This is a genomic window from Sphingobium fluviale, assembly GCF_004122115.1.
GTDB lineage: Bacteria > Pseudomonadota > Alphaproteobacteria > Sphingomonadales > Sphingomonadaceae > Sphingobium > Sphingobium fluviale.
This window is the reverse complement of sequence record NZ_SBKP01000019.1, coordinates 1-42,328: the sequence shown is the minus strand read 5'-3', so window position 1 is coordinate 42,328 and position 42,328 is coordinate 1. Positions and strand designations below refer to the sequence as shown.

Here is a 42,328-nt window from a genome sequence, read left to right as displayed (position 1 = left end):
GCCAACAGCAAGGAAGTGCTCCGCAACGGTGTTCACTTCGCGGACACCGTAGATGACGCTGCGGCTCAGGCGATCGTCAAGGCAATGGGAACTCGGGACGGCATCGCCGAATGGATCGATCGGGAGAACCAAAAGCGTCGGCATAGCCGCTATTTCCACCGTCTGATGCGGATTATCGCCGATGGGGTTCGCAATCGCTTTGATGAGGTGGATGAGCCGGCGCCGGAGGGTGTTAGGGCGACTTATCACGGGGATCAGCTATGAAGGGCGCAGATCAGTGTCCCAGGTGCGCCAGCAGGCGCCACTCTGATGTCCAACAGGACTTGACGAAGTTCTACGCCACAACCCTGCGCGTCTGTGGGAACTGCGGGACAGCATGGGAGCCATTCGAGGTGTCTGCCCTCCCGCACGGCGAAGAAGAACCGCTCGCCGCGTTCCGACATCCCTGCAACAACTGCGCATTCCGAAAGGGATCACCGGAGCAGGCGGACAAAGACGGTTGGGAGAGCAAGATGATCGAGCTGTCGTTCGGCGCTTCCTTCTATTGCCACAAGGGTGTGCCGGTGACGCCCGGATCCGAGCACGGCTTTGATTATCCGCAGAGCAAATCCGGAATTCCCATAACACGCAAGTTGCGGTTGTGCCGAGGCTACCTGAATTCGATCGTCGGGCCGAGGCTGGCCGAAATGTCAGCGGACGGAGAGGTCGCATGAAACGCCTACCCGATTGGCCCCGGCTCATGAAAAAAGCCACTCTCGCCGCCTATCTCGACATGAGCAGTGTGGACATCGAGCGAGAGATGATCGCAGGGCGCTTGCCAATGCCTATCGACATCGGAGGTGTGCCGCACTGGTCACGCACCGCGGTTGATGCCAGCATCGAGAATATCACGGGCGAATCGGCCCTCGATGATTGGCGAAAAGGTCAACCTCTGTATGGCGACGCGGCATAAAAGCATGATGTACCTCAAGATCGTCAGAGCGAAGGGCAGGGAATACTGCTATTTCGACACCGGGCAGAAGGATGCGCGGGGCAAGACGATCTACGCCCGACTGCCCACACGCAGCGATCGGGATTTTGCCGTCAAATACGCGACCATGCTCGGTCATCGCACCCGCCGCGCCAATGTGCAGGCATTGCTCACGGTCCCGAAGTTGGTCGAGATGTATCAGGACAGCAGCCATTTTGCGGGGCTGGCCCCGGCGAGCCGCAAGATCTATGCGCTCTATTTGGGCGTGTTCGCCGCCATGCTACCCACCGCGCCCGCCGGACTGGTCGAGCGCAAGGATGTGGCCACCCTTCTGGAGAAGCGAGCGAAGACCCCCGCGGCCGCCAACATGATCCTGGCGACGATCAGTGCGCTCTACAAATGGGCGCGCAAGAATGGGCATGTGAACAACCGCCCGGCGGATGATCTGGACCCGATGGACATCGGTGAGCATGATCCCTGGCCGGAGGCTCTGGTGCAGTCCGCGCTGGAGGCAAGCGACGTGCGAGTGCGGCTCTCTGTCCATCTGCTCTATTACACGGCCCAAAGGATTGGGGATGTTGTCAGGATGCGCTGGGGAGACATTGCGAATGGGGAGATCGCGGTGCGCCAGCAAAAGACAGGCGCGCAACTGGTTATCCCATTGCACCCGGATCTGGAAAAAGAACTCGCCAAGCACGCGAGAGACCTCGCGCCGATCATAAAGGGCCAGCACGGCAAAGGGTTGGCCACTATGACGCTGCGCACCAATATTCAACAGTGGGCGGCCGAGCGCGGGCATAAGGTTGTACCGCATGGCTTGCGCAAGAATGCGGTCAATACGCTGCTCGAATTAGGCTGCTCTGTGGCGCAGACAGCGGCCATCAGCGGGCAGTCCATTCAGATGATCGAGCTGTACGCCAAAAAGCGCAGTCAAGCAAAACTCGCTAGATCCGCAATGCAGATTTGGAGCAAGAACAGATAGGGCACTTTCAAACGATTGGAAAACTCACCCGGAAAGGCACGGAAAACCGTCATGTTGCGTTATTGTCAAATTAAAGCGGCTGATTTCCGCCATTATTCGGGGTGAGACGTGTTTGTTGACCGATCAACCGGCCCGATTCGCGGTCTTGCATCTCCAGCGCTCATGGCCGACAAGGCGGCCATGGCCCAACTCTCCCGCGCTCCGGTCACCGCGGTGCTCGGTCCCACCAACACCGGCAAGACCCATCTCGCGGTGGAGCGGTTCTGCGCCCACTCCAGTGGCATGATGGGCTTTCCGCTGCGTTTGCTGGCGCGGGAGGTGTATGATCGCGTGGTGGCGCTCAAAGGCCCGAAGGAAGTCGCGCTCATCACCGGAGAGGAGAAGATAGAGCCGCCGGGCGCGCGCTGGTATCTCTGTACGGCGGAAAGCATGCCGCTTCACAGAGACTTCAGCTTCGTCGCGCTCGATGAGGCGCAACTGGGGACGGACCCGGAGCGCGGGCATATCTTCACCGATCGCATCCTGCGCGCGCGCGGGCGGGACGAGACGATGATCCTCGGTTCCGGCGCGCTTTCGGGCATGGTCCGCGCGCTGTTGCCCGATGCGGAGATCATCTCGCGCCCGCGCTTTTCCACCCTGTTTTATGCGGGAGCGAAGAAGCTCTCGCGCCTGCCAAAACGCTCGGCCATCGTCGCCTTCTCGGCGGAAGAGGTCTATGCGGTGGCAGAGATGCTGCGGCGGCTGCGCGGCGGCGCTGCGGTGGTGATGGGCGCGCTCTCGCCCTCCACCCGCAACGCGCAGGTGAAGATGTTCATGAACGGCGATGTCGATTATCTCGTCGCCACGGACGCCATCGGCATGGGGCTGAACCTCGATGTCGCCCACGTTGCCTTCGCATCGTTGCGCAAGTTTGATGGCGTGCGCACCCGCCGCCTCACCATATCCGAAATGGCGCAGATCGCCGGGCGCGCCGGGCGGCATCAGAAGGATGGCACCTTCGGCTCTCTGGGTGGGGAGGACAGCGAGGGCGCTTTCCGGCCAGAGGAGATCGAGGCGATCGAGGCGCATGAATTTCCGCGCATCGAGCATCTTTACTGGCGCAATGGCGCGCCGCCGCTGGACGCGGGCATAGACGCCCTGATCGCCGCGCTCGAAGCCCGGCCAGACTGGCCAGAGCTGCGCCCCGCGCCTCAGGCGGTGGACCTCGCCGTGCTGAAAGCCATGGCGGATGACGCGACCGTGCGCGAACGCGTCCGCTCCACCGCGCAACTCCGTCGCTTGTGGGATGTCTGCGGCCTGCCCGATTTCCAGAAGTTGGGGCCAGAGCATCACCGCGCCACCGTATCCCGCCTGTGGCGGTCGTTAAGCGAAGGCAATGGCCATATCCCGCAGGATTGGTTCGCGGGGCAGGTCGCCCGGCTCGACAATGCGCAGGGCGATGTCGATACGCTCTCCGGGCGCATCGCGGCGGCGCGGACATGGAGCTATATCGCCCACCGGCCGGACTGGCTGGCCAACCCCGCCGACATGGCCGAGCGCACCCGCGCGCTTGAGGAAAAACTGTCCGACGCGCTCCACGCCGCGCTCACCCAGCGGTTCGTAGACCGGCGCACATCGGTGCTGCTGCGTGACCTGGGCCGCAAAAATGAACATCTGCCTGTCGATATCGATGCGGATGGGTCTGTGCATGTCGATGGCGAGCCGCTAGGAAGCCTGAAGGGATTCCGCTTTCACGTCGATCCGCAGGCGCGGGGCGGGGACAGGAAATTGCTGTTGGCCGCGGCGGAGCGGCGACTGGGAAAGATGCTGACCGTGAAGGCCGAGGAACTGATTGCCGCGCCGGATGGCGAATTCGCGCTGAGCGCCGCGCCGGGCGAGACGCCGGGCCTGTTGTGGCGCGAGGAAAAGGTCGCGATGCTGCACGTCGGCCCCGCGCTGCTCCACCCCGAAGTGCGGGTGGACAAGGCGATTGTCGCGCTGGGGCAGGATGTTGCCAACCGCGTCACCGCGCGCCTCAACGCCTGGATGCATGCGCAGCATGAGCGCCACCTCGCGCCGCTGCTCAGGATCGCCGAGCTTGCAACACAAGAAGATACCCCCGCCGTGGTGCGCGCGCTGCTGATCCAGCTGGGTGACGCGGGCGGCATTATCGCGCGGGTCGATCTTGATGATGCGCTCAACCGGCTGGACAAGGACCAGCGCCAGATCATCCGCAAGGCGGGCTTCACCATCGGCGTGCTGGATATTTTCCATCATGCGCTGTTGAAACCCGGAGCGGCCCTGTGGCGTTTGGCTCTCATGGCATTGCAACGCAACAAACCGATGCTGCCCCTGCCTCAGGCGGGCGCGGTTGTCCTCAACCTGAAAGCGCGCGAGGAGGCAATGGGCGCCGCGCGCGCAGGCTATCGCGGCTTCAACGACACGCAGATCCGCATCGACATGATCGAGCGGATCGCACGCGGCGGGCATGAGGCGATCGCGAAGAACGAGCGCTATGACGCCACCTCGCCGTTCATCGTTTCGCTGGGGCTGGGGGAACCGCTGTTCAACCAGATCATGCGTGGTGCGGGATTCCGGCCGGTCACGCCGAGGGCGGTAGAGCCGGTGGTAGAAGACGCGACAGCCGAAAACCCGGATAGTCCGAAAGAGCTGCCCCCCATCCCGCCTTCAGAGGACGAGCCGGGCGCGACCCCTGACGAAACGCCGGTGCTGCCGGACGATCCCGCTCCCGCCGCGCCGCCGGAGGAGTTTCCCGCCGCCGAGCCGACAGAAATCCCGTTGTCAGACCCGTCGCCTACGCCCGACTCGGTGCCCGAAGCCATCGCGCCTGAGCTGGAAGCTGCAACCGGGGCCGTGCCCGAATCCGCGCCTCCACACGGCGCCAACTGGGCGTTTCGTGGGCGTCACAAACCCAAAGAACGGACAGAGCGGCGCTTCGGCGTTAGCCAGCCCAAGGGAGATCAGGCCGGTCCGGCGCGCAAGCCGCGGCAGGGGGGGCATGAAAAACGCTCCGGCCCGCCGCGCGAACGGCCAGACCGTCGTTTCGCCCACAAAGACCCCGCGCCCACTCGTCCGGCCGGTGGCGGCGCATTTGCTGGTCTTGCCGATTTGCTGGCGGGCAAGGAATAGTCGGCGTTGGCCAGCCGCTCGCCTGCCGCATCTCCCGCTCTCGTACCCCAGCATGGGCCGTCCATGCGGATCGACAAGTTCCTCTGGTTCGCGCGCCTCGCCAAAAGCCGCACTGCTGCTCAGGCAATGGCGGAGCAGGGGATCATGCGCCTGAACGGCCGAAGGATAGAGCGGGCGCACAGCGCGGCGCGGGTGGGCGATCTGGTCACGCTGGCGCAGGGAGACCGCATCCGTGTCGTGCGCATACTCGCGCTGCCCGCCCGGCGCGGCCCTGCCGCAGAGGCGCAAGCCTGTTATGAGGAACTGATGCTTGGCGGCTCTCCGTCACAACTTGATATTGACGGCGGGGCAGGGCGGGAATAGCAGGGCAGTAAGACTATAAGTGCCTGCGTCGCCGCGCAGCAGAAGGGAAGATACCGATGACCTATGTAGTGACCGACGCCTGCATCCGTTGCAAATATATGGATTGCGTAGAGGTCTGCCCGGTAGATTGCTTTTACGAGGGCGAGAACATGCTGGTCATCAACCCCAATGAATGCATCGACTGCGGCGTGTGCGAGCCAGAGTGCCCGGCCGAGGCGATCCTGCCCGATACCGAAAACGGCTTGGAAAAATGGCTGGAGCTGAACAGCAAATATTCCGCCGAGTGGCCGAACATCACCAGCAAAGGTGCGGCCCCGGACGATGCGGAAGATCACAAGGGCGAGGAAGGCAAGTTCGAGAAATATTTCTCGGAAAAGCCCGGCTCTGGCGGCTAAGCGTTAACCCTCGCTTCCTTTAATAAACCTATGTCTTAAGCCAGTCCGGGCGTTGTGTCGCTCCGGGCTGGTAATTTTGTTACGAATCTGTTAAAAGGGCGATCAGGCGGGAATGTCGCACCCCGTCAGGAGTATATTCATAATGCCCTATGCGTCGCTGTGCGCTGGACTGGGAACACGGATGTTCTGGTGCCATGTCGCAGCCTGACGCTCCCCTTGAGATTATGGAAAGGTTTCCAATGGCTGCAAAAGCCCTGTCCTTTGATGTTGGCGATTATGTTGTTTATCCCAAGCACGGCGTAGGCCGCGTGATCGAGCTGCAAAGCCAGCAGATCGCCGGTATGGATCTGGAGCTGTATGTGCTCCGCTTTGAAAAAGAGCGGATGACGCTGCGCGTGCCGACCAACAAGGCCGAAAGCGTGGGGATGCGTAAGCTCTCCTCCAACAAGACGCTGGGCGAGGCGCTCGATACGCTGAAGGGCAAGCCCAAGGTCAAGCGCACCATGTGGTCGCGCCGCGCGCAGGAATATGAGGCGAAGATCAACTCCGGCGATCTGGTGTCGATTGCCGAGGTCACGCGCGATCTGTTCCGCCCGGATGACCAGCCGGAGCAAAGCTATTCCGAGCGCCAGATCTTCGAGGCCGCCTCAAGCCGCCTCGCGCGCGAACTCGCCGCGATGGAAGAGACGGACGAGCGCGCCGCGCTGAACAAGATCCTTGAGATCCTCAACGAGGCCGCACCGAAATATGCCAAGGACAAGGCCGAATAAGCGCCGCTTCCTAGAGCATTTTCAGAATGACCGTAACACGGTCATTCGGTTCGAAAATGCTCTCGTCATAGAGTCTGACCGTTTTCCGAGCCGATGAGCGTTCTACGCTCATCTTGAAAACGGTCTAGTGATGTAAAAAGGGCGCCGCTGATGCTGGCGCCCTTTTTTATGGCCGTCTATCCCGCCAAACTCTTGCTCACCTGCTCGGTCACGTCTTTCGACAGGCCGGACTGGGCCAGAATCTGTTCCAGCGCCGCCCGCATACGCCCCGCGCGCGGCTCGGCAAAGCGGCGGTGGCGGCCTAGCGGCGGAACCATCCGCGCCGCCGTCTGCGGGTTAACGGGGTCAAGCGCGAGGATCAGGTCCGCCATCAGGGCATAGCCTGCCCCGTCGGCAGAATGAAACGCCCACTGGTTCGCGCCGAACGCGCCATAGACCGCGCGCACCCTGTTGGGGTTGGAGAGGGTGAAATCCGGGTGCTTGCCCAGCTGTGCCACGATCTCCACCGTATCAGGATGGAAGGCGAGGGCCTGCGTCTGGAACCATTTGTCGAGCACCAGCGCATCACCGGCATAGCGCGCGTAAAAGTCCGCGAGTGCCTGGCTGCGCTCCGCACAGTCGATGCTGGCGAGCACTGCGAGCGCGCCCTGCCGCTCGGTCATGTTATGCGCGCCTTCATATTGCGCATAGGCCAGCGCGGGGCCATCCTCCGCGCCGGAGGCAACGATATAGCCCAGCGCCACCGTGCGCAGCTTACGCGCGCCCTTGTCCGCCCCCGCAAGGCTAAACGCATCCCGCGCCGTGCGTGCATGCACCTCGCGCCACAGCGGCAACAATGCCCGCCCGATCTCCCCCATCAGCGCCTCTCGCGCTACGTGGATCGCATCCGGGTCGACCAGCGCCATCTGATCCCCCACATAAGCCTCGCCCGGCAGGCGCACCGCCTCGGCGATGAACGCATCGTCGAGCGCAGGGTTGGACAGCGCCGTGCGCACGGCGTCAATCACCGCGCCATTATCGGCCTCGCCGCCCGCAATCGCCTCGGTCAGCGCGCCGAGCATCAAAAGCTGCATTGCTTCATAGCGGGCGAAGGGATCATCATCGCTCGCCGCGAGGAACGCCAGCTCATCCGGGCTGCGGTGCATGTCAACGATCACGGGTGCTGAAAAACCGCGGTTGATCGAGAGCATCGGCGCGGCGCGCACTCCCTCGAACATAAAGCTCTGCTCCGCGCCATCCAGCACCAGCAGCCGCTCCTCGATCCGCTTGCCAGACTGCCGGTCGAACAAAGCGGTGCGCAACGGCAACACCATCGGCGCCTTGTTCACCTGCCCCGGCGTATCGGGCACGGACTGGCTCAGCGTCAGCGTGGCGGACTGACTTTCCGCATCATGGCTCAGCACGGCGGCGACGCGCGGCGTGCCTGCCTGAGAGTACCACAGACGGAACTGCGCAAGGTAGATCCCGCCGCCGTCCTCCATCGCCTTGACGAAATCCTCGCAGGTGGCAGCCTCGCCATCGTGGGTTGAGAAATACAGATCAGTGCCTCGCCGGAACCGCTCGTGCCCCAGCAGGGTCGCCATCATGCGGATGATCTCGGCGCCCTTGTTGTAAATGGTCGCCGTATAAAAGTTGCTGATTTCCATATAGGATTCAGGGCGGATCGGATGGGCGAGCGGCCCCGCGTCTTCCGGGAACTGTGCCGCGCGCAAGGTGCGCACATCCTCTATCCGCTTCACCGCCTCGCTGCCCATATCGGCGGAAAAGCACTGGTCGCGATAGACGGTGAAGCCTTCCTTCAGGCTCAATTGAAACCAGTCCCTGCAGGTCACGCGGTTGCCGGACCAGTTGTGGAAATATTCGTGGGCGACCACACCCTCGACCGCGTCGAAATCGAGGTCGGTCGCGGTTTCCGGGTCTACGAGGATGTAACGGCTGTTGAAGATGTTCAGCCCCTTGTTCTCCATCGCGCCGAAGTTAAAATCGGCCACCGCGACGATGTTGAACACGTCGAGGTCATATTCGCGGCCATAGACGCGCTCGTCCCAGCCCATGCTGTCTTTCAGCGCCTTCATGGCATGCTGTGTGCGCGGCAGGTCGCTCTCCCGCACCCAGATGCCGAGTTTCACTTGCCGCCCGCTCATCGTGGTAAAGCTGTCGGCGTTGCAGGCAAGGTCGCCCGCCACCAGCGCGAAGAGATAGCACGGCTTGGGGAAGGGGTCGTTCCAGCGCGCCCAGTGGCGGCCATTGTCTCCCGCGCCGCTCTCCACCGGGTCGCCATTGCTGAGCAGCACGGGGTAGAGCGCCTTGTCCGCCTCCATGCGCACGGAGTAGCGCGAGAGGACATCGGGCCGGTCCGGGAAATAGGTGATGCGGCGAAAGCCCTCCGCCTCGCACTGGGTGCAGAGCAGGCCGCCGGAGGCATACAGCCCCATGAGCTGGCTGTTCCTGGCGGGAGAGATGGCGACGATCGTTTCGATGTTGTGGGTGGCGCCGGGGAGGGGGATGCTGAGCGGCGCGTCGCCCTGCGGCCATTGGTCGCGCGGCAGCGGTACGCCATCGACGCTGACCGACAGCAGCTCCAGCGCCTCGCCATCGAGCAGAAGAGGCCGGTCATGCGCGCCATTGCGGGTGACGGAAAGGCGGGCGGTGACGATCGTGCGGTCTGTGTCGAGCGTGAAGTCAAGGCTGATGTCGGGCACCAGCCAGTCCGGTGCACGATAATCCTCGCGGCGGATGACAGGGGGGGTGGCGGGTGCGGCGGCGGCGGTCTGAATATCAAGCATGCCCCTCTTCTAGGCGGGCGTGCGGCGCTGCACAATCATCTTGCGTCGTGCGGCACGACGCTATTTAGGGACTATATGGCTCAGGAAATGCTCATTTTTGGCATGGGATACACCGGAACGCGTCTGCGCGAAGCACTTTTGGAGCGCGGTTGGCGCGTTACAGGTGTGCGGCGGGAGGCAAGCGAGGGGGTACTCGCGTTTGACGATGTGGCGGGAGTCCGTGCCGCCATCGCCCGCGCCACCCACATCCTGTCCTCCGTCCCGCCAGACGCCGCTGGGGACGATCCTGTGTTGGCCTGCTACGGCACCGACATTGCCACCGCGCTAGCTCGGTGGGCGGGCTATCTCTCCTCCACGGGCGTATACGGAGACACCGGCGGCGCTTGGGTCGATGAAGGCGCGCCCTTAGGCAGTGGCAGGCGCAGTGCACGGGCGCGAGCTGATGCGGAATGGCAAATGCTGCGCGCGGCTGTCACCATATTCCGCCTTCCCGGTATTTATGGGCCTGGCCGCAGCGCGCTGGACCGTGTGCGGGAGGGACGGGCACACCGCATTGCTTTGCCTGGACAGGTGTTCAGCCGCATCCATGTGGATGACATCGTATCCGCCATGCTAGCTAGCTTCGACGGGCCGCACGGCGTCTATAATATCGCTGACAATGCCCCATCTTCCCAGAATGAAGTGATTGAGCACGCCTGTATTTTACTCGGCCTGCCCTACCCCCCTCTGCACACGCTGGACGATGTCAAACTCAACCCTCAGGCACGCGCGTTTTATGCTGAAAACCGCCGTGTCGCGAACGGCAGGGCAAAGAGGATATTGGGCTGGCATCCCAGATATCCCGACTATCGCACGGGCCTCAGCGAATTGGCAGCAGCCAGCGATTAACTCCGCATCCCGCACAATCAGAACGGGACTTCGTCGTCCAGATCGTTGCTGAAATTCGGTTCAGGCGTGCGATCCCTCACCGCATTGCCACCTGACGAGCGCCCGCTGCCATAGTCGTCATAATCGCCGCCGCCATAGCCCGATGATCCGCCCGACCAGTCTCCGCCGCCAGAGGAAGAGCGCCCGCCACCTTGACCGCCACCCGGCGCGCCATCCAGCATCGTCAGCACGGCGCCCGGTCCCTGGAGCACGACCTCTGTAGTGTAGCGATCATTGCCGGACTGGTCCTGCCATTTGCGGGTACGCAGCTGGCCCTCGATATAGACTTTGCTGCCCTTGCGCAGGAAACGCTCTGCTACACCTGCCAGCCCTTCGGAAAAGATGGCGACAGTGTGCCATTCGGTCCGCTCTTTCTTCTCGCCGGTATTGCGGTCTTTCCAGCTTTCCGATGTCGCGATGCGGATGTTGCAGACCTTGCCGCCATTCTGAAAGCTTTTAACCTCAGGGTCAGCGCCCAGATTGCCCACCAGAATGACCTTGTTGACGCTGCCTGCCATGAAAAAGACTCTCTCTTGGAAAAAGGTTGGCCGTTCTTATAGCCCCAAGCCAAGCGCCGTCCAGTAGGTGAGGCCTGCCGCAGCATAAGCGAGTACAAAAAGATAGCACACCATGAAGGCTGGCCACTTCCAGCCATTGGTTTCCCGGCGCGTTACGGCGATGGTGGAAATACATTGCGGCGCGAACACGAACCAGGCGAGGAAGGCCAGTGCGGTGGGCAGAGGCCAGTCGGACTTCAGGCGTTCGCCCAAGGATTGCTCCAATCTGGCTTCGTCGTCGCCGGCATCGATGCTGTATGTCGTGGCGAGCGCCGAGACGGCTACTTCCCGCGCTGCCATCGCGGGAATGAGCGCGAGGGAAATATCGCGGTTGAAGCCGATCGGTGCCATCACCAGTTGCAGCCCTTCGGCTATGCGCCCGGCCACGCTATAGCTGACAGGCGACTCTGTGGAGCCAGTGGGAGGCTTGGGGAAACTCAGCAACGCCCACAAAATTATCGTGGACGCAAAGATGATGGTGCCCGCGCGGCGCAGGAAGATCACCGCCCGCTGCCACAGCCCGAGAGCGATGTCCGCGACGTGGGGCCACTGATATTTTGGCATTTCCATCAGGAAGCCGCTGCTCTTGCCTCTCGCAACCGTGCGCCGCAGTAGCAGGGCAGCGATCATCGCCCCCGCTATCCCGCCGACATAGAGGCCAAAGAGGACGAGCCCCTGGAGGCCTATCCCAAAGCCCACATCGCGCGCCGGAATGAACGCCCCGATGATCACGGCGTAGACCGGTAGCCGAGCCGAGCATGTCATCATAGGCGCGATGAGGATCGTCGTCAGCCGGTCTTTTGGGTCCGAAATCGAGCGAGTCGCCATAATACCCGGCACGGCGCACGCGAACGAGGACAGGAGCGGAATGAATGCCCGACCGGACAGCCCTACCCGCGCCATGAGGCCATCCATGATGAACGCTGCACGGGTCATATACCCGGTCGCCTCCAGTATCAGGATAAAGAGAAACAGAATGAGGATCTGTGGCAGGAACACGATAACAGAGCCAACTCCGTTGATGGCTCCGTCAACCAAGAAAGAGCGCAGATAACCGGGAGCCGTGTTTGCTGTGGCGGCATCGCTCAATGCGGTGAACCAGCTCTCAATCATAGCGATCGGAGCTTCAGACCAGGCATAAACTCCCTGAAACATCACAAACAAAAGGGCTAATAACAGCATTGGCCCCAACACGGGGTGCAGCGCTACACTGTCCACAGTCTGTGTTAGCCTGCGAGAAGGGGTTTCGCTTACTATCGTTGTGCGGGCAAGCTCTTTGGCGTAGCTAGTCCGCTCTTCGAAACTCATTGCAGCTGGTTGCGGGCGAAGCTGTACCGCTTCAGGGCCGACCAGCAGCGTCAATGCTGCTGTCAGATGGTCTAGACCCCGTTTTCTGACCGCTACAGTAGGTACGACTGGAACTCCGATGGCTTCGGATAATGCATCGGAGCTGAGTTCGAGGCCGTCGCGGGCAGCAAGATCTACCATATTGAGGGCTATGACCGTCGGCAGCCCCAGTTCCAGCACCTCCAGCGCGAAGCGGAGATGGTTCTCAATATTGCTCGCGTCAACAACTATAACGAGCGCATCGGGTATCCGTTCGCCAGCCTGTCTGCCCATCAAAACGTCGCGCGTTACCTGTTCGTCCGGGCTGGTGGGGGTGAGGCTGTATGTGCCGGGCAGGTCAACTAGCTCAACAGGGCGGCCATCGGCCAGACCCATGCGACCCGATTTGCGCTCAACTGTAACGCCGGGATAATTGCCAAGCTTTTGTCGTGCGCCAGTCAACGCGTTGAACAACGCGCTTTTTCCGGCATTAGGGTTTCCGATCAAGGCAACGAGCGGGGTCGCCATCATAATAACGCAGCGGCCTCTTGCGATGGTGCCTTGTCTGGCCCGGTACGCACATGGATGGCGGTCGCGTGTTCGCGCCGCATGGCGACGGTCATCCGGCCGATCCGACATGCAAGCGCGCCTCGCCCAAGCAAGCCGCCGCGGTGCAATGTCTCTATTGTGGAACCTTCATCGACACCAAATTCTCGTAGCCGTTGCGCCTCGCTCGAAGAGAGGATGTCCCAATCCACTCTGTCTATATAGGCGGTGCGTCGCGGAGGCAGGCTGTCAAGTCGCAAGGGTGGTTTCCTATTTTTGCGAACGATTATCAATATCTGTCCGATAAATCGAGTCCTTTTTGCAGATATGATGGGTTGGCAGGAATAATTCGTATGCCTTGGACTTCCGTGCTGGCTTTCCCGCAAACCCATCCATATGCACGAGGGCATGAGTCCTCCAGATCATAAGCCGCACAGCCTCCACCTCCATCTTCCAGGCGCGCTGGGGTTGCGCGAATTTGTGATGCTGATGTCATCGTTGATGGCGATGACTGCGCTTTCCATAGATACCATGCTCCCAGCCTTGCCTGATATTGGACGCGATCTGGCTGTGACGAACTCCAATGACCGGCAGTCAATCATCACGCTGTTTTTCCTCGGTATGGCATTCGGTTCGCTGATCTATGGGCCGTTAGCGGATCATTACGGGCGTCGACCGGTTTTGATAGGCGCACTGGTGCTGATGCTGGTGTCAACCTTGCTTTGTACACTCGCCCCTTCCTTTCCTCTCTTGCTCGGAGGCCGCTTTATTGCGGGGTTTGGCGCTGCCGCATGCCGTGTGATCGTGCTAAGCATCGTGCGAGACTGTTATCGGGGCGACATGATGGCGCGGATTATGTCGCTTATCATGTTCACATTCATGATTGTGCCTATGGCTGCTCCTTCACTTGGGGCCGCCATGATGACTTTTGCGCCTTGGCGCTGGATCTTCGGTCTACTGGCCTTCCTGATTTGTGTGATGCTGGCGTGGTTGGCGCTAAGGCTGCCGGAGACTCTGGACCCGGCTCACCGTATACAGGTGCATCCGCGGGAATTGACCCATACCTTCGTCCGCGTCGTCAAGAACCGTGGGTCATTTGGCTATATGATGGCGAGCGGCGTGATGATGGGTGGCCTGATAGGGTTTCTTGTCTCGGTTCAACAGATTTTCTTTGATGTCTTTCATATGCCGGAGCTGCTTCCTATCGGCTTTGCCATAATTTCTGGGTGGATGGCGGCAGGCAACCTGCTTAACGGAAAACTGGTGCAGCGTTTTGGCGCCCGGCGCATGAGCCAGAGCGCTGTCATAGTTGTGATACTGCTTTCTGCGGCACATTGCATTATTACGCGCGCAGGGCTGGAGAATGTTTGGGTCTTTATAGTCATTCAGGGGATGACGACGCTGTGCTTTTCATTCGCTGGGGTTAATTTCAGTGCGATAGCCATGGAGCCATTCGCGCGAGGTGCGGGCTTTGCCTCATCGTTTCAGGCGTCACTGACGACTTTCATCTCAGCCTTTCTGGGCGGTATGGTTGGTGCGGCTTTTGATGGAACCACAATGCCTATCGCACTGGGTTTCATGTGTTTCGGCACCATCAGTCTGCTGCTCATATTATGGGCAGAGCGGGGCAAGCTTTTTACGCGCCCCGGCAATGCGCATCTCAGAGTGGGTCAGTAGAAGGCTATTTCCACGGTACTAAGCGTCTGAGCCGCCTGGGGTATGGGCGCCCGGAAGTGGGGGGACCGGCTGGGGCGGAACATCTGCGTCATCCTCGTGCACGTCGATGATGCCGCGTCCTACAAAGCTGTGATTGCGGCTATAGAGGAAGTAGACGACGAGGCCGATAGCCGCCCAGCCGGCGAACATCATCTTGGTCTCATGACCCAGCGACCAGAACAGGTAGACGCAGCCCAAAATCGCGACCGGCGCGGTGAAGGCGATGACGGGTGTACGAAACGGCCGGGCGCGTGTTGGATCGGTACGACGCAGCACCAGCACCGCGATCGAGACGGCGGCAAAGGCGAACAGGGTGCCGCTGTTGGAAATATCCGCCAGCTTGCCCACCGGGAAGAAGGCGGCGAACAGGGCCACCAATATGCCGGTCAGGATCGTGATGACATGCGGGGTATGATATTTCGGGTGAACCTTTGAAAAGACCTGCGGCAACAGGCCATCGCGGCTCATCACGAAGAAGATGCGCGTCTGTCCGAACATCATCATGAGGATGACCGACGGCAGCGCGAGGCCCGCCGCTAGCCCAATCAGGTTGCCGATCTGCGGCCAGCCGATCGAGCGCAGGGTCCATGCTAGTGCCTCCTTGGAACACACCACCGCCGTATCGCCGATCGCGCCGCACTGCCGGGTTAGCTCGATGCTTCCGGGTGCCAGCGCTTCTCCGCCCGGCCCGGATACAGGCTGAGCGCCTACGCTGCCGATAACGCCTGCAGCGACGAGCAGGTAGAAAATGGTGCAGATACCGAGCGAGCCGATGAGGCCTATCGGCATGTTGCGCTGAGGGTTGCGGGTTTCCTCCGCCGCCGTGGACACTGCATCGAAGCCGACATAGGCGAAGAAGATCGACGCTGCCGCTGCCGAAACGCCCGCAAAGCCCAGCGGCGTGAACGGGGTAAAATTCTCCATCTTCATCACCGGCACGGCAAGGATGATGAACAGCGTGAGCGCCGCAACCTTTACACAGACCAGCGCGGCATTGACGATCGCGCTTTCGCGCGTACCGATCACGAGCAGCCAGGTGACAAGCAGGGCGATGCCAAGCGCGGGCAGGTTGATGACGCCGCCGTCATAGGGGCCGCGCACCAGCAGATCCGGTATGTCCATATTAAAGGCATTTTCGATGAGGCCGACCACATAACCTGACCAGCCGACGGATACAGCGCCCGCCGCCACCGCATATTCGAGGATCAACGCCCACCCGACCATCCAGGCGATCAGCTCGCCCATAACGGCATAGCTATAGGTATAGGCGGAACCGGACACGGGCACCATCGCCGACATTTCAGCATAACATAGCGCCGCGACCGCACAGACGAACCCGGCGATAACGAAACTGAGCATCATGCCCGGCCCGGCCTTTTGCGCGGCTTCCGCCGTGAGCACGAAAATGCCGGTGCCGATGACCGCACCAATGCCCAGCATGGTGAGCTGAAAAGCGCCGAGCGAACGGTGCAGGGACTTTTTCTCCGCCGTCGCGAGAATCGCGTCCAGCGGCTTGATGCGACCAAAGATCATGCGTTTGCCTTTACCTCATGCGCTCGCCGGTGGGCGCCGCGGAAATGAAAGGCGAGACTATCGGCTAAATCGAGATGTGCAAGGGGCGGGGCACAGGAATAGCACCTGCCTCATCGCGCCAGCATCGGCCCCAATGGCTTACCCGCGAACAGGTGTACATGCAGGTGCGGCACTTCCTGATGCGCGTCCATGCCGATATTGGCGAGCAGGCGATAGCCCGGCTCCACATGCCCTGCCGCCCGCGCCACTGCGCCAACCGCGCGCACGAAGCCGGTGATCTCCTCGGCTGAGCCGCTGGCGGAAAAATCATCCCAGCTTACATAACGGCCCTTGGGTATGACGAGGATGTGGGTGGGCGCCTGCGGGTTGATGTCGTGAAAGGCGAGCGCCCATTCGTCCTCGTAGACCTTGCTGCACGGGATCTCGCCGCGCAGGATCTTGGCGAAGATATTGGCATCGTCATAGGGCAGGGTGGGGTCGATCGGCATCAGGCTTCCTTAATCGGGCTTTCGTGCCGCCTTTTCGGCGAGGCCGGAAAGCCCCTCGCGCCGCTCCAGCTCCGCGCGGATATCATCGAACGAGAGGCCCATATCGGCGAGCAGCACGGCAAGGTGAAAGATGAGGTCCGCGCCTTCCTTGATCACTTCGGCGCGATCATCCGCCATGGCGGCGATGACGGTTTCCACCGCTTCCTCGCCCAGCTTCTGCGCGATTTTGGCGCGGCCCTTCGCCGTCAGCTTGGCGACATAGCTCGACTCCGGGTCGGCCATGCGGCGGGCGCGGATGGTTTCCTCAAGGCGGTCAAGAGCGTCAGTCATGCCTCAAGCTCCTGCCACATCTGCCCCGCGATGGGCAAGCGCGACTATGATGCGGCTGCCCTATGGGCGGGCATCAGTCCGCCGCGACCGAACCCTTGGCCATATAGACACGGTTGCGGCCATGTTCCTTGGCGAGGTAAAGCGCCTGGTCCGCGGCTTTGAGGGCATCGCGCGGGTCGGGATAGGCGAAGGCATCCGCCACGCCGCCGGAGAAGCTGACCTGGTTCATGCGCTCGCCCGAATTGCGATCGACAAGGTTGCGCGAGGCGAGGTCCGCGCGGGTCTGGTCGACGATCTCGCAGGCTTCGGCGGCGGTCTTGCCACGGAACACCATCACGAACTCCTCGCCGCCGTGGCGCGCGACATGGCACTTCTCGCCCGAAATCTTGGCGAGCAATGAGCCGACGAACTTCAACACGCGGTCGCCGGTGTCATGGCCGTGGGTGTCGTTGATCTTCTTGAAATGGTCGATGTCGCAGAAGGCGACCGAGAGCGACTCGCCGTTGGCCTGCGCCAGCGTGACCTCTTCCTTGAGGCGCGCCTCGAACGCGCGGCGGTTGGGCAGGCCGGTAAGGTGATCCTGCTCGGCGGCCTTGCGCGCCTGCTCCAGATTCTGTTGCAGGGCGCGGGTCTTCTTCTGGCTCTCGCGCATTTCCGCCTCGATCTGGCGCGATTTCTCGACCATTGAGCGGGTGAGGCCGATGAGCGCGGAGACGACCTTTTCAGGCGAGGATTCGGCGCCCATGTCCTTCACCTTTGCCTGCAGCGCCTCGCCATAATCATTGGCGGAGGCCTGCGATTCGCTGGCGAGGGTGGTGAATCGGGTGAGGTCTTCCTCCACGGTAGAGAGCATGTTGCTCAGCCCCTCGGCGGTCATCTCGCCGGCGTGGCGCTCAGCGACGATCTGCTCCACTACCCCGTTGGTAAGCTGGCCCTTTTCGGAGAGGATGGCGCGTACAGCCTTTTCGATCTGGTGATCGTTGCCGGTCAGATAATCGAGCGCAAGGCCGAAGTTGACGACAGTGAGATCGAGATCATGCGCGAATATGAACGATCCCACATCGTTATACAGATCTCTGCGGCGATCCACTTCGCGGCTGGAGCCGTTTCGGCTCGCTTCACGTGCTCCAGTATCAGAGGAAAGCTCGCTGCTTTCTTCCTCTGCTGACTTGCCCTTGGCCCAGCGCGCAATGCGTGTGGTCAACCCGGTCTGTGCATTCATTTCTTTGCCCATCTACGTTCTAGTTTGCGGGGATGATAGGCATCAGAAGGCAAAATTTTGGTTAACTCGGCTCAAAATCCTGTGGTTTTCAGCGATTCTAGATGCCGTGGCTGACAAGCCAGTCATGAAAGATTTTGACTGCTCGGTTCTGTAAAGCCCGTGGCCTGCATACGAAATAGTAGCGATATGAGCTTTCGATCTCGAAATTCAAAACCTTTTCAAGGCGTTCGTCGTTGGAATGACTGAAATGGCTGGCCAGCATGGCAGCAATTCCCAGCCCCTGTGCAGCGGCTTCAAGCATCAATGGCCCAGAATCGAAGGTGTCAATTGCGGCTGGCTCAAGGTCTGGAATACCCAGCGCCTGTTTCCACTCCTCGAAGATGGTGGGCATGTCGCGGTGCATGAGAAGAGTATGATTGGCAAGATCTTCCGGCCTGTTCACCGGCTTTTCAAGCAGATGTGTTCGTCCGCCGACGAGAAACGCTGATTCGCGGCCCAGATCATGCACATAAAGCGAGGGATCTGGATCGCGGCTAAGAATGATCGCGGCGTCGATACCCTCCCCCAGCCGAGGGACAGGGTGCGGAGTAGTCTCAATATCGATGTGCAATAGCGGAAAAGCCTGCCTTAAATTCCCTAACATAGGCAATAATCGCTGCGACGCAAAAAGAGGCATAACAGCCAGGCGTAGCCTGAGCTGGTTGCCGCCACTGATGAGCTTGTCTACCGACACCGCGATAGAGTCGAGCGCAGGGGCAATATCGTTAAGCAGTGCTGTGCCATCAGCGTTGATCTCAAGCGCCTGGTGCTTGCGTTCGAACAGTGGGCGGCCGACATAACGCTCTAATGCCTGTATTCTGCGGCTTAACGCAGGTGTGGATAGCGCAAGCTCCTCAGCCGCCGCCTTGACAGAACCCAACCGGGCGACCTGTATAAATGCCTCAAGGGCAGTCAAAGGGGGCAGTCGCCGCATTTTTCCTCGTCACCATGCAGGATTGTCAGATGCAAACATGCCTTAAATGTTTGGGAACGACAACCAAAGATAGCTTGCACGCATGAAAGCTGTGGCTGGCATGGTTGCATATTTTGCAATCGGCGATAGTGAATTTCGCACTTGCAATAATTTTGCTGCGGATGCACAAAGAACCTGCCTTTCAGGCATCCTCTCCTAAAACTTTCCAGGGTCAGCTTCGGCTGGCCCTTTTTTTATCCTGGGAACGCAAGCCGGAAATTGGGCGTTTATTGCTGCGCCGTCGCGCGCTAGAGAACAGGCTCAGGCGCTGGCGGCATGTCCGCGCACTCACTGCTGAAGGTTTGCACCCGCTCTATGCACAGCATTGCAGAAAAACTCATTTTCTTCCGACAGTTTATGCGCCACCCCAAGATGATCGGCTCAGTGATCCCGACCTCAGCCGTTGTAATAGATGCGCTGCTTTCGCGTGTGGACTGGAAGCGCGCGAGTTTGTTCGTGGAGTATGGTCCAGGCATTGGCACATTTACCCGACCGATTCTGGAGCGCCTGCGCCCGGATGGGCGGTTGGTGGCGATCGATACCAACCCGGATTTCACGGCCTATCTGAGGCGCACGATCGATGATCCCCGACTGGAGGCGGTCAATGGATCTGCCGTGGATGTGGAAGATATATTAGGTACGCGACATGGAGGAGAACGGCCTGCGCATATTCTCTCCGGCCTGCCGCTTTCCACGCTGCCGCAGGGCGTGGCAGAGTTGATCATGGAGAGCGCGGCGCGTGCATTGCAGCCCGGTGGATCGATGCTGATTTACCAATATTCCAGCCGGTTCGTTCGCGCGCTCGATCCATTTTTTGCTGAGGTCAAAATGGACAGGATATGGCGCAACATCCCGCCCTGCGTAATTGCGGAGGCATGGGTGAACGCTGTATCAAAGTCAGCCGGGCAGGTTGAGGCGGCGGGTGATCTTGTAATCAAGGACGCCGACAAGAAGGTAGCTTAGCCACCCTTTTAGCAGCCGCAATGGCGTACGGCGGGCACGATGGATCGCGGGCGTAATGTGTTCGCTGTCGTTGGCGCACTCATCGATAAAGATGCGCATCTTGTCGGCAAAGCCCGCGTCCTCAATCCTGAGCATCATCTCCAGATTGAGGAACAGGCTCCGCATGTCGAAATTGGCGGAGCCGATATAAACCGCATCGTCTATCACCAGCAGCTTCATGTGCAGGCGGCAGGGCCGATATTCATAGATGGTGGCGCCGCCGCGCAGCAACGGCCCGTATAGCAGCCGGGCTGCCGCGATCGTGGTGGTGTTGTCAGACTTCGAAGCGAGGATCAGGCGCACTGCGCCGCGCCGCGCGACACGCTTCAAGCGCGCTATCATACTGTTTCCGGGTGAGAAATATGCAGCTATTACGTCTGCGCGCCGTGCGTGCTCAAGGTCGTGGCGCACAGACCGCGCCCACGGGCTGAGGCGGTAGGTCGGGCCGCCAATGAGCCACCGGAACTGTCCGCGCGCATCGCGCCACGCCATCACCATCGCGCGCAAATGCCTGAAGCGTTGGCGTGAGCTGGAAACCCAATGCCACAGCCCGTTATACCAGCGGGCGAGGGTTTCGACTTCCGGCCCCTCGATTCGCAGACCGAGGTCGTGCCAGCATTCGCCTTGGCGCTGGCCGAAATAGCTGTCTTCCACATTGAACCCGCCGATGATCGCGCGGGCATCGTCGGCAATCGCCATTTTCTGATGGTTGCGGATGAGTATTCGGGTCGACCAGCTTGCTCCGAACCAGCCCGTCTTGCCGCCTGCCCGCTCCAGTGAGTCGAAAAAGGATCGGCTGGTTTGAATACTGCCGAACCGATCGACCATAAGGGTCACATCTACGCCGCGCCGGGCTGCGCGAATTGCAGCGGCAAGAACGCGGCGACCGCTGGATTCCGATGCGAAGGAGTAATAATAGAGTTTCAGGCTTGATTGTGCATTGTTAATCAGTTCGATCAGCATTTCGAGGCAGCCCGGCCCATCGCCCCGCACATGAAGCGCGTTACCGGCTACCTCTTGATCGATATATTTGGGCGTCTGCGTGGCCACAGCACGAGAAGGGGTGTCTGCGTCGGCGTCCATAATACCCTCATCATGCCCCAAGCGGCGTATCGGCGCTATATTGTTCATTGCACCTCTCAATGCACAGGCCATAGCAGTGGTTCCGCCGGGTGGATGCAGGGAATTATTGACTCGCTGGTGCGCGGTTGCTAGTGGGCGCGCTCATTTTCATTCGTTCAGGAGGCCCGATGGCCCGCGTTACCGTCGAAGATTGCGTCGACAAGGTTCCCAACCGCTTTGATCTCGTCCTCCTCGCCGCGCAGCGCGCGCGCGAAATTTCGGGCGGTGCCGAGCTGACGGTGGACCGCGACCGCGATAAAAACCCGGTAGTGGCCCTACGCGAGATCGCGGAGGAAACCGTCCTGCCTGACGATCTGCATGACGCGCTGGTGGGTGACCTCCAGAAGGTGCGCATCGATGACGACGATATGCCGGACGAGATCGGCAATATCGCGCAGTCGGCAGAAGCGCTGCGCCTCACCGCGGCCGCTCCGCCGCGCAACCAGAATCTTGGTGGCGACTACGACTAAAACAAAAAAGCCGCCGTTTCCCTGAAAAGAGATAACAGGAGGGGAGGAAGGCCCGGATGCTCGAAAGAGCGCCGGGCCTTTTCCGTTGTGGAACTATCCGCTGTGGCTAGCGCTTATGATCTGACCCGCAACAGGAGATGATCATGGGAAAAGGCTGTTTGCTCTGGCTGATCGGAGTGTCGATCCCCGTTATCATCCTCTTGTATATCTTCTTTTTCAGATAGCTCAGTCCGCGAACGGATCGGTGACGAGGATCGTGTCGTCCCGCTGCGGCGATGTGGACACCAGCGCCACAGGGCATTCGATCAGTTCTTCCACCCGGCGGATATACTTGATCGCCTGTGCGGGTAGGTCGGCCCAGCTGCGCGCACCTGCCGTCGTTTCCTGCCAGCCGGGCATGCTCTCGTAGATCGGCTCTACCCGCGCCTGGTCCTGCGGATGCGGCGGCAAATAATCGAAACGTTTGCCATCCAGCATATAGCCGGTGCAGATCCGGATCTCCTCGAACCCGTCCAGAATATCGAGCTTGGTGAGCGCAATGCCGGTAATGCCCGATACGGCCGCTGACTGACGCACCAGAACGGCATCGAACCAGCCGCAGCGGCGCTGGCGCCCGGTGTTGGTGCCGAACTCGTGGCCGCGAAGCCCAAGCGTCTGGCCGATCTCGTTGTCCTGCTCGGTCGGGAATGGGCCGGAGCCGACGCGCGTGGTGTAAGCCTTGACGATGCCGAGCACAAAGCCCGCGCCCTTGGGGCCAAGGCCCGTGCCGGAGCTTGCAGTGCCTGCCACGGTGTTGGAGCTGGTGACGAACGGATAGGTGCCGTGGTCGACATCGAGCAGCACGCCCTGAGCGCCTTCGAACAATATGCGGTCGCCGCGCTTGCGCGCTTCGTTGAGCGTCACCCACACCGGCTTGGCATAGGGCAGCACGAAGGGGGCGATGTCCTTCAGATCCGCCAGCAGGCGCGCGCGGTCTACCGGCGGCTGACCGAAACCGGCGCGCAGCGCATCATGATGTGCGCAGAGGCGCTCAATTTGCGGCTCCAGCTCATCGAGATGCGCAAGATCGCAGATGCGGATCGCGCGGCGGCCGACCTTGTCCTCGTAGGCGGGGCCGATGCCGCGTCTTGTGGTGCCGATCTTGCCCGCGCCGGACGCATCCTCGCGCATGCCGTCAAGGTCGCGGTGGATGGGCAGGATCAGCGGAGCCGTCTCGGCCACATGCAGCACATCTGGCGTAATGCTCACGCCCTGTGCGGCGATTTTTGTCACCTCATCGCGGAAATGCCAGGGGTCAAACACCACGCCATTGCCGATGACCGAGAGCGTGCCGCGCACCACGCCGCTGGGAAGCAGCGCTAGCTTGTAGGTCTTGTCTCCGATGACAAGGGTATGCCCGGCATTGTGCCCGCCCTGAAAGCGCACGACACAGCTTGCCCGTTCGGCCAGCCAATCGACGATCTTGCCCTTGCCCTCATCGCCCCACTGGGCGCCGATCACGGTTACGTTGGCCATTGGATATAGGTCTCCACCCTGCCGGGGAGCACCCAGCGCGCCCTTCGACAGGACTCGGCACGCGGGCGGGAATCAGGTCAGGCTGCAGGCGCCTGAGGGTGCGGCGGCGGATTAGCTGCGTGGCCGTCGTGCGTCAAGCGGGCGTTCAGATTTGCGGTGATATGCGCGCCTTTGATAGCGAAGGGGAGGGGTTCCATGCGTTTCCTTGCTTTAGTCCTGATTGCGGCGATCGTTATTCCGCTTGGCACAGCGCCGATCGACGCGCGCGAGACCCTGCGCGAGCGATTGCGCGCGCGAATGGAGCAGAAGCTGGAGGAGCCGCCCGCCGAGGGGGTGATCGAGAAGAGCTATGGCTCCGATCCGTTGCAAAAGCTCGATTTCTGGAAGGCGTCCGCCGCCGATGCACCGCTTGTCATCTTTGTGCATGGTGGCGGTTGGAAGCGCGGTGACAAGCGGAACGCGACCGGTGCGGCCAAGGTGAACCACTGGCGCGCGCAGGGCTATGCCGTGGCCTCGCTCAACTATCGCCTCGTGCCTGCAAACAGCGTAGAGCAACAGGCGCAGGATGTGGCCGATGCGGTCGCGTGGCTGCGGCGCGAGGCGGGCAGTCTGGGTTTCGATTCCCGTCGCATCGTCCTCTCCGGGCATAGCGCAGGCGCGCATCTCGTGGCGCTGGTCGGCACGGATGGCCGCTATCTTGAGCAGGCCGGGCTGCGCCTTACCGACCTGCGCGGCGTGATCCCCATCGATGGCGCCGCTTATGATGTGCCTGCGCAGATGACGGAGGGGGCCAGCATTATGCGCAATACCTATGCGCAGGCCTTCGGGACCGATCTCGAACGCCAGCGGGCGCTCTCTCCCACACTGCACGCGGCGGCCCCCAATGCGCCGGCCTTCCTTATCCTCCATGTCGAGCGCGAGGATGGCGCCCGTCAGTCGAAGGCGCTGGCAGAGGCGCTTGGAAAAGCGGGCGTCGCTGTGACGCTAAAGGACTTTCCGGGCACCGGGTTGAAAGGACACATGGAGATCAACCGCTCGCTGGGCAAGCCGGACTATCCTGCCACGCCAGTTGTCGACCGCTGGCTTGCGGAGGTCTTTGCCACACGCTGACGGCGGTTAAATAGCTGCCACGGCTGAGACCGACTGCTCACAGGATTTCCGAGAGGAAATCCTTCATGGCCTGCCAGCTTCGCCGGTTGGTGTCGGGCTGAAAACCGAAGGTCTTGTTGGCATCCATCGGCATTTCGTCGGCAGTGAAGGCGTGGCCGGTGTGGCCATAGGACAGTATCTGCCAGTCAACATCGGCATCCGTCAGCTCCTTCGCCAGCCCATTCATCGCTTCCGGTGGGCAGAGCGGGTCGTTCCAGCCGTGGCAGACGAGCAGCTTTGCGGTCATGGTCGCATTGGGGAACGGCGGCGCGTCATATACGCCGTGGAACACTACGCCGCCCTTGATATCCGCACCCGCGCGGGCGAGATCGAGCACGCATTTGCCGCCGAGGCAAAATCCGATCGCGCCAAGGCGGCTGGTATCCACTCCGCGCAGTTTTTTCAGCTCCGCCAGCGCATCCAGCAAGCGGTCGCGCATGGCCGCACGGTCTGCGGTCAATTCCTGCATCAGTGCCGCTGAAGATTCCATGTCCGTGCCGCGCTTGCCCTGGCCATAATAATCGACGACCAGCACCTTGTAGCCCAGCATGGCCAGCACCTCGGCCTTGTCGAAGTCCCACTCCTTCGCGCCGAAAAAATTGGGGAAGAGCAGCAGGCCCGGCTGGCTATCTGCCGCGTCGTCAAACACCGCCATGGATTCGAAGGGCCCGCCGTGGCCAGTATGCAGATGGGTTTGCCGCTGGATTGCCATATCCGAATCTCCTGAGGAATTTGGGGTCGCAGCGGGGTTTTCCACAGATGGTCGCGCCGAGGCAAGTTGCATGTGGCAAATTTCCCGCTATGGAGGCGCGCATCCGCTTCATCCAACACAAGAGAGCCGATCCTCCCATGCCCACCCTCGTCCTTATCCGCCACGGCCAGTCCGCATGGAACCTCGAAAACCGCTTCACCGGCTGGTGGGATGTGGACGTGACCGAAAAGGGCGCGGAGGAAGCACGCGCGGCGGGCCGCCTGATGCGCGACAAGGGGCTGGATTTCGATTGCTGCTTCACGAGCGTGCAGACCCGCGCAATCAAGACGCTGAACCTCGCGCTGGAGGAGATGGGGCGGCTGTGGCTTCCGGTCGAGAAGGACTGGCATCTGAACGAGCGCCATTATGGCGGCCTCACCGGCCTCAATAAGGCAGAGACGGCGGCCAAGCATGGCGACGAACAGGTGCATATCTGGCGCCGCAGTTTTGACATCCCGCCGCCGCCGCTTGACGCCGGTAGCGAGTTCGATCTCTCCAAGGATCGCCGCTATGCGGGCATCGCTATCCCGGCGACCGAGAGCCTGAAGGACACTATCGCCCGCGTATTGCCCTATTGGGAGGGCCGCATCGCGCCGGAGCTGAAGGCAGGCAAGCGGGTGGTCATCTCCGCCCACGGCAACTCGCTGCGCGCGCTGGTGAAGCACCTCTCCAACATCCCGGACGACGAGATCACCAGCCTCGAAATCCCGACCGGCCAGCCGATAGTCTATGATCTGGATGACGCGCTCAATGCCACGGATCGCTATTATCTGAACGAGCGGTAGACGATAAGCTACGGAAAAGTGATCCTAATAGGATTAATAGGAATTTTCCTAAATACCACTTATAACCTATATGGTTATAAATAGCCTTTCAATGTTGGATATTATTTTTCACCGCAGGCGGATCAAGGAGATTCGCCATGACATACCATCGTCGCTCCCTGCCAAACAGCATTTCCCGCTTTTCCTACTATCTGCGCACCGGCCGGATTCTTCCGGAACCGAAAATTTTGGATGCTGGTGTCGACGCGCTGGTTGAAACCAAGTTCAACCCCTATCACGACCCGCGCAACGGACAGTTCACCTTCGCGCCGGGTGGACCAAAATCGCTGAGCCATGTCGTGACCTCTTATGGGCAACGATCAGGGCGACAGCGCGCCACATCTTTGTCATCAGAGTTTATCATCCAAAGCGATGGTGGGGAGCTTGCGAACGAGATCGTGGTAATTGGCCGTCGACAAAATGATGAGCCTTCCTATTCTTTAAAATCACCAACTATTAGAATATCTGGGTCTATAAAACGGCAGGTAGAACAGGTTGCTGTGGAATTCATGCGTCATACCGGCAAGAAAATGGTAGTTACGAGTGGCACGCGTTCTGCGCGTGAACAGGCCGCTGCGATGTATGACAAATTCGGAGCTGGCGCATCGGGTTCAGACTATTCTAACCGGCGAGCTCTCAGAGAAATAAAAGCTGCATATGTGACAGGAAGAATGGCCGGGCAAGACAGACACGGCACAATATTGGCTATGGAGCAGGTTATCGAGCGACAGATTAAAAATGGTGTCTATATTTCTCGCCATTTGATAGCACGGGCAATAGACATAAGGGTAAATGGCTTGGCCGCTGGGGAGAGGCAGGCATTGCATGATGCCGTTCGGAAGGCAGGTGGGAAAGTCCATCCAGAAGGGCGACCGCCGCATTTGCATGTGCAGTTCTAGGATTGGAACGCTTTACTATGCATTTCCTCAGACTCTTTGGCTTGGTTTCTGTGCTGACGACCCTATTCCCCCCTCTCGTTAGAGCCGGAAGTGCACCAAATTACCCATATAGCATGGCCTGTGATCCGCTTCAGTTTGCAGATGGCCAGAGTGTACACATAATACTTCCCAAGCCGCACGGGCGGTCAATGGTTATAAATACACCAGATGCCCGTTCTTTTTATATTGCGTGGGACAGCGGCACAAATCCCGAAGACAGTGGTCCGCCCGTGGCAGGCGGGACATTTGAAAAAATGCAAATGATGACTCTGGGCGCCGCTACCCAGGGTTATGATCCTGAAAGGAGACGATTGGGCCGTATATTCAACACGCCGGGTGATTATGAAATCATCGTGGGGGAATGGCTCGATGGCGATGAGGCGCCTTGGCAGGGCTATTGCAGGGTGCGCTACAGCACAAAAAAATAATCCTCGACTCCGTGTGCCACCCTCGCAATAAGAACAAAAGAAGCACAAGGCGGAGCAAGGGGGCAAGGCAACGTGATCGCCACGGTATCGACGGTCGCCTATCTGGGGCTGGAGGCGCGCGCCGTCGAGGTGCAGTGCCAGATGGTTGCGGGTTTGCCGAACCTCATCGTCGTGGGGCTGGCAGACAAGGCTGTGTCCGAGAGCAAGGAACGGGTGCGCAACGCGATTGCCGCCATTGGCCTCGCGCTGCCGCCCAAGCGGATCACGGTCAACCTCTCGCCCGCAGACCTGCCCAAGGAAGGCTCGCACTATGATCTGCCGATTGCGCTCGCTGTGCTGGGCGCGATGGGCGTGGTCGATTCCGAGGCGCTATCGCATTATGTCGTGGTGGGTGAGCTGGGGCTGGACGGGCGGATCGCGCCTTCGCCCGGAGTGCTGCTCGCCGCGCTGCATGCGGGCGGGCTGGACATGGGCCTCATCTGCCCTGCGGCGCAGGGAGCGGAGGCGGCGTGGGCTGGCAATGTCGAGGTCGTCGCCGCGCCTAGCTTGCTGGGGCTGATCAATCATATGAAAGGGCAGGGGGTGCTCCGCCCGCCCGAACCGGGGTCGGTGGAGGAAAGGGCATCCGGCCCTGACCTGCGGCAGGTCAAGGGGCAGGAGAGCGCCAAGCGCGCGCTGGAGCTCGCGGCGGCAGGCGGGCACAACCTTTTGATGAGCGGGCCGCCGGGGGCCGGCAAATCGCTGATGGCGGCGTGTATGCCGGGCATATTGCCGGATCTGACGCCCGCAGAGGCGCTGGAAGTCTCGATGGTTGCCAGCGTGGCGGGAACGCTGGAAGGCGGACGGATGACGCGCGCCCGGCCGTTCCGTGCGCCGCATCACAGCGCGTCGATGGCGGCGCTCGTCGGCGGCGGGCTGAAGGCGAAACCGGGTGAGGTCAGCCTCGCGCATCTGGGTGTGCTGTTTCTCGACGAGCTGCCGGAGTTTCAACGCGCGGTGCTCGACAGCCTGCGCCAGCCGCTCGAAACCGGCACGGTGACGATTGCGCGGGCGAACAGTCATGTCACCTTCCCTGCGCGGGTTCAGCTGGTAGCGGCGATGAACCCGTGCCGCTGCGGCCATCTGGCTGATGCGGCGCTCGCTTGTTCGCGCGCGCCGCGCTGCGCGGCGGACTATCAGGGCAGGCTCTCCGGCCCGCTGCTCGACAGGATCGATTTGCATGTCGATGTCGCGGCGGTAAGCGCGGCGGACCTGAGCCTGCCGCCGCCTGCGGAAGGATCGACCGAAGTTGCTGCGCGGGTGGCGCGGGCGCGGGCAGTGCAGACGGCGCGTTTTGCATCACATGGCATCCGCACCAACGCCGAGGCGGATGGCGAGGTTCTGGAAGCAGTCGCGACGCCTGACGAGCCGGGGCAGCGCTTGCTGGAGCAAGCAGCGGCGGCGATGCGCCTCTCTGCCCGCGGCTATACGCGGGTGCTGCGGGTGGCGCGTACAATCGCGGATCTTGCCGGAGCGACAGGCGTTACCCGACACCACATCGCTGAGGCCTTGGCCTATCGTCGGGCCGCTCCGATGCGGTGATCACGTATCGTATCAGGAGGCATGGCTATTCCTGTTCCTGTGCATGATCGGTATCACTATGGTGGAAACGATGCTCGGCCTCGGTGATACGCGCGAATGAGCCTTTCGCAGCGGGTGGATCTGGATCTTCGTACTGTAGTGGTTAAACCTTAAGCCGATGCGCCGTCGCCGCTCACAAGCTTCAGCTCAGCGCTACCCGGCATTGAGGCTGAGGTGGTGGCGGCGGCTGAGCCTGCCCCGCGACGATGGGTGAAGCGTCCGTCAACCTGGCTGCCCGGTGCAACGGTGATGCTTTCATAGGTCACGTCTCCGGCAATGCGCGCGCTTGCCTCTATCACCAGCTCTCCCACGGTGATCGCGCCCTCAATGTGGCCGGCTAGGCGGGCGGACTGCGCGGTAATGCTGCCCTTGATGCGGCTATCCCCGCCTTGCACCAGCGATGCGCAGGCGATGTCGCCCTCAACCTGTCCATCAATATGCAGATCCGCGCCGGCGCGAATATCGCCCGTCACCGCCACATCGGCGCCAAGGATGGAGAAGGTGCCCTTACCGCTCACGGCCATTCTAGAGTGTGGCTGAGCGGACGCGGGTGATGCGTTGTTTGGCGATTTGCTGGACTTGGAGAACATCTTGCCGAACCTCCAGAAAGCGTGCTGGGTTGATGGGGTTGCCGTTGACGCGGACTTCAAAATGCAGGTGTGTGCCGGTTGAGCGCCCGGTGGAACCCATACGGGCTATCACATCGCCAAGTGCCACTTGCGCGCCAGGCCGTACGCCAAAACGAGACAAGTGGGCATAGCGGGTGAGGATGCCGTGGCCGTGATCGATCTCGACCACATTGCCATAGCCAGGCCGCCCGCCAACATAGACGACGCGGCCTCCGGCGGCGGCGAGGATTGGCTGGCCATAGCTGCCAGGAAAATCGACACCCGCGTGGAAGGCTGCCTGACCGTTGAACGGATCGCGCCGATAGCCATAAGAGCTGGTGAGAACCGGGCTGGTGGTTGGGCGGCCCGATGGGATAGCGGCCAGCCCCTGCTCCAGCGCATTAAGGCGAGCGAATGAGCGCGCAAGCGCTGTAAGAGCGGCGTCATCAGGTGCATCGGTGGCCGGCCACGGGACGAATGGACCGCCCTTCCCGGTGCGCGCACCACTGGCGATCTGCGCCGGGTTGAGGCCAAAACTGCGGATAGCGGCCTCTGCCTTGGCCGCGCGCGCATCGATCAGCACGGCGAGGCGACGGGCAAACCGGCTCTGGCGACCCTCAATGGCGCGCAGCTTCTCAACCGCCGAGGCGGGAGACGCAGGCGCCGGGGAACTGGCTGCGGGAGCGACGAGACTCAGCTTTTTGGGTGCAGATGGCTCTGGCGCGGACGGCGTCGTCGTGGTCTGGTCCTTGCCTACAACCGATGCTGGGTCGGCGCCCGGACCAAACTGGCTGCGCACTATGTCGTCCAGAGCGTTCTGGCGTCGGTCGAGATCGGCAGCGATATCGTTGACGGAACGCTTGAAGAAATTGACGCGGCGGGCCTCGGCGGCGATGGCTTTGGCCTGGGCATCCATCGCGGACTGTTCGTCTGCAACGCGCGCCTGATTAAACAGCATGGCCGCAGTGGCTGCGAGCCAGAGCAGCGCAATCGCAACGACCAGCGACGCTACGGAGACCTGCACCGTGCGGCTGATGCGCAAAAAACGCACTTCGCCCCCGCTACGGAAGAACACTTCCTTGTCCGCAAAAATCCTGCCCAGCCGCTCCCGCATTACCCGAAGGCGGCTCATGCTGACACTGTTCAAGGCGACCCCGTTATTGCTGTTGCGACCCCGCTGGCCGAGTGCGTGCGCCTATCAAACGTGCGCGCGGGAATCGAATCCGCGGCGGGGAGTCAGGGCGGATAGGTCGAATCATGCGACGAGTCGAGCGATCGAGGACGGATCGCACCTAGTTTCTGTAAAGCATTATGTTGGCACACAGCCGCGACTCGGAAAAAGTGCCAGGCCAGAAAATCACCGCCGAGCGGCGAACCAGGGTGTCATGCGCGTGATGGCTTCCTGAACCTCGGCGGTGGACACAGCGAAGCTGAAGCGCATGAAGCCGCGCCCGTTCACGGGGTCGAAATCGATCCCCGGCGCGGTGGCGACGCCGGTGTCTTCCAACAGCTGTGCGCAGAAGGCGAGGCTATCGTCGGTCAGGTGGCGGATGTCGGCATAGATATAGAATGCGCCATCGGGCGGCGCGATACGATCAAGGCCGAGTGCGGGCAGAGCGTCGAGCATCAGCGCCCGGTTTGCGCGATAGGTTTCGACATGGCCTTCCAGCTCTTCTGCGCAATCAAACGCCACCAGCCCGGCGTGCTGCGCGAGTGAGGGCGGAGTGAGGAACAGGTTGCCCATCAATGCGCGCGTGGTTGCGGCATATCCCTCCGGCACGATCAGCCAGCCCAGCCGCCATCCGGCCATGCTGTAATATTTGGAGAAGCTGTTGACGATGAAGGCGTTGTCGCTGTGCCTCAGCGCGCTTTGCAAAGGGCCGACATAGCTCAGGCCGTGATAGATTTCGTCGGAGATGACGGTGATGGCCCGTTCTGCGCAAAGGCGGAGGATTGCTTCCATCTCCGCCTGCGGGATCACCGAGCCGGTCGGGTTTGCCGGGCTGGACAGGATCACGCCATCGGGCGCGGGGTCTAATGCTTCGAGGGCGGCGGCGGTAAGCTGAAAATGCGTGTCCGCGCCGCAGTCGATCTCCACCGGCTCCATGTAAAGGCCGCGCGTGACGTTGCGATAGGCGACATAGCCGGGGCGGGCGATAGCTATGCGCGCTCCCGGCTCGAACAGGGTCGTGAGCGCCAGCACCAGCGCGGGCGAGGCGCCGTTGGTGAGGAAAATGCGCTCCGGGTCGACCGCGCACTGATGATGCTCGGCGTAATAGCGCGCAATGCGCTCTTTAAGCGGCTGGCTCTCCCAATAACCCATCGGGTCATGATCCAGAACCCGGTGCGCAGCGGCGATGGCGGCGGCGGGGGCGCCGGTGGAGGGCTGGCCGAACTCCATGTGGATGATCGAGCGGCCCTGTGCCTTCAACTCATGCGCGCGGCGGCTGATCGCGATCGCGTGGAAAGGCTCGATCGTGCGGCTCAGCCCTCATCCCCCATGCGCAGCGCGGCTATGAATGCTTCCTGCGGGATCTGGACCGAGCCATATTCCCGCATCCGCTTCTTGCCTTCTTTCTGCTTGTCGAGCAGCTTTTTCTTGCGGCTGATGTCGCCGCCATAGCATTTGGCGGTCACGTCCTTGCGCATCGCGGCGATGGTCTCGCGCGCGATCACCTTGCCACCTATGGCCGCCTGAATCGGGATTTTGAACAGGTGGCGGGGGATGAGGTCTTTCAGCCGCTCGCACATATGCCGCCCGCGCGCTTCCGCCGCGCCGCGATGCACGATCATGGAAAGCGCATCGACCGGCTCGTTGTTCACAAGGATGCCCATCTTCACCAGATCGCCCTCGCGCGTGCCGATCTGGTGATAATCAAAGCTGGCATAGCCGCGCGATATGGACTTGAGGCGATCATAGAAATCGAACACCACCTCATTCAAGGGCAGCTCATAAGTGATCTGCGCGCGCCCGCCGACATAAGTGAGGTTTTTCTGGATGCCGCGCCGGTCCTGACAGAGCTTGAGCAGGCTGCCCAAATATTCGTCCGGCACATAGATCGTCGCCTCGATCCACGGTTCCTCGATCATGTCGATATGGTTCGGGTCCGGCATGTCCGCGGGGTTGTGCAGCTGAAGGATCTCGCCCTTCTGCATGTGGATGTCATACACCACCGACGGCGCAGTGGTGATGAGGTCGAGGTCATATTCCCGGCTCAGGCGCTCCTGGATGATCTCCAGATGCAGCAGGCCGAGGAAGCCGCAGCGGAAGCCGAAGCCCAGAGCAGCGGAAGTTTCCATCTCGAAGCTGAAAGACGCATCGTTAAGACGCAGCTTGCTGATGCTGTCGCGCAGCTTTTCAAAGTCATTTGCGTCGACCGGGAACAAGCCGCAGAACACCACCGGCTGCACCTCTTTGAAGCCGGGGAGGGGCTTTGCCGCGCCGTTCTTCACCGTGGTGATGGTGTCACCCACGCGTGTCTGGCTGATGTCCTTGATCTGCGCGGTGATGAAGCCGATCTCGCCCGCTGCGATCTCGGGCAGTTGCTCGATCTTGGGCCGCATACAGCCGACGCGGTCGATCAGATGCTCGGTGCCGCCGATCATGAACTTGATCTGCTGGCCCTTTTTGATGACGCCGTTCATCACGCGCACGAGGATGACCACGCCCAGATAGGGATCATACCAGCTATCGACCAGCATCGCCTCCAGCGGTGCATCGCGGTCGCCCTTGGGCGGCGGAATCTTGGCGACAATGGCCTCCAGTATGTCATCGATGCCGATGCCCGATTTCGCGGACGCCAGCACCGCCTCGGACGCATCAAGGCCGATCACTTCCTCGATTTCCGCGCGGACCTTTTCCGGTTCGGCGGCGGGCAGGTCTATCTTGTTGATGACGGGAACGATCTCGTGATCATGCTCGATCGACTGATATACGTTGGCGAGCGTCTGCGCCTCCACGCCCTGCGCGGCATCCACCACCAGCAGCGCGCCTTCGCATGCGGCAAGGCTGCGTGAGACTTCATAGGCGAAATCGACATGGCCGGGCGTGTCCATGAGGTTCAGCTCATAGGTCTGGCCATCCTTCGCGGTATAATCAAGGCGCACCGTCTGCGCCTTGATGGTGATGCCGCGCTCTTTCTCGATATCCATATTATCGAGCACCTGCGCGGTCATTTCTCGGTCCGTAAGCCCGCCACAACGCTGGATCAGCCTGTCCGCCAGAGTGGACTTGCCGTGGTCGATATGCGCGATGATGCTGAAATTGCGGATAAGCGAGAGGTCTGTCATGGAGCGCGCGAATAGCAGGGGCGGGGCGCGCTGTCACGCCCTGCGGCATCATGGTGAACATGCTTGAGATTCCGCGCTTGTGTGATAGAGATCAACGCCGCAAAGGGTCCGCGGTCATCCCGCTAGCCTGACGGGTGCGCCGGCCTGCACCTGTCGCACGTCGATCGCCTGCGCAAACTGGACGCCCATTCTGTCATCGACCGACCAGCGCGTAACCGCGCTCACGGTCATTCCCTCCGCGATCTCGATGGAGAAGTTGGTTTCCGGGGGGACGTTCCACAGGCCCTCGATCATCGCGCCACCGGCAGAGATATTGCGCACGCGGCCGACATAGCGCTGGCCCTGATGATGGATCGCGACTGAGCGCAGCATGGACTGGCGGGGTGGACGGCTCGACTTGAAGCCGGAAGGCTGCGCTGTCGTGCCCATCTCTGCGAAGCGCATATTGATCTCTTCGCGCGAGCTGCCCTTGCCATATATGAAGCCTTGGATCTGAGAGACGCCAAGCGAGCGCAACAGCTCCAGCTCGTCATGCGTCTCAACACCCTCGGCGGTGGTATCCATACCCAGCGCATTGGCGAGGCTGACGATAGAGGTGATGATGGCTGCGTTGCGGTTGCCTGCCATCGCGGCGCCCCGCACAAAGCTCTGGTCGATCTTGATCTTGTCGAACGGTGCTTTCTTGAGATAGCCTAGCGAGGAATAGCCGGTGCCGAAATCATCGAGTGCGAGGCGCACGCCCAGTGATTTCAGTTGGGCGAACATTCTGTCGGTCTTTTCGCCCTCATTGATGAAGCAGCTTTCGGTGATCTCCAGCTCCAACCGCTGTGGGGCGAGGCCGGAAGAGGCAAGCGCGTTCATCACAATGCCGGGCAGGGCGGGGCTTGAGAACTGGATGGGCGAGACATTGACGGCGATGCGCGTTGTACTTGGCCATTGTGCGGCTGCGGCGCAGGCCGTGCGGAGCACCCACTCGCCCAAAATGCCGATCAAGCCTGCTTCCTCGGCTATCGGCACGAATATGGTCGGCGAGACAGGCCCACGCTCAGGGTGGTTCCAGCGCAGCAGTGTCTCGAAACCCACAACTTGGCCGGACTGGCTACTGACGAGCGGCTGATAGACCAGATGCAGCGCATTGTCCGCCAGCGCGGTGCGCAGGTCTTCCTCAAGCCGGCGACGGTCCTCCGCCTCGGCGTGCATATCTGACGAATAGAAACGATGAACGCCCCGGCCTGCGTCCTTTGCGGCATAGAGCGCGAGATCAGCATTGCGCACCAGCGCATCGGCGGTGCTGCCATCATCCGGGCAGACGGCGATGCCGACCGAGGCGCCGATGACGACCTGTGTGCCCTCAATGATATAGGGCTGAGAGAGAGCGGCGATGATTGCGTCGGCCAGCACGGCGAGCTTGGGCCGGTCCGCGCGGCCGGGCAGAACGACCTTGAATTCGTCTCCGCCCAGGCGCCCCACCATGCCGCGCTCTCCCACCACATGCTTCAGGCGGCGGCTGACCTCGCGCAGCAGGGCGTCGCCCGCCGGATGTCCCATGGTGTCGTTGACGTTCTTGAAGCGATCGAGATCGAGGAGGAACAGCGCACATTCACCAGCGCCTCCGCGAGCATCGACTACTGCCTGCTCCAGCGCGCGCTGCATCTGTAGGCGGTTGGCGAGGCCGGTGAGCGAATCGAACTCTGCAAGGCGTGTGACCTCGGCCTGACTGCGCTTCATCTCGGTAAGGTCTGAGCCACTGCCGCGGAAACCTTGAAACTGGCCAAACTCGTTGACTGCCGGATGGCCGGATAGCGCCCACCAGCGTTCGTCCCCTTGCGTGGCCGCGCGCACCGCGACATCGCTGAAAGAGCTGCGCGAAGAGAGGTGATAGCCAAGCGTGCGGTTGCCCTCATGCTCGTCTGCCGCACCCATGTTGACGAGATCGGTGAGTTTCCTGCCGATCAGCGCGCCTTTTTCCGCACCGAGCGAGCGCTCCAGCGTGGGCGAGATATAGGCGAGCGCACCGCTGCGGTCTGTTTCCCAGAACCAGCCGCGGCCTGATTCCTCATAATCGTGGAGCAGCATTTCCGCGCGCTGATTGCGCTTGGTATTCGCCTGCTCGGAATAGCGGCGCGCGCTCTCGTACCGCGCCTGTAGCACCATAGACCCGCCAACGGCGAGCAGCAGGACGCCGATGAGAATATCGCGGCCCGGCATCGAGAGACTGAGCGTGCAAAGGGCCAGACCCACGCAATAGACAAAGCCCGGCGCACGGACATGGCCAAAAATACTCAGCGCGATCAGCGCCAGTGTCACCTGCCCGGCAAAAGGTGTGAACAGGCCGCCAGGAATCTGTTTGGGCAACGCGTTGAACCATAGACCGGTTAAGAGCGCTGTAGCAAACGACAGCGCGCAAATGAGCCACATCTGATACTGCGGCTTCAGCCTTATCGCTAGACGCCCTCCAGGCAGCAGCCACAGACACAGGCTGCACAGCATGGCCAGGCCCAGCGGCACGAGCTGTGACAGCTCGCCCATGTTCCCGACCAGTGCCGTCCGCCCTGCGCCGACAATGATGCAAATCTGCGCCATTATGAACAGCGGCCATGCGCGGGATACCGCGCGCATCCCTTGCATCGCCCATTCCGGCGAGGTGCCATCCGCGTTGTCAGCCAGCCCCAATGACGCGAGGATAGCTGGCGAGTCGATGTTGGTGTCGCTATGTTTGATTCTGGTTCGCGCGATCGTCATGCCTGATCCATTGCCGGGAAACATTTACCATCCGGTTTATTGCGGCATGCGGAGCAGTCTCCAGCACATGATTTTACATCTTGCGGCAGGCGTGAGTGATTCCCGCTTGCGGTGCCGCCAACACGCGATAGCATGGCGCAAACATAATCACGCGGGGGCATCGGATGCGGCATATAGCGATCATCGGGTCAGGGCCGGCGGGCTATTATACCGCGGAGGCATGCCGGAATATCTTCGGCGATGGCGCGCGGGTGGATATTATCGACAGGTTGCCGGTTCCTTTTGGCCTCATTCGTACCGGGGTGGCGCCGGATCATCAGTCGATCAAGGCTGTGGCCAAGCGCTATGAGGCCGTCGCGCTGACAGACACGGTGCGCTTTGTCGGCAATGTATCGATAGGGCAGGACGTCAGCATCGCGGAGCTGCAATCGCTGTATGACGCGGTGGTGATCGCGACCGGCGCGCCGCATGATCGCAAGCTGGAAATCCCCGGCGCAGACCTGCCCGGCGTGGTGGGCAGTGCGGCGTTCGTGGGCTGGTATAACGGCCACCCGGATTATGCGCGGCTCAATCCTTCATTGCACGGCATCCATGCGGTGGTAATCGGCAACGGCAATGTCGCGCTCGATGTTGCGCGCATACTCTCCAAGACCCCAGAGGAATTTGCGGGCAGCGATATCGTCGCCCATGCGCGCGAAGCGCTGGCGCAATCGCATATCCGCCATGTCACCCTGCTTGGGCGGCGCGGGCCGCATCAGATCGCGATGACGCCCAAGGAACTGGGCGAGCTGGGCAAGCTGGAGCGCGCCGCTCCCCGCGTCGACCCTGCGGACCTTCCCGAAGCCGGGGCAGATGCGCTGCTGGAGCCGGGCATGCGCAAGTCCGTCACGCTGCTGAGGGAGTTCGCCGCCAACCCGGTGGCGAAGCCTGTGACGATCGACTTTGATTTCTTCGCCATGCCGGTCGCGATCGAGGGCGAGGGGCATGCGCAGCGGGTAATCGTGGAGCGTACGGCGCTGGACGAGCGCTGCAACAGCCATGGCACCGGCGAGCGTTACAGTATCGATGCGTCACTGGTCATCAGTTGCATCGGCTATCAGACGCCCGCCATTGACGGCGTGCCTTATGAGCATGGGCGCGGCCGCTTTGCGAGCGACGAAGGGCGGATTTTGCCGGGTCTCTATTGCGTCGGCTGGGCAAGGCGCGGGCCAAGCGGCACGATTGGCACCAACAAGCCAGATGGTGTGATGATAGCCGACAAGATCGCGGCGGACATCGGCGAAGGCGCGGGCAAGGCCGGGCGGCAGGGACTGGATGCGCTGCTGGCCCAGCGCAATGTCGATGTCGTCACCTTCCGCGACTGGCAGAATATCGACACGGCTGAGATTGCGCGTGCCTTGCCGGGCAATCCGCGAGAGAAGTTCACCGACATTTCCGAGATGGTGCGCGCCGCCACCGGGAGATGACCGGCGCACTTCACGCGCATCCCCCAAGGATTTCCTAAGATTTTCGGGCTATGGGGAGCTATGGATATGGCCTCTCTCCCCCTTGCGAACCGCGTCGCCGGCGCTCCCGCCATTGCGGAGTGGCACTTGCTCGCGGCGCATGCGGCGGAGCCTAACCCCTTCTATCATCCGGCAATTCTTGTTCCTGCGCTCCGCCATCTGGAGGGTGCGGCTGATGTGCGGATCATCGAGGCGCGGAACAAGGACGGTGCGCTGACCGGTTTGATGCCGGTGGTGCCGAAGGCGCATCACGCGCGCTATCGCGTGCAAAACAGCACGAACTGGATGCACGGACAGTGCTTTTTTGGCGCGCCGCTGATGCAGGCTGGGGCGGAGGCGCAGGCATGGTCAGAGATATTGGCCGTGCTCGATGCAGCAGGCTGGGCGGGGCACTTCCTGCATTTCGACGGGCTGGACGCAGACGGGCCGGTAGCCACAGCACTGGAGCGGCTCTGTGCCACGCAAGGGCGGGGCTGCAAGCGCATTGCCAGTCATGAGCGCGCGATGCTGCGTTCTTCGCTCGATGCCGATGCCTATTGGGAAACGCATGTCCGCGCAAAAAAGCGCAAGGAGATCCGGCGGCTCATCAACCGGCTGGCGGAGCTTGGACATGTGACGCACCGTCGTCTCGCCAACGAAGACGACGCATCGCAATGGGCTGAAGACTTCATCGCGCTGGAAGGCGCGGGCTGGAAGGGCGCGGAGGGCACCGCGCTCGGCAATGCGCGCGAGACCCGCGCTTTTTTTCGCGATGCCATTGCCAATGCCGCGCAGGACGGCCTGCTCGATATGTTGCGGATCGATGTCGACGCAGCACCCATCGCGATGCTTGTCAACTTCCGGCTCGGGCGCGGCGCGTTCAGCTACAAGATTGCCTTTGACGAGAAATTTGCCCGCTTCTCGCCGGGCATCTTGATCGAGATCGACAATATGCGCGCGGCACTGGCCGACTCAAGCCTCGATTGGTCGGATAGTTGCGCGGCGCCGAACCACCCTATGATCGACGGCATCTGGGCGGAGCGGCGGCGCATTGTGCAGTATCGTGTGGCGCTGAAGGGGCGGGGCTTGCAGCGCCTCACCCGCCGCGCGGCCTTCGCAGGCATCGGCATAGTGGAAGACAGTATCAGTTCGATGAAAGGAAGACGGCCATGAGCCTTCATCAACCTATCAACGAGGGCAAAGCCGCGCCCTTCGCCTTTGATGAGGCGGCGCGCGCCGCTTTTGGGGCGGCTTACCCCGACCGGCACACGCATCTGCATCACCGGCTGGCGGAGCATCCGCTGCTCAGCCTCACCGCGCTGGCGCAGCTGGCGGAGCGCATGCCTGCGGACCGGGTGGAATATAATCGTGGCGACCTGCCGCTTGGTATCCGGCCGGAGGATACCCCCGCCAATGGCCTGACGCTGGGCGAAACCATCCGCACGATCGATAGCAACGGCAGCTGGGCGGTGCTCAAAAATGTCGAGCGCGACCCCGCCTATGGCGCGCTGCTCGATGCCGCGCTGGAGGATCTGCGCCCCCTGGTCGAGGCGCAGACCGGGCCGATGCTCCACCGCGAAGCGTTCATCTTCCTCACCTCGCCGGGCAGCATCACGCCATTTCACATGGACCCGGAGCACAACATCCTGCTCCAGATCCGCTCTGACAAGACGATGCATGTCTTCCCAACGCATGACGCGGAAACCGTGCCGCCCAGACAGGCCGAGAGCTTCGCGCGCGGCGGGCATCGCAACCTTGTGTGGGAGGATCGGTTCATGAACCGGGCGAGCGCGGTGCATCTTGCGCCGGGTGAGGCGGTGCTGATGCCGGTTAAGGCGCCGCATTTCGTGAAGAACGGCGATGGCGTTTCGGTCAGCTTCTCGATCACATGGCGCTCTGAGCGCAGCGTGGCGGAGGGCGAGCTGCACAGCCTCAACGCCCGTCTTCGCGCGCGCGGATTGCCGCTCGTGAAGGTCGGGCGCAAGCCGGAGCGGCAGTGGATCGGCCGGGCGCTGTTCCGGCTGGTGAACCGGCTAGGCTGGGCGGTTTAACTTTATCCGCGGCATGTGTGACGGGGGCGATTGATTGGGCAATCCCTAAAAAATGTGGGCATAGATGGTGCAAGTATAGATGGTGCAAGTGAAGTCTGCATCGTACCGTTCAGAGTTTTGTGTAAAATCCGCGTCACAATCATGCTCTGCAGTTTTCGCAATATTCTCTCCATATATCAATGGATTTATTAAAGGCATCGTCGATTCCTTTCAGAAATAAATCTGCAGAAACAGACATTTTTCTTTTTGAAGATCGGATTGAATATACGTCAGTGACCATTTCCGGATACGCAATCTCCCTAGCGATAAGGTGGTCATATTCACCCATCATGCTGGATACAGGAAGTAATGTAACCCAGTCGCTGATCTTTACCAGATCGATAATGGCCGGGATCATTTCGATTTCGATGGATCGGCTTATTGGGATTGATTCAGCCTGAATATATCGATCCAGAATACTACGGAGCGGGTAGTGTGACGGCACAATCAGTTTGAGAGGAGCTATCTCAGCCAAATTGATACGACCCGGTGGCAATTCCGTGTTGTTTCGCGAGGCAATTAGAACAATCGGTTCAATAGCGATCCGGCTGATGATGAGCCGATCATCGGTCGGCGGAGCAAGTGTAATAGAAAAATCAACCTCGCCACGAATCGTAAGATCAACTAGTCTATGCGGGAAAATCTCAATTATACTCAGATCAACCTCAGGATATTCCTCCAAAAAACGGGGAATAAATGTGAAAAACATGGATTTTGCAACTCTGGGCGGCAAAGCGACGCGTAGAGGTCTGCGATTATCCGATATCTCTCCGGAAACAGCCTTGCGCGCCGCTTCGAGGTCTACCAGCACTTTTTGCAGGCTAACATAGAGGCCGTGCGCCGCAGTTGTAGGGGTAACGCCTGCGGCGCTACGTTGAAAAAGAATTGTCTTGAGATCCGTTTCCAGGTTACGGATCGCGACGCTTATGCTGGGCTGGGCGGTGTTCAGCCGCGCTGCTGCCTTGTTGATGCTGCCCTCTTCGTAAACAGCACAGAATGCCTTGATGAGCCGAAAGTCCATAAGGCTAAATTATGAGCAGGTAATTTACTTCGCGCTACCTGTTTCTAGCGGATTGGAACTGGGCGGGGCTGCCAGACTGGCTATGACAAGCAATGAGCTTATATATCAAACATATACCCGCTATACATTTATGTTGTCTTCCAGGTCTGACATGGGCGCCTCTTAATGCTCTGAGCTTGCGGTACACGGTGGCCGCATTCCATCATCCTTTGTCGACAGGGCCTGACCACATGATGAATCTGATAACAGTTCCGACTTCTACCGGTGGCGCAGTAGGCGGCTGGCGGCATCCCGATGCTTGGCGCGATACAGTGATGAACCTCGATCATATGATTTCGTGCGCTAAGACAGCCGAGCGAGGGAAGTTCGACTGCGTCTTTTTTGCTGACGGAAATGGTGTCCGTGACATAAGTAATCCCGTCCTTTTTGAAGCACTAAGGGACCGGGCGGTTAGCTTTGAACCCGTAACGCTGCTTGCTGCGCTGGCGCAGCACACACAAGATATAGGCCTGGTAGCAACTGTGACCACCACCTATGAAGAGCCTTACACTGTTGCACGTAAATTCGGGTCTTTGGATCATTTGAGCAAAGGCCGCGCGGGATGGAATATCGTCACCACAGCTAGGCCGGGCGATGCCAGGAACTTTGGTCGAGACAAACATATGCCGCGTGAGGAACGTTATCCGCGCGCGGATGAATTTCTCGACGTGGTAAAGGGCTTGTGGGATAGTTGGGCAAGCGATGCATTTGTACAAAACCGTGAGACAGGACAATATCTGGACAGTACCCGTGTCCACACCCTCAACCATGAAGGCCGGTATCTCAAGGTTAAGGGGCCGTTGAATGTTTCGCGGCTCCCACAGGGATATCCGGTCATGTTTTCAGCTGGCCAATCGGAACTTGGACGTGAACAAGCCGCTAAACATGCAGATTGCCTGTTCGCGATTACCCCCTCCAAGGAAGACGGCATTGCTCTAATGGAGGATGTTAAAGGCCGGTTGTCAAAATATGGCCGTAGCCCAGAAGCATTCAAGATCATTCCGGGAAGCGGCGTTTTCGTTGGCCGAACTGCTGAGGAAGCAGATGAATATCATGAGTGTTGATTTTCATTGAGAGTTGACCCGGTGTGGGGAGTAATTTCCACTGAGAAGTGACCCATGTTTGAACGCTTCCCTGTCTTTGGTGATCAGGGGATATTGGAGTGTTGGACATGGCGTTATTG

The 42,328-nt window shown here is 60.9% G+C and carries 39 protein-coding genes; 21 read left to right on the top strand and 18 right to left on the bottom strand.

The genetic code is table 11. The annotated features are described in order from the left end of the window. The 8 genes from EQG66_RS15370 to EQG66_RS13920 all read left to right on the top strand — a co-directional run. The coding region (locus EQG66_RS15370) for a hypothetical protein (protein ID WP_164975694.1) at positions 1 to 264 on the top strand (264 nt) is incomplete at its 5' end. Between the two features lie 248 nt (positions 265 to 512). Beyond that, positions 513 to 713 carry a hypothetical protein gene (locus EQG66_RS15675; protein ID WP_245988107.1) on the top strand — a complete coding sequence of 67 codons (201 nt, stop codon included), beginning with the start codon at positions 513 to 515 and terminating at the stop codon, positions 711 to 713. Continuing rightward, on the top strand, positions 710 to 952 hold the full coding sequence (locus EQG66_RS13945) for a hypothetical protein (RefSeq protein WP_129405163.1): 243 nt from the start codon (positions 710 to 712) through the stop codon (positions 950 to 952). The genes EQG66_RS15675 and EQG66_RS13945 overlap by 4 nt, the downstream gene beginning before the upstream one ends. 4 nt (positions 953 to 956) lie before the next feature. Then, complete coding sequence (locus EQG66_RS13940) at positions 957 to 1,952, top strand: site-specific integrase (RefSeq protein ID WP_164975693.1); 996 nt, start codon at positions 957 to 959, stop codon at positions 1,950 to 1,952. Between the two features lie 180 nt (positions 1,953 to 2,132). Continuing rightward, positions 2,133 to 5,081: a helicase-related protein gene (locus tag EQG66_RS13935; protein ID WP_129405161.1), complete on the top strand. Its 2,949-nt coding sequence runs from the start codon at positions 2,133 to 2,135 to the stop codon at positions 5,079 to 5,081. Between the two features lie 63 nt (positions 5,082 to 5,144). Next, positions 5,145 to 5,444: an RNA-binding S4 domain-containing protein gene (locus tag EQG66_RS13930; protein ID WP_129405167.1), complete on the top strand. Its 300-nt coding sequence runs from the start codon at positions 5,145 to 5,147 to the stop codon at positions 5,442 to 5,444. A gap of 56 nt (positions 5,445 to 5,500) precedes the next feature. Next, positions 5,501 to 5,839 (top strand): ferredoxin FdxA, encoded by a 339-nt coding sequence (fdxA, locus tag EQG66_RS13925; protein WP_129405160.1) that lies wholly within the window; start codon positions 5,501 to 5,503, stop codon positions 5,837 to 5,839. 239 nt (positions 5,840 to 6,078) lie between these two features. Further along, positions 6,079 to 6,609: a CarD family transcriptional regulator gene (locus EQG66_RS13920; protein ID WP_129405159.1), complete on the top strand. Its 531-nt coding sequence runs from the start codon at positions 6,079 to 6,081 to the stop codon at positions 6,607 to 6,609. 176 nt (positions 6,610 to 6,785) lie between these two features. Here the strand turns inward: EQG66_RS13920 and pepN are convergent, their stop codons facing one another. After that, entirely contained in the window at positions 6,786 to 9,395 is a 2,610-nt protein-coding gene (pepN, locus tag EQG66_RS13915) for an aminopeptidase N (protein WP_129405158.1), read from the bottom strand. Positions 9,396 to 9,470: 75 nt separating this feature from the next. On the opposite strand from pepN, the gene EQG66_RS13910 reads away from it, so the two are divergent. Next, a complete protein-coding gene (locus EQG66_RS13910) occupies positions 9,471 to 10,283 on the top strand; it encodes a Rossmann-fold NAD(P)-binding domain-containing protein (protein WP_245988106.1) in 813 nt (270 codons plus the stop codon). Positions 10,284 to 10,300: 17 nt separating this feature from the next. Here the strand turns inward: EQG66_RS13910 and ssb are convergent, their stop codons facing one another. Genes ssb through EQG66_RS13895 form a run of 3 tightly spaced genes read right to left on the bottom strand, consistent with a single transcriptional unit; the run spans position 10,301 to position 13,011 of the window. Next, positions 10,301 to 10,840 (bottom strand): single-stranded DNA-binding protein, encoded by a 540-nt coding sequence (ssb, locus tag EQG66_RS13905; RefSeq protein ID WP_129405156.1) that lies wholly within the window; start codon positions 10,838 to 10,840, stop codon positions 10,301 to 10,303. A gap of 36 nt (positions 10,841 to 10,876) precedes the next feature. Continuing rightward, on the bottom strand, positions 10,877 to 12,736 hold the full coding sequence (gene feoB / locus EQG66_RS13900; RefSeq protein ID WP_129405155.1) for a ferrous iron transporter B: 1,860 nt from the start codon (positions 12,734 to 12,736) through the stop codon (positions 10,877 to 10,879). Continuing rightward, on the bottom strand, positions 12,733 to 13,011 hold the full coding sequence (locus EQG66_RS13895) for a FeoA family protein (RefSeq protein WP_129405154.1): 279 nt from the start codon (positions 13,009 to 13,011) through the stop codon (positions 12,733 to 12,735). Before EQG66_RS13895 ends, feoB begins: the two co-directional genes overlap by 4 nt. A 208-nt stretch (positions 13,012 to 13,219) precedes the next feature. On the opposite strand from EQG66_RS13895, the gene EQG66_RS13890 reads away from it, so the two are divergent. Next, a complete protein-coding gene (locus EQG66_RS13890) occupies positions 13,220 to 14,428 on the top strand; it encodes a multidrug effflux MFS transporter (RefSeq protein ID WP_342775148.1) in 1,209 nt (402 codons plus the stop codon). Positions 14,429 to 14,446: 18 nt separating this feature from the next. On the opposite strand, the gene EQG66_RS13885 is transcribed toward EQG66_RS13890, so the two are convergent. The 5 genes from EQG66_RS13885 to EQG66_RS13865 all read right to left on the bottom strand — a co-directional run bounded on the left by EQG66_RS13885 (position 14,447) and on the right by EQG66_RS13865 (position 19,013). Beyond that, positions 14,447 to 16,000: an amino acid permease gene (locus tag EQG66_RS13885; RefSeq protein ID WP_129405152.1), complete on the bottom strand. Its 1,554-nt coding sequence runs from the start codon at positions 15,998 to 16,000 to the stop codon at positions 14,447 to 14,449. A 110-nt stretch (positions 16,001 to 16,110) separates the two neighbouring features. Further along, on the bottom strand, positions 16,111 to 16,488 hold the full coding sequence (locus tag EQG66_RS13880; RefSeq protein WP_129405151.1) for an HIT domain-containing protein: 378 nt from the start codon (positions 16,486 to 16,488) through the stop codon (positions 16,111 to 16,113). 9 nt (positions 16,489 to 16,497) lie between these two features. Next, a complete protein-coding gene (locus EQG66_RS13875; RefSeq protein WP_129405150.1) occupies positions 16,498 to 16,818 on the bottom strand; it encodes a phosphoribosyl-ATP diphosphatase in 321 nt (106 codons plus the stop codon). 73 nt (positions 16,819 to 16,891) lie between these two features. Further along, positions 16,892 to 18,052, bottom strand: coding sequence for a GGDEF domain-containing protein (locus tag EQG66_RS13870; RefSeq protein WP_129405149.1), 1,161 nt, complete (start codon positions 18,050 to 18,052; stop codon positions 16,892 to 16,894). Between the two features lie 85 nt (positions 18,053 to 18,137). Further along, positions 18,138 to 19,013, bottom strand: a complete 876-nt coding sequence (locus EQG66_RS13865) for a LysR substrate-binding domain-containing protein (protein WP_129405148.1) — start codon at positions 19,011 to 19,013, stop codon at positions 18,138 to 18,140. A gap of 315 nt (positions 19,014 to 19,328) precedes the next feature. On the opposite strand from EQG66_RS13865, the gene EQG66_RS13860 reads away from it, so the two are divergent. After that, entirely contained in the window at positions 19,329 to 20,015 is a 687-nt protein-coding gene (locus EQG66_RS13860) for a class I SAM-dependent methyltransferase (RefSeq protein ID WP_129405147.1), read from the top strand. Here EQG66_RS13860 and EQG66_RS13855 read toward each other — a convergent pair. After that, positions 19,950 to 21,185 carry a phospholipase D-like domain-containing protein gene (locus EQG66_RS13855; RefSeq protein WP_245988105.1) on the bottom strand — a complete coding sequence of 412 codons (1,236 nt, stop codon included), beginning with the start codon at positions 21,183 to 21,185 and terminating at the stop codon, positions 19,950 to 19,952. The two genes, EQG66_RS13860 and EQG66_RS13855, sit on opposite strands and share 66 nt — an antisense overlap. A 119-nt stretch (positions 21,186 to 21,304) precedes the next feature. Here EQG66_RS13855 and rpoZ point away from each other — a divergent pair, with 119 nt between their 5' ends. Beyond that, complete coding sequence (rpoZ, locus tag EQG66_RS13850; protein WP_129405146.1) at positions 21,305 to 21,646, top strand: DNA-directed RNA polymerase subunit omega; 342 nt, start codon at positions 21,305 to 21,307, stop codon at positions 21,644 to 21,646. 225 nt (positions 21,647 to 21,871) lie between these two features. Here the strand turns inward: rpoZ and EQG66_RS13845 are convergent, their stop codons facing one another. After that, positions 21,872 to 23,161, bottom strand: coding sequence for an adenylosuccinate synthase (locus EQG66_RS13845; RefSeq protein ID WP_129405145.1), 1,290 nt, complete (start codon positions 23,159 to 23,161; stop codon positions 21,872 to 21,874). Positions 23,162 to 23,356: 195 nt separating this feature from the next. Here EQG66_RS13845 and EQG66_RS13840 point away from each other — a divergent pair, with 195 nt between their 5' ends. Beyond that, positions 23,357 to 24,271 (top strand): alpha/beta hydrolase, encoded by a 915-nt coding sequence (locus EQG66_RS13840; RefSeq protein WP_129405144.1) that lies wholly within the window; start codon positions 23,357 to 23,359, stop codon positions 24,269 to 24,271. 37 nt (positions 24,272 to 24,308) lie between these two features. Here EQG66_RS13840 and EQG66_RS13835 read toward each other — a convergent pair whose 3' ends face one another. Then, the gene (locus tag EQG66_RS13835; RefSeq protein WP_129405143.1) at positions 24,309 to 25,022 is read right to left on the bottom strand and encodes a dienelactone hydrolase family protein; all 714 of its coding nucleotides are present in this window, start codon (positions 25,020 to 25,022) and stop codon (positions 24,309 to 24,311) included. A 137-nt stretch (positions 25,023 to 25,159) separates the two neighbouring features. Here EQG66_RS13835 and gpmA point away from each other — a divergent pair, with 137 nt between their 5' ends. From gpmA to EQG66_RS13815, 4 genes are all read left to right on the top strand, one after another. Further along, positions 25,160 to 25,846, top strand: coding sequence for a 2,3-diphosphoglycerate-dependent phosphoglycerate mutase (gene gpmA / locus EQG66_RS13830; protein ID WP_129405142.1), 687 nt, complete (start codon positions 25,160 to 25,162; stop codon positions 25,844 to 25,846). Between the two features lie 137 nt (positions 25,847 to 25,983). After that, positions 25,984 to 26,784 (top strand): hypothetical protein, encoded by an 801-nt coding sequence (locus tag EQG66_RS13825; protein ID WP_129405141.1) that lies wholly within the window; start codon positions 25,984 to 25,986, stop codon positions 26,782 to 26,784. 188 nt (positions 26,785 to 26,972) lie between these two features. Next, positions 26,973 to 27,251 carry a hypothetical protein gene (locus EQG66_RS13820; RefSeq protein ID WP_129405140.1) on the top strand — a complete coding sequence of 93 codons (279 nt, stop codon included), beginning with the start codon at positions 26,973 to 26,975 and terminating at the stop codon, positions 27,249 to 27,251. A gap of 72 nt (positions 27,252 to 27,323) precedes the next feature. Then, positions 27,324 to 28,832, top strand: a complete 1,509-nt coding sequence (locus tag EQG66_RS13815) for a YifB family Mg chelatase-like AAA ATPase (protein ID WP_129405139.1) — start codon at positions 27,324 to 27,326, stop codon at positions 28,830 to 28,832. 149 nt (positions 28,833 to 28,981) lie between these two features. On the opposite strand, the gene EQG66_RS13810 is transcribed toward EQG66_RS13815, so the two are convergent. The 5 genes from EQG66_RS13810 to EQG66_RS13790 all read right to left on the bottom strand — a co-directional run bounded on the left by EQG66_RS13810 (position 28,982) and on the right by EQG66_RS13790 (position 36,511). After that, entirely contained in the window at positions 28,982 to 29,395 is a 414-nt protein-coding gene (locus tag EQG66_RS13810; RefSeq protein WP_245988104.1) for a bactofilin family protein, read from the bottom strand. Between the two features lies 1 nt (position 29,396). After that, entirely contained in the window at positions 29,397 to 30,611 is a 1,215-nt protein-coding gene (locus EQG66_RS13805; RefSeq protein ID WP_181951816.1) for a M23 family metallopeptidase, read from the bottom strand. Positions 30,612 to 30,836: 225 nt separating this feature from the next. Then, the gene (locus tag EQG66_RS13800) at positions 30,837 to 31,967 is read right to left on the bottom strand and encodes an aminotransferase class I/II-fold pyridoxal phosphate-dependent enzyme (protein ID WP_129405137.1); all 1,131 of its coding nucleotides are present in this window, start codon (positions 31,965 to 31,967) and stop codon (positions 30,837 to 30,839) included. After that, complete coding sequence (lepA, locus tag EQG66_RS13795) at positions 31,964 to 33,769, bottom strand: translation elongation factor 4 (protein WP_129405136.1); 1,806 nt, start codon at positions 33,767 to 33,769, stop codon at positions 31,964 to 31,966. Before lepA ends, EQG66_RS13800 begins: the two co-directional genes overlap by 4 nt. A 114-nt stretch (positions 33,770 to 33,883) precedes the next feature. Next, positions 33,884 to 36,511, bottom strand: coding sequence for an EAL domain-containing protein (locus tag EQG66_RS13790; RefSeq protein ID WP_129405135.1), 2,628 nt, complete (start codon positions 36,509 to 36,511; stop codon positions 33,884 to 33,886). Between the two features lie 164 nt (positions 36,512 to 36,675). On the opposite strand from EQG66_RS13790, the gene EQG66_RS13785 reads away from it, so the two are divergent. The 3 genes from EQG66_RS13785 (at position 36,676) to EQG66_RS13775 (ending at position 40,046) form a co-directional block, all read left to right on the top strand. Beyond that, positions 36,676 to 37,977, top strand: coding sequence for an FAD-dependent oxidoreductase (locus EQG66_RS13785; protein ID WP_129405134.1), 1,302 nt, complete (start codon positions 36,676 to 36,678; stop codon positions 37,975 to 37,977). Positions 37,978 to 38,043: 66 nt separating this feature from the next. Next, entirely contained in the window at positions 38,044 to 39,168 is a 1,125-nt protein-coding gene (locus tag EQG66_RS13780) for a GNAT family N-acetyltransferase (RefSeq protein WP_245988103.1), read from the top strand. Continuing rightward, positions 39,165 to 40,046: a cupin-like domain-containing protein gene (locus EQG66_RS13775; RefSeq protein WP_129405132.1), complete on the top strand. Its 882-nt coding sequence runs from the start codon at positions 39,165 to 39,167 to the stop codon at positions 40,044 to 40,046. The genes EQG66_RS13780 and EQG66_RS13775 overlap by 4 nt, the downstream gene beginning before the upstream one ends. Before the next feature lie 139 nt (positions 40,047 to 40,185). Here EQG66_RS13775 and EQG66_RS13770 read toward each other — a convergent pair whose 3' ends face one another. After that, positions 40,186 to 41,106: a LysR family transcriptional regulator gene (locus tag EQG66_RS13770; protein ID WP_129405131.1), complete on the bottom strand. Its 921-nt coding sequence runs from the start codon at positions 41,104 to 41,106 to the stop codon at positions 40,186 to 40,188. Positions 41,107 to 41,336: 230 nt separating this feature from the next. Here EQG66_RS13770 and EQG66_RS13765 point away from each other — a divergent pair, with 230 nt between their 5' ends. Then, positions 41,337 to 42,209, top strand: a complete 873-nt coding sequence (locus EQG66_RS13765; RefSeq protein WP_164975692.1) for an NtaA/DmoA family FMN-dependent monooxygenase — start codon at positions 41,337 to 41,339, stop codon at positions 42,207 to 42,209. Positions 42,210 to 42,328 lie beyond the last annotated feature (119 nt).

What these genes read in the sequence shown, in the direction of transcription:
- EQG66_RS15675 (WP_245988107.1), top strand. Translation starts at nt 513, where the DNA reads ATGATCGAGCTGTCGTTCGGCGCTTCCTTCTATTGCCACAAGGGTGTG.
- EQG66_RS13945 (WP_129405163.1), top strand. Translation starts at nt 710, where the DNA reads ATGAAACGCCTACCCGATTGGCCCCGGCTCATGAAAAAAGCCACTCTC.
- EQG66_RS13940 (WP_164975693.1), top strand. Translation starts at nt 957, where the DNA reads ATGATGTACCTCAAGATCGTCAGAGCGAAGGGCAGGGAATACTGCTAT.
- EQG66_RS13935 (WP_129405161.1), top strand. Translation starts at nt 2,133, where the DNA reads ATGGCCCAACTCTCCCGCGCTCCGGTCACCGCGGTGCTCGGTCCCACC.
- EQG66_RS13930 (WP_129405167.1), top strand. Translation starts at nt 5,145, where the DNA reads ATGCGGATCGACAAGTTCCTCTGGTTCGCGCGCCTCGCCAAAAGCCGC.
- fdxA (WP_129405160.1), top strand. Translation starts at nt 5,501, where the DNA reads ATGACCTATGTAGTGACCGACGCCTGCATCCGTTGCAAATATATGGAT.
- EQG66_RS13920 (WP_129405159.1), top strand. Translation starts at nt 6,079, where the DNA reads ATGGCTGCAAAAGCCCTGTCCTTTGATGTTGGCGATTATGTTGTTTAT.
- pepN (WP_129405158.1), bottom strand. Translation starts at nt 9,395, where the DNA reads ATGCTTGATATTCAGACCGCCGCCGCCGCACCCGCCACCCCCCCTGTC.
- EQG66_RS13910 (WP_245988106.1), top strand. Translation starts at nt 9,471, where the DNA reads ATGGCTCAGGAAATGCTCATTTTTGGCATGGGATACACCGGAACGCGT.
- ssb (WP_129405156.1), bottom strand. Translation starts at nt 10,840, where the DNA reads ATGGCAGGCAGCGTCAACAAGGTCATTCTGGTGGGCAATCTGGGCGCT.
- feoB (WP_129405155.1), bottom strand. Translation starts at nt 12,736, where the DNA reads ATGATGGCGACCCCGCTCGTTGCCTTGATCGGAAACCCTAATGCCGGA.
- EQG66_RS13885 (WP_129405152.1), bottom strand. Translation starts at nt 16,000, where the DNA reads ATGATCTTTGGTCGCATCAAGCCGCTGGACGCGATTCTCGCGACGGCG.
- EQG66_RS13880 (WP_129405151.1), bottom strand. Translation starts at nt 16,488, where the DNA reads ATGCCGATCGACCCCACCCTGCCCTATGACGATGCCAATATCTTCGCC.
- EQG66_RS13875 (WP_129405150.1), bottom strand. Translation starts at nt 16,818, where the DNA reads ATGACTGACGCTCTTGACCGCCTTGAGGAAACCATCCGCGCCCGCCGC.
- EQG66_RS13870 (WP_129405149.1), bottom strand. Translation starts at nt 18,052, where the DNA reads ATGGGCAAAGAAATGAATGCACAGACCGGGTTGACCACACGCATTGCG.
- EQG66_RS13865 (WP_129405148.1), bottom strand. Translation starts at nt 19,013, where the DNA reads ATGCGGCGACTGCCCCCTTTGACTGCCCTTGAGGCATTTATACAGGTC.
- EQG66_RS13860 (WP_129405147.1), top strand. Translation starts at nt 19,329, where the DNA reads ATGTCCGCGCACTCACTGCTGAAGGTTTGCACCCGCTCTATGCACAGC.
- EQG66_RS13855 (WP_245988105.1), bottom strand. Translation starts at nt 21,185, where the DNA reads ATGAACAATATAGCGCCGATACGCCGCTTGGGGCATGATGAGGGTATT.
- rpoZ (WP_129405146.1), top strand. Translation starts at nt 21,305, where the DNA reads ATGGCCCGCGTTACCGTCGAAGATTGCGTCGACAAGGTTCCCAACCGC.
- EQG66_RS13845 (WP_129405145.1), bottom strand. Translation starts at nt 23,161, where the DNA reads ATGGCCAACGTAACCGTGATCGGCGCCCAGTGGGGCGATGAGGGCAAG.
- EQG66_RS13840 (WP_129405144.1), top strand. Translation starts at nt 23,357, where the DNA reads ATGCGTTTCCTTGCTTTAGTCCTGATTGCGGCGATCGTTATTCCGCTT.
- EQG66_RS13835 (WP_129405143.1), bottom strand. Translation starts at nt 25,022, where the DNA reads ATGGCAATCCAGCGGCAAACCCATCTGCATACTGGCCACGGCGGGCCC.
- gpmA (WP_129405142.1), top strand. Translation starts at nt 25,160, where the DNA reads ATGCCCACCCTCGTCCTTATCCGCCACGGCCAGTCCGCATGGAACCTC.
- EQG66_RS13825 (WP_129405141.1), top strand. Translation starts at nt 25,984, where the DNA reads ATGACATACCATCGTCGCTCCCTGCCAAACAGCATTTCCCGCTTTTCC.
- EQG66_RS13820 (WP_129405140.1), top strand. Translation starts at nt 26,973, where the DNA reads ATGGTTATAAATACACCAGATGCCCGTTCTTTTTATATTGCGTGGGAC.
- EQG66_RS13810 (WP_245988104.1), bottom strand. Translation starts at nt 29,395, where the DNA reads ATGGCCGTGAGCGGTAAGGGCACCTTCTCCATCCTTGGCGCCGATGTG.
- EQG66_RS13805 (WP_181951816.1), bottom strand. Translation starts at nt 30,611, where the DNA reads ATGAGCCGCCTTCGGGTAATGCGGGAGCGGCTGGGCAGGATTTTTGCG.
- lepA (WP_129405136.1), bottom strand. Translation starts at nt 33,769, where the DNA reads ATGACAGACCTCTCGCTTATCCGCAATTTCAGCATCATCGCGCATATC.
- EQG66_RS13790 (WP_129405135.1), bottom strand. Translation starts at nt 36,511, where the DNA reads ATGACGATCGCGCGAACCAGAATCAAACATAGCGACACCAACATCGAC.
- EQG66_RS13785 (WP_129405134.1), top strand. Translation starts at nt 36,676, where the DNA reads ATGCGGCATATAGCGATCATCGGGTCAGGGCCGGCGGGCTATTATACC.
- EQG66_RS13780 (WP_245988103.1), top strand. Translation starts at nt 38,044, where the DNA reads ATGGCCTCTCTCCCCCTTGCGAACCGCGTCGCCGGCGCTCCCGCCATT.
- EQG66_RS13775 (WP_129405132.1), top strand. Translation starts at nt 39,165, where the DNA reads ATGAGCCTTCATCAACCTATCAACGAGGGCAAAGCCGCGCCCTTCGCC.
- EQG66_RS13770 (WP_129405131.1), bottom strand. Translation starts at nt 41,106, where the DNA reads ATGGACTTTCGGCTCATCAAGGCATTCTGTGCTGTTTACGAAGAGGGC.
- EQG66_RS13765 (WP_164975692.1), top strand. Translation starts at nt 41,337, where the DNA reads ATGATGAATCTGATAACAGTTCCGACTTCTACCGGTGGCGCAGTAGGC.